Annotated in this window: 43 protein-coding genes and 1 tRNA gene; 34 read left to right on the top strand and 10 right to left on the bottom strand. The window is 59.7% G+C overall.

What is annotated here, in order from left to right:
- Positions 1-404: 404 nt before the first annotated feature.
- The 11 genes from BZL43_RS12510 (at position 405) to BZL43_RS12460 (ending at position 19,195) form a co-directional block, all read left to right on the top strand.
- Entirely contained in the window at positions 405-1,862 is a 1,458-nt protein-coding gene (locus tag BZL43_RS12510) for a serralysin family metalloprotease (protein WP_095632591.1), read from the top strand.
- 88 nt (positions 1,863-1,950) lie between these two features.
- Positions 1,951-2,373, top strand: a complete 423-nt coding sequence (locus BZL43_RS12505; RefSeq protein ID WP_095632590.1) for an AprI/Inh family metalloprotease inhibitor — start codon at positions 1,951-1,953, stop codon at positions 2,371-2,373.
- A gap of 211 nt (positions 2,374-2,584) precedes the next feature.
- The gene (locus tag BZL43_RS12500; protein WP_095632589.1) at positions 2,585-4,372 is read left to right on the top strand and encodes a type I secretion system permease/ATPase; all 1,788 of its coding nucleotides are present in this window, start codon (positions 2,585-2,587) and stop codon (positions 4,370-4,372) included.
- Positions 4,369-5,718, top strand: a complete 1,350-nt coding sequence (locus BZL43_RS12495) for an HlyD family type I secretion periplasmic adaptor subunit (RefSeq protein ID WP_095632588.1) — start codon at positions 4,369-4,371, stop codon at positions 5,716-5,718. Before BZL43_RS12500 ends, BZL43_RS12495 begins: the two co-directional genes overlap by 4 nt.
- Before the next feature lie 2 nt (positions 5,719-5,720).
- Positions 5,721-7,091: a TolC family outer membrane protein gene (locus BZL43_RS12490; protein WP_095632587.1), complete on the top strand. Its 1,371-nt coding sequence runs from the start codon at positions 5,721-5,723 to the stop codon at positions 7,089-7,091.
- A 225-nt stretch (positions 7,092-7,316) separates the two neighbouring features.
- The gene (locus tag BZL43_RS12485; RefSeq protein WP_095632592.1) at positions 7,317-10,274 is read left to right on the top strand and encodes an autotransporter serine protease; all 2,958 of its coding nucleotides are present in this window, start codon (positions 7,317-7,319) and stop codon (positions 10,272-10,274) included.
- A gap of 266 nt (positions 10,275-10,540) precedes the next feature.
- Positions 10,541-13,588: an autotransporter serine protease gene (locus BZL43_RS12480; RefSeq protein WP_095632586.1), complete on the top strand. Its 3,048-nt coding sequence runs from the start codon at positions 10,541-10,543 to the stop codon at positions 13,586-13,588.
- 23 nt (positions 13,589-13,611) lie between these two features.
- Positions 13,612-15,312 carry a polyurethanase gene (locus BZL43_RS12475; RefSeq protein WP_095632585.1) on the top strand — a complete coding sequence of 567 codons (1,701 nt, stop codon included), beginning with the start codon at positions 13,612-13,614 and terminating at the stop codon, positions 15,310-15,312.
- 97 nt (positions 15,313-15,409) lie between these two features.
- The gene (locus BZL43_RS12470) at positions 15,410-17,263 is read left to right on the top strand and encodes a polyurethanase (RefSeq protein ID WP_095632584.1); all 1,854 of its coding nucleotides are present in this window, start codon (positions 15,410-15,412) and stop codon (positions 17,261-17,263) included.
- Between the two features lie 278 nt (positions 17,264-17,541).
- Positions 17,542-17,916, top strand: a complete 375-nt coding sequence (locus BZL43_RS12465; protein WP_095632583.1) for a hypothetical protein — start codon at positions 17,542-17,544, stop codon at positions 17,914-17,916.
- Positions 17,917-17,989: 73 nt separating this feature from the next.
- Positions 17,990-19,195, top strand: a complete 1,206-nt coding sequence (locus BZL43_RS12460) for a DUF1624 domain-containing protein (protein WP_095632582.1) — start codon at positions 17,990-17,992, stop codon at positions 19,193-19,195.
- 126 nt (positions 19,196-19,321) lie between these two features.
- Here the strand turns inward: BZL43_RS12460 and BZL43_RS12455 are convergent, their stop codons facing one another.
- Positions 19,322-19,546: a YgdI/YgdR family lipoprotein gene (locus BZL43_RS12455; protein ID WP_095632581.1), complete on the bottom strand. Its 225-nt coding sequence runs from the start codon at positions 19,544-19,546 to the stop codon at positions 19,322-19,324.
- 206 nt (positions 19,547-19,752) lie between these two features.
- Here BZL43_RS12455 and BZL43_RS12450 point away from each other — a divergent pair, with 206 nt between their 5' ends.
- The 3 genes from BZL43_RS12450 (at position 19,753) to BZL43_RS12440 (ending at position 25,760) form a co-directional block, all read left to right on the top strand.
- The gene (locus tag BZL43_RS12450; protein ID WP_095632580.1) at positions 19,753-21,420 is read left to right on the top strand and encodes a VRR-NUC domain-containing protein; all 1,668 of its coding nucleotides are present in this window, start codon (positions 19,753-19,755) and stop codon (positions 21,418-21,420) included.
- Positions 21,417-23,693, top strand: coding sequence for an ATP-dependent DNA helicase (locus BZL43_RS12445; protein ID WP_095632579.1), 2,277 nt, complete (start codon positions 21,417-21,419; stop codon positions 23,691-23,693). Before BZL43_RS12450 ends, BZL43_RS12445 begins: the two co-directional genes overlap by 4 nt.
- 144 nt (positions 23,694-23,837) lie before the next feature.
- Positions 23,838-25,760, top strand: a complete 1,923-nt coding sequence (locus BZL43_RS12440) for a PAS domain-containing sensor histidine kinase (RefSeq protein WP_095632578.1) — start codon at positions 23,838-23,840, stop codon at positions 25,758-25,760.
- A gap of 127 nt (positions 25,761-25,887) precedes the next feature.
- Here the strand turns inward: BZL43_RS12440 and BZL43_RS12435 are convergent, their stop codons facing one another.
- The 3 genes from BZL43_RS12435 to BZL43_RS12425 all read right to left on the bottom strand — a co-directional run bounded on the left by BZL43_RS12435 (position 25,888) and on the right by BZL43_RS12425 (position 28,600).
- Entirely contained in the window at positions 25,888-26,364 is a 477-nt protein-coding gene (locus BZL43_RS12435; protein WP_095632577.1) for a hemerythrin domain-containing protein, read from the bottom strand.
- Between the two features lie 222 nt (positions 26,365-26,586).
- Positions 26,587-27,933, bottom strand: a complete 1,347-nt coding sequence (locus BZL43_RS12430) for a sodium:proton antiporter (RefSeq protein ID WP_095632576.1) — start codon at positions 27,931-27,933, stop codon at positions 26,587-26,589.
- Positions 27,934-27,988: 55 nt separating this feature from the next.
- On the bottom strand, positions 27,989-28,600 hold the full coding sequence (locus BZL43_RS12425) for a Yip1 family protein (protein ID WP_095632575.1): 612 nt from the start codon (positions 28,598-28,600) through the stop codon (positions 27,989-27,991).
- A gap of 170 nt (positions 28,601-28,770) precedes the next feature.
- Between BZL43_RS12425 and BZL43_RS12420 the strand changes: the two genes are divergently transcribed.
- The 3 genes from BZL43_RS12420 to BZL43_RS12410 are packed head-to-tail and all read left to right on the top strand — an operon-like array spanning position 28,771 to position 30,264.
- The gene (locus BZL43_RS12420) at positions 28,771-29,295 is read left to right on the top strand and encodes a CinA family protein (RefSeq protein ID WP_095632574.1); all 525 of its coding nucleotides are present in this window, start codon (positions 28,771-28,773) and stop codon (positions 29,293-29,295) included.
- Positions 29,292-29,810 (top strand): hypothetical protein, encoded by a 519-nt coding sequence (locus tag BZL43_RS12415; protein ID WP_095632573.1) that lies wholly within the window; start codon positions 29,292-29,294, stop codon positions 29,808-29,810. The genes BZL43_RS12420 and BZL43_RS12415 overlap by 4 nt, the downstream gene beginning before the upstream one ends.
- A gap of 7 nt (positions 29,811-29,817) precedes the next feature.
- Positions 29,818-30,264: a DUF421 domain-containing protein gene (locus tag BZL43_RS12410; protein WP_095632572.1), complete on the top strand. Its 447-nt coding sequence runs from the start codon at positions 29,818-29,820 to the stop codon at positions 30,262-30,264.
- A gap of 129 nt (positions 30,265-30,393) precedes the next feature.
- Here the strand turns inward: BZL43_RS12410 and BZL43_RS12405 are convergent, their stop codons facing one another.
- The gene (locus BZL43_RS12405) at positions 30,394-31,251 is read right to left on the bottom strand and encodes an SDR family oxidoreductase (RefSeq protein WP_095632571.1); all 858 of its coding nucleotides are present in this window, start codon (positions 31,249-31,251) and stop codon (positions 30,394-30,396) included.
- Positions 31,252-31,446: 195 nt separating this feature from the next.
- Between BZL43_RS12405 and trbK the strand changes: the two genes are divergently transcribed.
- On the top strand, positions 31,447-31,620 hold the full coding sequence (gene trbK, locus BZL43_RS12400; RefSeq protein ID WP_095632570.1) for an entry exclusion lipoprotein TrbK: 174 nt from the start codon (positions 31,447-31,449) through the stop codon (positions 31,618-31,620).
- 77 nt (positions 31,621-31,697) lie between these two features.
- Here the strand turns inward: trbK and BZL43_RS12395 are convergent, their stop codons facing one another.
- Positions 31,698-32,852, bottom strand: coding sequence for a MalY/PatB family protein (locus BZL43_RS12395; RefSeq protein WP_095632569.1), 1,155 nt, complete (start codon positions 32,850-32,852; stop codon positions 31,698-31,700).
- 223 nt (positions 32,853-33,075) lie between these two features.
- Between BZL43_RS12395 and fdnG the strand changes: the two genes are divergently transcribed.
- The 4 genes from fdnG to fdhE are packed head-to-tail and all read left to right on the top strand — an operon-like array spanning position 33,076 to position 38,667.
- Positions 33,076-36,141 (top strand): formate dehydrogenase-N subunit alpha, encoded by a 3,066-nt coding sequence (gene fdnG, locus BZL43_RS12385; protein ID WP_143517853.1) that lies wholly within the window; start codon positions 33,076-33,078, stop codon positions 36,139-36,141.
- Positions 36,142-37,086 (top strand): formate dehydrogenase subunit beta, encoded by a 945-nt coding sequence (gene fdxH, locus BZL43_RS12380; RefSeq protein WP_095632566.1) that lies wholly within the window; start codon positions 36,142-36,144, stop codon positions 37,084-37,086.
- Positions 37,083-37,736, top strand: coding sequence for a formate dehydrogenase subunit gamma (locus BZL43_RS12375; protein WP_095632565.1), 654 nt, complete (start codon positions 37,083-37,085; stop codon positions 37,734-37,736). The genes fdxH and BZL43_RS12375 overlap by 4 nt, the downstream gene beginning before the upstream one ends.
- Positions 37,737-37,740: 4 nt before the next feature.
- Positions 37,741-38,667 (top strand): formate dehydrogenase accessory protein FdhE, encoded by a 927-nt coding sequence (gene fdhE / locus BZL43_RS12370; protein ID WP_095632564.1) that lies wholly within the window; start codon positions 37,741-37,743, stop codon positions 38,665-38,667.
- A 116-nt stretch (positions 38,668-38,783) separates the two neighbouring features.
- Here the strand turns inward: fdhE and BZL43_RS12365 are convergent, their stop codons facing one another.
- Positions 38,784-39,146, bottom strand: a complete 363-nt coding sequence (locus BZL43_RS12365) for a DUF6124 family protein (RefSeq protein WP_095632563.1) — start codon at positions 39,144-39,146, stop codon at positions 38,784-38,786.
- 572 nt (positions 39,147-39,718) lie between these two features.
- On the opposite strand from BZL43_RS12365, the gene selA reads away from it, so the two are divergent.
- From selA to BZL43_RS12330, 6 genes are all read left to right on the top strand, one after another.
- Entirely contained in the window at positions 39,719-41,167 is a 1,449-nt protein-coding gene (gene selA / locus BZL43_RS12360; RefSeq protein WP_095632562.1) for an L-seryl-tRNA(Sec) selenium transferase, read from the top strand.
- The gene (gene selB, locus BZL43_RS12355; protein ID WP_095632561.1) at positions 41,164-43,083 is read left to right on the top strand and encodes a selenocysteine-specific translation elongation factor; all 1,920 of its coding nucleotides are present in this window, start codon (positions 41,164-41,166) and stop codon (positions 43,081-43,083) included. The genes selA and selB overlap by 4 nt, the downstream gene beginning before the upstream one ends.
- A 6-nt stretch (positions 43,084-43,089) precedes the next feature.
- Positions 43,090-43,185 (top strand) — tRNA-Sec (locus BZL43_RS12350).
- 343 nt (positions 43,186-43,528) lie between these two features.
- Entirely contained in the window at positions 43,529-44,494 is a 966-nt protein-coding gene (locus BZL43_RS12340) for a tripartite tricarboxylate transporter substrate binding protein (protein ID WP_095632559.1), read from the top strand.
- A gap of 1 nt (position 44,495) precedes the next feature.
- Positions 44,496-44,987 carry a tripartite tricarboxylate transporter TctB family protein gene (locus tag BZL43_RS12335; protein WP_095632558.1) on the top strand — a complete coding sequence of 164 codons (492 nt, stop codon included), beginning with the start codon at positions 44,496-44,498 and terminating at the stop codon, positions 44,985-44,987.
- A gap of 25 nt (positions 44,988-45,012) precedes the next feature.
- On the top strand, positions 45,013-46,521 hold the full coding sequence (locus BZL43_RS12330; protein ID WP_095632557.1) for a tripartite tricarboxylate transporter permease: 1,509 nt from the start codon (positions 45,013-45,015) through the stop codon (positions 46,519-46,521).
- Positions 46,522-46,669: 148 nt separating this feature from the next.
- On the opposite strand, the gene BZL43_RS12325 is transcribed toward BZL43_RS12330, so the two are convergent.
- Positions 46,670-47,101: a nuclear transport factor 2 family protein gene (locus BZL43_RS12325; RefSeq protein ID WP_095632556.1), complete on the bottom strand. Its 432-nt coding sequence runs from the start codon at positions 47,099-47,101 to the stop codon at positions 46,670-46,672.
- 263 nt (positions 47,102-47,364) lie between these two features.
- Here BZL43_RS12325 and BZL43_RS12320 point away from each other — a divergent pair, with 263 nt between their 5' ends.
- The 4 genes from BZL43_RS12320 to BZL43_RS12305 all read left to right on the top strand — a co-directional run bounded on the left by BZL43_RS12320 (position 47,365) and on the right by BZL43_RS12305 (position 49,669).
- On the top strand, positions 47,365-48,003 hold the full coding sequence (locus tag BZL43_RS12320) for a hypothetical protein (protein ID WP_095632555.1): 639 nt from the start codon (positions 47,365-47,367) through the stop codon (positions 48,001-48,003).
- Positions 48,003-48,446: a phage holin family protein gene (locus tag BZL43_RS12315; RefSeq protein ID WP_095632554.1), complete on the top strand. Its 444-nt coding sequence runs from the start codon at positions 48,003-48,005 to the stop codon at positions 48,444-48,446. Before BZL43_RS12320 ends, BZL43_RS12315 begins: the two co-directional genes overlap by 1 nt.
- Complete coding sequence (locus tag BZL43_RS12310; protein ID WP_095632553.1) at positions 48,443-49,273, top strand: DUF3618 domain-containing protein; 831 nt, start codon at positions 48,443-48,445, stop codon at positions 49,271-49,273. Before BZL43_RS12315 ends, BZL43_RS12310 begins: the two co-directional genes overlap by 4 nt.
- A 111-nt stretch (positions 49,274-49,384) precedes the next feature.
- Positions 49,385-49,669, top strand: coding sequence for a hypothetical protein (locus tag BZL43_RS12305; protein ID WP_095632552.1), 285 nt, complete (start codon positions 49,385-49,387; stop codon positions 49,667-49,669).
- A 27-nt stretch (positions 49,670-49,696) separates the two neighbouring features.
- On the opposite strand, the gene BZL43_RS12300 is transcribed toward BZL43_RS12305, so the two are convergent.
- Complete coding sequence (locus BZL43_RS12300; RefSeq protein ID WP_007900348.1) at positions 49,697-50,254, bottom strand: ATP-dependent Clp protease proteolytic subunit; 558 nt, start codon at positions 50,252-50,254, stop codon at positions 49,697-49,699.
- 271 nt (positions 50,255-50,525) lie between these two features.
- On the opposite strand from BZL43_RS12300, the gene BZL43_RS12295 reads away from it, so the two are divergent.
- Together BZL43_RS12295 and BZL43_RS12290 are read left to right on the top strand one after the other, a co-directional pair.
- On the top strand, positions 50,526-50,840 hold the full coding sequence (locus BZL43_RS12295) for a KGG domain-containing protein (RefSeq protein ID WP_095632551.1): 315 nt from the start codon (positions 50,526-50,528) through the stop codon (positions 50,838-50,840).
- Between the two features lie 217 nt (positions 50,841-51,057).
- A complete protein-coding gene (locus BZL43_RS12290) occupies positions 51,058-51,399 on the top strand; it encodes a hypothetical protein (protein WP_095632550.1) in 342 nt (113 codons plus the stop codon).
- A gap of 376 nt (positions 51,400-51,775) precedes the next feature.
- Here BZL43_RS12290 and BZL43_RS12285 read toward each other — a convergent pair.
- A partial coding sequence (locus BZL43_RS12285) for an OprD family outer membrane porin (protein ID WP_143517852.1) occupies positions 51,776-52,346 on the bottom strand: 571 nt, incomplete at its 5' end.

The raw sequence follows: 52,346 nt of genomic DNA, 5'->3' as shown, positions 1-52,346 counted from the left end.
CTGTAGCAGCTGCCGAAGGCTGCGTTCGGCTGCGCAGCAGTCGTGAAAGTGGCCACCCAATAAAAATTGGAGTTGATAGCAATACAATGGCACCGACACTAAGAAGTCCGAAAAAACGAGAACTCCTCTACAGGAAAACAACTTACTCTTATTTAATATTTAGATAGTAGATTGTCGGACAATCCAATTAAAACCTTCAACTAAAAACTCTATTTCTGCATCGCGCGCACTGTTTGCTGGAGTTCGCCGGAACAACTCAATTTGACGTCAAAAAAAATGTAGACGTTTGATTTCGAATTGTGTCAGTTTTTATACGCCTTCATTGGGCGAGTGATAGGACGATCTCGCCAGAGATTGTCGTATCGGACAAAAACTGTTCCATTGCTAAACAAGGAAGTGTGTTTATGTCGAAAGTAAAAGACAACGCTATTGATCTTGCTGAACAGGGCTTTGCGCCATTGCAAGCGCTGGGCGCCCCCAGTTCCGCTTACAACCAGATCGATAGTTTCAGCCATCAGTATGATCGGGGTGGCAATCTCACGGTCAATGGCAAACCCTCCTTCTCCGTCGACGAGGCCGCTACCCAGCTGCTGCGTGACGGCGCGGCCTACCTGGACAAGGACGGCAGCGGCAAAATCGAACTCACCTACACGTTCCTGACCTCGGCCTCGTCGAGCACCATGAACAAGCATGGCATCAGCGGGTTCAGTCAGTTCAGCGCGCAACAGAAAGCCCAGGCCGTGCTTGCCATGCAATCCTGGGCCGACGTGGCCAATGTCACCTTTACCGAAAAGTCTTTTGGCGGCGACGGTCACATGACTTTCGGTAACTACAGTAGTGGTCAGGATGGCGCCGCAGCATTCGCCTACCTGCCTGGCACCGGTGCGGGTTATGACGGGACTTCCTGGTACCTGACGGGCAGTGGCTATAACGTCAACAAGACGCCGGACCTGAACAATTACGGCCGTCAGACCCTGACCCATGAAATCGGTCATTCCCTTGGGCTGGCTCATCCTGGCGACTACAACGCCGGTGAAGGCGCGCCGACCTACAACGACGCGACCTACGGGGAAGACACTCGCGGTTACAGCCTCATGAGTTACTGGAGCGAGAGCAACACCGACCAGAATTTCAGCAAAAATGGTGTGGAAGCCTATGCGTCCGGCCCGCTGATGGACGATATCGCCGCCATCCAGAAACTCTACGGTGCCAACACCACCACCCGAACCGGTGATACCACCTACGGCTTCAACTCCAACGCCGGTCGCGACTTCCTAAGCGCGTTTTCGTCATCGGACAAAGTGGTGTTCTCGGTCTGGGATGCGGGTGGCAGGGACACTCTGGATTTCTCCGGTTTCACCCAAAACCAGAAGATCAACCTCAATGAAGCCTCGTTCTCCGATGTTGGCGGCATGGTAGGCAACGTGTCCATTGCCAAGGGCGTTACCGTCGAAAACGCAATGGGCGGTTCGGGTAGCGACCTGCTGATCGGAAATAGCGTGGCCAATGAACTGAAAGGTGGTGCCGGCAACGACATCCTCTTCGGCGCCGGCGGTTCGGACAAACTGTGGGGCGGTTCGGGTTCGGACACTTTTGTGTTCGCCGCCAGCAGCGACTCCAAGCCAGGTGCGGTCGACCAGATCCTCGATTTTGTCAGTGGCCTGGACAAGATCGACCTGACCGGCATCACCCAAGGCGCGGGCCTGCATTTCGTGAACGCGTTCACCGGTGCGGCAGGCGATGCGGTGTTGACCACTTCGGGCGGTAACAGCCTGTTGTCGGTGGATTTCTCCGGGCACGGCGTGGCTGACTTCCTGGTCAGCACGGTTGGCCAGGCGGCGTACTCGGACATCGTGGCCTGATTCAAGGCAAAAAGGAGCGGCGCTTGACGCGCCGCTTTCTGTCCCTTGAACGGCAATGCGTAAGCTACAACCATGAGTAAAACGCCCTATGATCCACAACGCTTTTACCTGCAAAGCAACCGCGTGGCTGTTGGCGACGCTGATGATGTTTCTGGGAGAGGTAGCCATGGCACGCAGTCTGAAATTAGCCGACCCGTCGGAACTCGCCGGAACATGGCAAGCCACTTTGAACACTGCGCAGGATTCCCCCGAGTCCCAGGCGCTGCAGGACAAACCGTCGAATGTTTGCTCGGTCGAGCTCAAACCGGACCAGACCCTGGGCAAGGGGGCCGATTGCCTAGCCGCCTGGCTGAACGAGTCGGCGATTGGCTGGTTCCCGGAACCGGACGGTATTGCCGTGACGGGTAAAGAAGGCTCAAGAATTCTATTTTTCAGCCGACAGCGTGAGGGGCTTTATAAAAGCACCTTGAAGTCAGGTCTGATCATTACGCTCGAGCGCATTGCGCATTAAGTGAAAAATGTCGGGCAGGCGCCAAGTCTGGATATAAAGCTCGTTATTGCCGATACAAGCAGCCGATCAATAACCGGAACGCTTTGAAGAACACAAAGCGTTGTTATTAATGTGCAAGCAATCACCGGCAAAAGAATGTCTCGACCCGTGTGCGGACAGTTAATCGGAACCTCGCCAAGTAAGGCGAGGATTAATACCTCAGGAAAAACCAATGAAGATGGCGAAGAGCCCGGCCACCGCACCGTTATTCAAGGCACTGGGCGACTATAAGAGCATCCTGATCAGCGTCGGGTGTTTCACCGCACTGATTAATGTGCTGATGTTGGTCCCCTCGATTTATATGCTGCAGGTCTATGACCGGGTATTGTCTTCGCAAAACGAAACCACCCTGGCGATGTTGTCATTGATGGTGGTCGGATTCTTCGTTTTTATCGGTTTGCTGGAAATCGTGCGCAGCTTCATTGTCATCCGTATCGGCAGCCAACTGGAGCGCCGCTTCAACCTGCGGGTGTATCAGGCCGCTTTCGAGCGCAACCTGTTCAAAGGCGAGGGCAACGCGGGGCAATCCCTGGGTGACTTGACCCATATTCGCCAATTCGTCACCGGTCCGGCGCTGTTTGCCTTCTTCGATGCACCCTGGTTTCCGGTGTATCTGTTTGTGATCTTTCTGTTCAACGTCTGGCTCGGTGTATTGGCCACCGCGGGCGCGGTACTGCTGATCGGGCTGGCCTGCCTCAACGAGATGATGACCAAAAAGCCCTTGGGCGAAGCCGCGGGTTTTTCCCAGAAATCCGGCCAACTGGCCACCAGTCACCTGCATAACGCCGAGACCATTCAGGCCATGGGCATGCTCGGTGTCTTGCGCAAGCGCTGGTTTGAGGTGCATTCGCGTTTTCTCGGCTTGCAGAATCAGGCCAGCGACACCGGTGCGGTTATCAGCTCCCTGAGCAAAACCCTGCGCTTGTGCCTGCAATCCCTGGTGCTGGGGCTGGGCGCCTTGCTGGTGATCAAAGGGGATATGACCGCCGGGATGATGATCGCAGGTTCCATCCTGATGGGTCGGGTACTGAGCCCCATCGATCAGTTGATCGCCGTGTGGAAACAGTGGAGCGGCGCCAAACTCGCTTATCGCCGTCTCGACGCCTTGCTGCAAGCCTATCCGCCGACTGACGAGGCCATGGCGCTGCCGGCGCCGAAAGGCCAGATTACGTTCGAGCAAGTCAGCGCCGGCCCACCCGGGCAACGGGCCGCGACCTTGCACATGGTCAATTTCAACCTCGGCGCCGGGGAAGTGCTGGGCGTGCTCGGGGCTTCCGGCTCCGGCAAATCGACCCTGGCGCGGGTGCTGGTCGCCGTCTGGCCGACGCTGGGTGGCACGGTGCGTCTCGATGGCGCGGACATTCATCGCTGGAACCGCAACGATCTGGGCCCTTACATCGGTTATCTGCCCCAGGACATCGAACTGTTCAGCGGCAGCATCGCCGAAAACATCGCCCGCTTCCGTGAGACGGATCCGCAAAAAGTCGTCGAAGCCGCGCAACAGGCCGGCGTTCATGAACTGATTCTGCGCATGCCGCAGGGCTACGACACCGTGCTGGGCGAGGACGGCAGCGGTTTGTCCGGAGGCCAGAAACAACGTGTGGCCCTGGCTCGCGCGTTGTACGGCAACCCGAGCCTGGTGGTGCTGGATGAACCGAACTCCAACCTCGACACCGTCGGCGAAGCGGCACTGGCCGGCGCCATCGCGCAAATGAAAGCCCAGGGCACCAGCGTGATTCTGGTGACCCATCGCTCTTCGGCCCTGGCCCAGGCCGACAAGTTACTGGTGCTCAACGAAGGTCGCTTGCAGGCCTTCGGCCCAAGCCAGGAAGTGCTCAAGGCACTGGCCGGTAACTCGTCAGGCGCTCAGGAACAGCAACGTGAAAAACCTGCGCAGGCACCGGGCGGGCTCAGCATGAGCCGGCAATATCAGCCCACGACAAGGAATTCGGGTGTATGAGCAGCACACGCATGAACGACGACAGCGAAGCGACGATGGAACACGACTACATCGCCGAACGCCCTGAGCGCGACGCGCGTTTCTTCGCCCGCATGGGCTGGATTCTGGCGATTGTCGGTGCCGGCAGTTTTTTCACGTGGGCGAGCCTCGCGCCGCTCGATCAAGGCATTCCGGTGCAAGGGACCGTGGTGGTTTCCGGCAAGCGCAAAGCCGTGCAATCAATGAGCAGCGGTGTGGTCAGCCAGATTCTGGTGCGCGAAGGCCAAGTGGTGAAGCAGGGCCAGCCACTGTTTCGCCTCGACCAGACCCAGGTCGCGGCCGATGTGCAATCGCTGCAAGCGCAATACCGCATGGCGTGGGCCAGCCTGGCACGGTGGCAGAGCGAACGGGACAACCTCAAGCAAGTGGATTTCCCCGCCGAACTGAGCAACGATCCTGACCCGCGCCTGGCCCTGGTGCTCGAAGGCCAACGGCAATTGTTCAGCAGCCGTCGCGAAGCGTTTTCCCGCGAGCAAGCCGCCCTGCGCGCCAACATAGAAGGCGCCAGCGCGCAACTGGCCGGCATGCGCCGCGCGCGCACCGACCTGACGGCCCAGGCCAGTTCCCTGCAACAACAGTTGAGCAATCTTCAGCCCTTGGCGGACAACGGCTACATCCCGCGCAACCGCTTGATGGATTACCAGCGTCAGTTGTCACAAGTGCAGCAACAGCTGGCCGAAAACACCGGCGAAAGCGGTCGGGTGGAGCAGGGCATCCTGGAATCGCGCCTGAAACTGCAACAGCACAGCGAGGAATACCAGAAGGAAGTCCGCAGCCAACTGGCCGAGGCGCAACTCAAAAGCGTGACCCTGGAAGAGCAATTGACTTCCGCCGGCTTCGACCTGCAACACAGCGAAATCATCGCCACCGCCGATGGCATCGCCGTCAACCTTGGGGTTCACACCGAAGGCGCAGTGGTGCGTCAGGGCGACACGCTGCTGGAGATCGTCCCGCAAGGTGCCCGCCTGGAAGTGGAAGGGCACTTGCCGATCAACCTGATCGACAAGGTCGGCACGCAATTGCCGGTGGACATTCTGTTTACCGCGTTCAACCAGAGCCGTACCCCGCGAGTCCCTGGCGAAGTCAGCCTGATCTCCGCCGACCAGATGGTCGATGAGAAAACCGGCGTGCCGTACTACGTGCTGCGCAGCAGTGTCAGTGACCAGGCGATGGAACAACTCAACGGCCTGGTGATCAAGCCTGGCATGCCGGCGGAAATGTTCGTGCGTACCGGTGAACGTTCACTCCTCAACTATTTGTTCAAACCGCTGCTCGACCGGGCAGGCTCCGCGTTGACCGAGGAATAAGGATGTTCGGCTGTATGAATAAGCTTTCCCTGCTGGCAGCGACACTGGCGTTGCTGACATGCAACAGCGCGATGGCCCTGGGGCCGTTCGACATTTATGAGCAAGCGCTACGCAATGATCCGGTATTTCTCGGCGCCATCAAGGAACGCGATGCAGGCCTTGAAAACCGCGCCATAGGCCGCGCCGGGCTGCTGCCCAGGCTCGGTTACAACTACAACAAGGGGCGTAACGACTCCAAGGTCACCTACCTCAACGATCGCGGGAACCGCCAAAGTGATGACCGCAATTACAGCAGTTACGGCTCGACCTTGACCCTGCAACAGCCGCTGCTCGACTACGAGGCCTATGCGGCGTATCGCAAAGGCGTGGCGCAATCGCTGTTCGCTGACGAAAACTTCCGCGGCAAGAGCCAGGAACTGTTGGTTCGGGTGCTGGAGAACTACACCAAGGCGCTGTTCGCTCAGGATCAGATCGATATCGCACGAGCCAAGAAGAAAGCCTTCGAGCAGCAGTTTCAGCAGAACGAGCAGATGTTCCGCCAAGGCGAAGGCACACGCACCGATATCCTCGAAGCCGAATCACGTTATGAACTGGCGACCGCCGAGGAGATCGAGGCGCACGATGAACAGGATGCGGCCCTGCGTGAGCTGGGCGCGCTGATTGGCGTGCCGGCCATCGACATTGCCGACCTGACGCCACTGGATCAGAACTTCCAGACCTTCACCCTGCAACCGGCCAATTACGACACCTGGCACGAGATGGCGGTGGCCAACAACCCGAACCTGGCCTCCCAGCGCCAGGCGGTGGAAGTGGCGCGCTACGAGGTCGAACGCAACCGCGCCGGCCACCTGCCAAAAGTCAGCGCCTACGCCTCGGTGCGCCAGAACGAGTCGGAAAGCGGCAACACCTATAACCAGCGCTACGACACCAACACCATCGGTATCGAAGTCAACGTGCCGCTGTATGCCGGTGGCGGGGTTTCGGCCTCCACCCGGCAGGCCAGCCGCACCATGGAACAGGCCGAGTACGAGCTGGACGGCAAGACCCGGGAAACCCTGATCCAGCTGCGCCGTCAGTTCAGCGCCTGCCTGTCGGGGGTCAATAAATTGCGCGCTTATCAGAAGGCATTGGTGTCGGCTGAAGCGCTGGTGGTCTCGACCAAACAAAGCATTTTGGGCGGCGAACGGGTCAACCTCGATGCGCTGAATGCCGAACAACAACTGTTTACCACCCGCCGGGATCTGGCCCAGGCGCGTTACGACTATTTGATGGCCTGGACCAAGTTGCATTACTACGCCGGCACCTTGAGCGAGCAGGACCTGGCCCAGGTGGATGAAGCCTTTGGCCAGGGCAGGCCAACGAAGACCCAATAACCCCTGTGGCGAGGGGGCTTGCCCCCGTTGGACGGCGAAGCCGTCCCAAAACCGGAATCGGTGATTCAACCGACATATCGCATTTTCAGGACTTACGACTGCTTCGCAGCCGAACGGGGGCAAGCCCCCTCGCCACAGAGAACTGGGACACAGTCAGTAACGCGATATTCCCCTGGACCGGGGAACTACAACTCTAAAAACGCCAAGAAAGCGAGAGTCATGCACATGGACGTACAGATCAAGCCGATGTCGGTCGGCACGCTATTGCTCCTGATTTCATCAGTACCAGGCCCAGCCCAGGCGCTTTATCTGGAATCCGGCAAACCTGGCGACGCGGCCAGTTGGCGCTCGGCAGAGTTCCAGCGCGATTGGGGACTGGCGCGCATGCAGGCCGATCAAGCCTATGCCGCCGGTATCACCGGCAAGGGCGTAAAAATCGGCGCGCTGGATTCCGGTTTCGATTCCAGCCATCCCGAATTTGCCGCCGATCGTTATCACGCAGTGACCGCCAGCGGCAGCTACGTCGACGGCTCGGCGTTCAACGTCGACGGCACGCTCAACCCCAACAACGACTCCCACGGCACCCACGTCACCGGCACCATGGGCGCTTCCCGGGATGGCACCGGCATGCACGGCGTGGCGTACAACGCGCAAATCTACGTCGGCAACACCAACAAGAACGACAGTTTCCTGTTCGGCCCCAAACCCGACTCGCGCTACTTCACAGCGGTCTATAACGCCCTGGCGGATGCTGGCGTACGCGCGATCAACAACAGCTGGGGCAGCCAGCCGCCGGACGTCAGCTACCGAACCCTCGGCGACTTGCATGCCGCCTACGCCCAGCACTGGAACAAAGGCACCTGGCTTGACGCCGCTGCCGACGTTTCGCGGCGCGGCGTGATCAACGTGTTCAGCGCCGGCAACAGTGGTTACCCGAATGCCAGCGTGCGTTCGGCCTTGCCGTATTTTCAGCCAGATCTGGAAGGCCACTGGCTGGCAGTGTCGGGCCTGGATCAGAGCAACCAACAGAAATACAACCAGTGCGGGATCGCCAAGTATTGGTGCATCACCACGCCGGGCGCGAAGGTCGACAGCACCATTCCCGGTGGCGGTTACGCGATCAAGTCCGGCACCTCCATGGCTGCGCCCCATGCCACCGGGGCATTGGCGCTGGTGATGGAACGCTATCCGTACATGAACAACCAGCAGGCGCTGGAGGTGCTGCTGACCACCGCGACCCAGCTCGACGGCTCGATCACCGACGCGCCGAGTACGCGCATCGGTTGGGGCGTGGCCAACCTCGAACGGGCGATGCGTGGGCCGGGGCAATTGCTCGGAGTGTTCGATGCCAATCTGGGGGCAGGGCAGAGCGATGTCTGGAGCAATGACATTTCGGACAAGGCGCTGATTCAGCGCCAGGCCGAAGACGCCACCGAACGTAGCGCCTGGCAACAGACATTGAAGGACAAGGGTTGGCAGAACGGTGTCTCGGCTGGCGCCAGTCAGCAGGATCAGACTGATTATGCGGTGGGCACAGCACGCGATTCCGCCGCGGCCCATCGAATCTACGAAGGCAGCCTGATCAAGTCCGGTGCCGGGCGGTTGATGCTGACCGGCGACAACACGTATCGCGGCCCAACCACGGTCAACGGCGGTTTGCTGGCGGTGAACGGCTCGCTGACATCGGCGGTGACCGTCAATGACAGCGGCACCCTCGGCGGTAACGGACGAATCGCTGCCTTGACTGCCAATGCCGGTGGCACCGTGGCGCCCGGTAACTCCATCGGTACGTTGCACGTCAGCGGCGATGTGACCTTTGTGCCGGGTTCGACTTATGCCGTCGAACTGTCACCCACCAGCAGCGACCAGATTATTGCCGGCGGAACGGCCACGATCAGCGGTGCCACCGTGAGCCTGTTCCTGGAAAACAGTCCGACCTTGCTCAGCACCCAACAAGTGCAAAGCCTGCTGGGCCATCAATACAACATTCTGCAAGCGGTGGGCGGCATTCAAGGCCAGTTCGGCGCGGTGCTGCCCAATTATCTGTTCATCGGCGGCAGCCTCGATTACGCCGCGACTGGCATTCAACTGAGTATTGAGCGCAACGCCACGACCTTCGCCAGCGTCGGCCAAACGCCGAATCAGCGTTCCGTCGCGGCGGCAGTGGAAGGGCTTGGCGCGGGTAACGCCGTCTACGAAAGCCTGCTGCTGTCGCCGACCGCGAACTCGGCGCAACAAGCCTTCCAGCAGTTGTCGGGGGAAATCTACCCCGCGCTGGGCTCGGTGTTGATCAATGACAGCCGTTATCTGCGCGATGCGGTCGGTGAGCGCCTCAACGAAGCCAATGGCTCCCGAAGCAACGGCTGGATCAAGGCATTGGGCGCTTGGGGCAAGACCGATGGCCGCCACGACACCGCCAGCTACACCACTTCGATTGGCGGTTTGCTGGCCGGTGTCGATGGCGCAGTGGATGACGAAACCCGTGTCGGCCTGGTCGCCGGTTACAGCGACAGCTCGGTCAGCATGGGCTCCGGAACTCATTCCTCAGCGCAGGTCGACAGTTATCACCTGGGCGCCTATGCCGGCCATGAACTGGGCGCCTGGCGTCTGAGTGCCGGTGGTGCTTACAGCTGGCATCGGGCTGACATCAAACGTGACCTGCAATACGGCGACGTCAGTGCCAAACAGAAAACCAAGGTCGATGCCGCGACTACTCAGGTGTTCAGTGAGGCAGCGTATCACCTGAACCTTCGCGCACTGGCCTTGGAGCCGTTTGCCAATCTGGCTTACGTACACCTCGACACCGAGGGCTTCACCGAGAAAGGAGACACCGCCGCGCTCAAAAGCAGCGGCGACCGGCGTGACGCGGTACTCAGCACCCTGGGCGTACGCGCGCTGAAAACGCTGACGCTATCCGGTCAGCAACAGCTGGACTTGAGCGGCAGTCTCGGTTGGCAGCACAACCTGAGCAACACCGATTCCGAGGAACACCTGGCGTTCGCCAGCGGTGGCACTGCGTTCGTGGTGCAAAGCTCGCCACGGGTTCGCGATGCGGCGCTGGTGGGCGCCCATGCCAGCCTGGCCTTGAGCCGGGATGTTCGGCTGAACCTCGATTACACCGGCCAACTGGCCAGCCGCGAGAAGAGCCACGGTGTCGGGCTGAGTCTCAATTGGCAGTTTTAGTAGCGGCTGCCGAACCCTGCGTTCGTCTGTAGCAGCTGCCGAGCTGCGCGAGGCTGCGTTCGGCTGCGAAGCAGTCGTGAAGTGGGCTGTCGCGGTGTGTCAGGAAGACCTTGCAGGCAGGGTTTGCGACGGCTGCGCCGCCGAACGCAGCCTCGCGCAGCTCGGCAGCTGCTACAGATCGCGTTAGCGCGTGGTGTATCAGCAGAACAAGGCACGCCTTTGAAGGCCACAAGGATTTTTGCAACACAACTAAGGACGGTAGTTCGATGAATAACAAGTACAACAACCTAGCCTTGCTCTGCGCATTGGCCACTTTGGGTACCGCACACGCGGCACCCTACGTGGAAAACGGCAGGACAGGCGATCCCGATAGCTGGCGCAGCACAGAGTTCAATGCCGACTGGGGCCTGGGGGCGATCAACGCTCAGCAGGCCTACGCCGCCGGCTACACCGGCAAAGGCGTGAAGCTGGGGATTTTCGATCAACCGGTTTACGCCTTGCACCCGGAGTTTTCCGGGGCCAATAAAGTGATCACGCTGGTCACCCGTGGCATCCGCGAATACACCGACCCCTACATACCGGTCAAAGCCGGGGATGCCTTTCTCTATGACGGTTCGCCCTCGGTAGGCTCCAACGGCAAACTGGGTGCCCACGGCACTCACGTTGGCGGGATCGCCGCGGGCAGTCGCGATGGCGGGCCGATGCACGGTGTCGCTTTTGGCGCGCAAATCATCAGTGCCGACAACGGCGACCCGGGCCCGGAAGACGGGATCATTCGCGGCAACGACGGTGCGGTGTACAAGGCCGGTTGGGATGCGCTGATCGCCAGCGGTGCGCGGATCATCAACAACAGTTGGGGCATCGGCATCACTGACCGCTTCGACCTCGGTGGCCGGGACCCGGCGTACCCGCACTTCACCGTGCAGGACGCGCAATTGCAGTTCAACGAGATCCAGACCTTGCTCGGGACCAAACCCGGCGGTGCCTACGACGGCGCCATCGCGGCGGCCCGCAGCGGCATCGTGACGATCTTCGCCGCCGGCAACGACTACAACCTAAACAACCCGGACGCCATCGCCGGCCTCGGTTATTTCGTCCCTGAGATCGCGCCGAACTGGATGACTGTCGCCGCATTGCAGAGGAATCCGGACACCGGCAGCCCCGACCCTTACAACATCAGCACCTTCTCGTCACGCTGCGGCTACACCGCGAGTTTCTGTGTGTCGGCACCGGGCAGCCGCATCTACAGCTCGATCATCAGCGGCACCAACACCAATGACCTGACCACCGGCTACGCCAATTACAACGGCACCTCCATGGCGGCGCCGCACGCTGCAGGCGCGGTGGCGGTGTTGATGGAACGCTTCCCGTACATGACCGGCGCGCAAGTCGCCAGCGTGCTGCGCACCACCGCCACCGACCTCGGCGCACCCGGCGTCGACTCGCTGTACGGCTGGGGCATGATCAACCTGCGCAAAGGCATCGATGGCCCGGCGATGTTCGTCACCGAGCAGGACATTCCCGAGGAATTCCGCATCGAAGGCGCCTACGGCTCCAGCCAGTTTGTCGCGGACTTGCCGGGTATCGGCGCGATCATCGACGCCGGCAAACCCACCGAGCGTGTGTGCAATGACGTGCAGTGCGGGCTCGACGTGTGGCGCAACGACATTTCCGGCCATGGCGGCCTGACCAAGCAAGGCATCGGCACGCTGGTGCTGACCGGCGCCAATACCTACGCCGGCCCGACCCTGGTCAATCAGGGCCGATTGGCGATCAATGGTTCGCTGCTGTCGGCCGTCACCGTCAATGACAGCGGGATCCTCGGCGGTACCGGCAGCATCGCGGCGTTGACCGCGAAAAGCGGCGGCACCGTGGCGCCCGGCAATTCCATCGGCACCTTGCAGGTAGCGGGCGATGTGACTTTCGAGCCTGGCTCGACCTACGCCGTAGAGCTGTCGCCCACCAGCAGTGACCAGATCATTGCCGGCGGCAAGGCGATCATCGAGGGTGCAACCGTCAGCCTGTCCCTGGAAAACAGCCCGACATTGCTGACCACCAGCGAAGCGAAATCCCTGCTCGGCAATCAGTACAACATTCTGCAAGCGGCCGGCGGAATCGAAGGGCGCTTCGGTGCGGTGGTGCCGGACTACCTGTTCCTCGGCGGCACCCTCGACTACTCGGCTAACGGCATTCAACTGGCGGTGGTGCGCAACGCGACGTCGTTCACCAGCGTGGGCCAAACCCCGAACCAACGCGCCGTGGCCGCTGCCGCCGAACAACTGGGCGCAGGCAATCCACTCTACGAAACGCTGCTGCTGTCGCCGACGGCAGCCGTGGCACAACAAGCGTTCCAGCAACTTTCCGGCGAGATTCATCCGGCCATCGGCACGCTGCTGATCAACGACAGCCGCTACCTGCGTGACGCCGTCGGCGAGCGTCTGCGTGAGCATGATCTGTTCGACGCCGGGGCACCCACCGATGACCGCAGCAACGCCTGGCTCAAAGTGCTCGGCGCCTGGGGCAAGAGCGATGGCGGGCATGACAACGCCAGTTCCAACAGCTCCATTGGCGGGCTGCTGGCCGGTGTCGATGGCTTGATCACTGAAGATACCCGACTGGGTTTCGTCACCGGTTATAGCGACAGCTCGTTGAGCATGGGCGATGGCACGCACTCGTCAGCCTCGGTCGACAGCTACCACTTGGGTGCGTACCTGGGCCATGAAATCGACGCGTTGCGCCTGAGCGTCGGCGGCGCTTACAGCTGGCATCGCATTGACGTCAAACGTGACCTGCAATTTAACGGCGTCAGCGGCAAGCAGAAATCCAAACGCGATGCGACCTCCGCGCAACTGTTCACCGAAGCGGCGTATCGGCTGGACCTGCAACCGGTCGCTCTGGAGCCCTTTGCCAATCTGGCTTACGTGCACTTGAACACTGAAAGTTTCAGCGAAAAAGGTGATGCCGCCGCGCTCAAGGGCGGGGAAAACAACCGCGATGTGGTGCTTTCGACCCTTGGCGTGCGGGCGAGCAAAGCCATTGCGTTGTCCGACCAGCAACAGCTGGAACTGTCCGGCACGCTCGGCTGGCAGCACAACCTGAGCAACACCCGTTCCGAAGACCACTTGGCCTTCGTTAACGGCAACACCGCGTTCAGCGTGCAAAGCGTGTCCATGGACCGCGATGCCGCTGTAGTCGGTGCCCGTGCCGGATTGGCGCTGGGCAGCGATACCCGTTTGAGCCTGGATTACAACGGGCTGCTCGGCTCCCGGGAAAAAGACCACGGCGTGGGTCTGACCCTGGACTGGCAGTTCTGATTTGACGCAAAGGAAGCAAGCACATGGGACTGTTTGATTACAAAAATGCCGGCAGTGAGGCCGGCAAAGCGCTGTACTGCGACGCGATCGCGCTGACGCTCTACGCCTATACGCCAACCGGCCAGCCACTGCCGGCAACCGCTTGGGCGCCGATTGGCGCGGCAGCGTTGGGCTATCAGGGCAACGTCGGCGCTCAAGGCACTTTCTATGGCGAGAAGGACGGCTTCACCAGCGCCGAAGCCGAGGTGCTCGGTAAATACGATGGGGCAGGCAAGCTGATCGGCATCGGTATCGCTTTCCGTGGCACTGGCGGCCTGGGTTACAGCGACACCTTCGGCGACATGAAAAATAATCTGCTGGCCGCGGTCGGCCCGGTGGATTACGCGACGAACTACGCGAAAAACGCCTTCGACACGTTGCTCAAGGACATCGCTGCGTTCGCCATCGCTCACGGCCTGACTGCCAAGGACGTACTGGTCAGCGGACACAGCCTCGGCGGGTTGGGGGTCAACAGCCTGGCGGAGCTAAGTGGCAATAACTGGGGCGGCTTCTTTACGGACGCCAACTACATCGCCTTCGCCTCGCCAACCCAAAGCGCCACCGGCAACAACGTGCTGAACATCGGCTATGAGAATGACCCGGTGTTTCGAGTGCTCGACGGCACCACCTTCAGCAGTGGCTCGCTGGGCAAGCACGACGGTCATCAGGAGTCGGCGACCAATAACATCGTCAACTTCAACGACCAGTACGCTTCCACCGCGCAGAACCTGGTGCCATTCAGCATTCTCAATCCGCTGAACTGGTCGGCCCACGGTTCGTTGGGCTATGCCGACGGCTTGAACCGGGTGATTGACTCGCGCTTCTACGACCTCACCGACAAAGACTCGACGCTGATCGTGTCCAACTTGTCGGAGTCGTCCCGAGGCAGCACCTGGGTCGAAGACCTGGGCCGCAGCGGCAAGCCGCACACCGGCAGCACGTTCATCATCGGCACCGACAGCAACGACTGGCTCAAGGGCGGCGCGGGCAATGACTTCATCGAAGGCCGCGACGGTAACGACCGGTTCCGCGATGACGGTGGCTACAACCTGCTGCTGGGCGGCAAGGGCAGCAACACCTTCGAGCTGCAGAAGCCGTTGCAGAACTTCAGCTTTGCCAACGATGGCGACGGCACGCTGTACGTGCGCGACGCCTACGGCGGCATCAGCATGACCCGCGATATCGGCGCGCTGGTGAGCAAGGAGTCGGGTTCGTGGTGGGGCAGCAAGGAGGTGACCTACAACGTCACCGCTAAGGGCTTGCTCAATGGCACGGAACTGACCCACTACAACCACTCGCTCAACGGCGATGGCTACGGCAACACGCTAGTGGCGACGCTGGAGGGCGATTGGCTATTCGGCAACGCCGGCGACGATCTGCTGCGCAGCGACAAGAGCCACGTGACCTTCGTCGGTGGCGCGGGCAATGACGTGATGCAGGCGTTGGGGGGCGGCAACAACACCTTCCTGTTCAGCGGCGCCTTCGGCTTCGATGCGATCAATGGCTATCAGGGCAGCGACAAACTGGTGTTCATGGGCGTCCAGGGCGCGGGGCAGGGTTATGACTACAAGCAGCACGCCTCACAGGCCGGCAACGACACTGTGCTCAAGATTGGCGATTACGCCGTAACGCTGGTGGGCGTGGGTCTGGATAATCTCTCGGCTTCGGGAATTACCTTCGCGTAACAGCTGCATGCACTAAAGGCTCCGGGGCGCCTCGTGATTGAGGCGTCCTGGCTGTGAGCTATCTCTGACAATTCCAACAAAGAGAGAGGCAATACCAATGGGTGTGTATGACTACAAAAACTTCGGCACAGCAGACTCCAAGTCGTTGTTCAGCGACGCCATGGCGATCACGCTGTATTCCTATCACAACCTCGACAACGGTTTCGCCACCGGTTACCAGCAGAACGGCTTCGGCCTGGGCTTGCCGGCAACCCTGGTGACCGCACTGATCGGCGGCACCGATTCCCAGGGCGTCATTCCCGGCATTCCCTGGAACCCCGATTCGGAAAAGGCCGCACTCGAGGCCGTGCAAGAAGCCGGCTGGACGCCGATCACCGCCGCGCAATTGGGCTATGACGGCAAGACCGACGCTCGCGGAACCTTCTTCGGCGAGAAGGCCGGTTACACCAGCGCCCAAGTGGAGATTCTGGGCAAGTACGATGCCCAGGGGCATCTCACCGAAATCGGCATCGCATTTCGCGGGACCAGCGGCCCGCGAGAAATCCAGATCGGTGACTCCATCGGCGACGTGATCAACGATCTGCTGGCGGCGTTGGGGCCTGAGGATTATGCGAAAAACTACGCGGGCGAAGCCTTCGGCAATCTACTCGGTGACGTTGCAGCATTTGCCCAGGCCAACGGCCTGTCGGGCAAGGACGTGCTGGTCAGCGGCCACAGCCTCGGCGGGTTGGCGGTCAATAGCCTGGCGGACTTGAGCAGCGATAAGTGGTCCGGGTTCTACCAGGATTCCAACTACATCGCCTACGCCTCGCCGACCCAAAGCAGCAGCGACAAAGTGCTGAACATCGGTTATGAAAACGACCCGGTGTTCCGCGCCCTCGATGGCTCGTCGTTCAACCTGGCCTCGGTAGGCGTGCACGATGCCGCCAAGGATTCGACGACCGATAACATCGTCAGCTTCAACGACCATTACGCCTCGACGGCATGGAACGTGCTGCCATATTCGATCCTCAACATCCCCACCTGGATTTCACACTTGCCTACCGGTTACGGCGATGGCATGACCCGCGTGCTGGAGTCGCAGTTCTATGACCTGACCAGCAAAGACTCGACCATCATCGTCGCCAACCTCTCGGACCCGGCGCGCAGCAACACTTGGGTCCAGGACTTGAACCGCAACGCCGAAACCCACAAGGGCAGCACCTTCATCATCGGCAGCGACGGCAATGACCTGATCCAGGGTGGCAAAGGCAGCGATTACCTGGAAGGCCGCGACGGCAACGACACTTTCCGCGATGGCGGTGGTTACAACATCCTGTTGGGCGGCAAGGGCAGCAACGTGCTGGACTTGCAGGAGTCGGTGAAGAACTTCGTCTTCGCCAATGACGGTGCTGGCAACCTGTATGTGCGCGATGCCAATGGCGGCATCAGCATCACCCGCGACATTGGCAGCATCGTCACCAAGGAGCCGGGTTTTCTCTGGGGGGTGTTCAAGGATGACGTGACCCACAGCGTCACCGCCAATGGTCTTGCGACTGGCAGTAACCTGACTCAGTACGCTTCAAGCGTGAAGGGCACGACCGGCGCCGACACCCTCAACGCGCACGCAACCGGCGACTGGATGTTTGGCTTCGATGGCAACGACCATTTGCTCGGCAGCAGCGGCAACGACGTGTTTGTCGGTGGGGCGGGTAATGACCTGATGGAGTCGGGCGGCGGGGTCGACACGTTCCTGTTCAGCGGCGTGTTTGGCCAGGATCGGGTGGTGGGTTATCAAGCCAACGACAAACTGGTGTTCCTCGGGGTTCAGGGCGTTGCGCCGAACGATGACTACCGGGCCCATGCCACGGCGGTGGGGCAGGATACGTTGCTGACGTTTGGCGGTGATTCGGTGACCCTGGTCGGAGTTGGACTGGACAGTTTGTCCGGTAGCGGGATTGTGATCGCCTGAGGGTGATGGGGCGCCGGTAAGGGCCCATCGCGAGCAGGCTCGCACACAGTGGTTGGTGATGTTCACAAAATCTGTGTCCGCATCAAATCCCTGTGGGAGCGAGCCTGCTCGCGATGAACGATAACGCGGTAAACCTGCCTGCCCCCTGACTCACTGGCCACTCTTTTACTCCAATACCTGCACCAACAGAAATCTGGCACTAAACAATCAGCCCATACGCACGTTATACTATAACGCAGGCAATGATGCCGCCATTCGAGTACAGGAGATTGTGCAACGTGAGTTACAGCAAGAGGTACACCTTCGGCCTGGCGCTGGCCTTTATATCGGCAACCGCCGCCGCAGAACTGCCTCAAAGCTCGATTCTGACCCGTTACGGGGTCACCTCCGATCAACTGCCGAAACCGGCCACGATCGAAACCGCCAAACCTGCCAAACCCATCGAAGAAAAAACCCGCTTTCAAATCCAGCCGGAACAGCCCTGGGTGACAGTGCGCCTGGGCGACGGCAAACAACCGGAGAAGACCGGCAACATCAGCATCGATCGCTCGATGCAGCAAGAACGGGAGCGTTGTCAGCGGATGCAGGAACAACTGATCCGGCAAGGAGGGCAGCCGCTCTCCTGCGATACCAGCATTCCAGGGATTCAATGAGCAATAACCGCAACAGAGTTGCCAGGCTCAAGCAACAAGCCTGAGCCCACTGACCATGACATGAGTGACTGATATGACCCTATCCACAAGCGTGGCGGGGCAGGCGGGAAGTGTTTCTTCTGCGCTTGCCTGCAGCGCTGCAAAAACCAATACCCGGATGCTCGCCATCGATGCCCTGCGCGGCTTTGTCATGCTCTGCATGCTGGTCGACCATGTGCGGGAAACCTTTTTGTTGCACCGTCAGGTGACCGACCCGATCGACGCCTTGAGCGTGACCCCGGACCTGTTCTTCACCCGATTGCTGAGCACCCTTTGCGCCCCGGTGTTCATCTTCCTCACCGGTTTGTCGGCCTGGCTATACAGCCAGAAACACACGGCCAACGAGACGTCGGTGTTCCTGCTCAAGCGCGGGCTGTTCCTGGTGTTTCTGGAGCTCACGTTTGTGTGCTTTGCCTGGAACGCCGAGTTCCCGCCCAAGACGCTGTGGCTGCAAGTGATCTGGTGCATCGGCATCTGCATGATCGTGCTCGCCGGGTTGCTGCACTTCAAACGCGGTTGGTTGATCGTGCTCGGGGTGGCGATTGTCGCCGGGCATAACGTGCTCGATGGCGTGACCGTGGGGCCGGAGTCGCCGTTCTACGTGCCATGGTCGATCCTGCATCAGCGGGTGTTTATCGACATCACCGAGTTCACCCGCGCTCGCACGACGTATCCGGTGTTGCCATGGATCGGGGTGATTCTGCTGGGCTGGGCCATAGGGCCATGGTTCGGCAAGGACATGGAACCGGCGGCGCGGATCTCGCGGTTGCTGAAAGTCGGCGGCGGCCTTCTGGTGGCCTTCGTGTTCATCCGCTACTTGAATGTTTATGGCGAGAAGCCTTGGGTGCAAACCGGTGAGTCGCTGCGCACGTTCATGAGTTTCCTGAGCGCGAAGAAGTACCCGCCATCGCTGATGTTCCTGATGCCGACACTTGGTCTGGGGCTGATTCTTTTGGCGTTGTTCGAAAAAGCCCAGGAGCGCTGGTCTACCGCGACCTTGGCGATCTACGGCGGTGCACCAATGTTTTTCTATTTGCTGCACCTGTACGTGCTCAAGGCGATGTACCTGGTGGCCGTCGCCGTTTGGGGCACCAATCAGGGGACTTATTACGGCTTCGACAACCTGCCCATGGTCTGGCTATGGAGCGTGGTCCTCGGGGTGGTGCTGTTCTTCCCGACGCGCTGGTTCGCCAACCTCAAACAGCGCCGTCGCGACATCGCGATTCTCAAATACCTCTGATCAAGCGATGAAAGTCCTGTAGGAGCGAGGCTTGCCCGCGAAGAACGATGACGCGTGATACCTGAATAACCGCGATGCATTCTTCGCGGGCAAGCCTCGCTCCTACAGGTTTTGCGTTTAACGTGGTCAGTCTTCCTTGCGAACCGTGGCCACTTCATCGGCCCTGACTTTCACTTTTGCCCCGGAAATATCTTCAAACTCAAAGAACCCGTCCTCAGTCTTGGTATCCGGCATGTCCTTGGTCAAATACTGAGTGCCGTTCTGCAGGGTAACCACCGTTGGCGTCGAGCAACCGGCCAGGGCCAGAAAGGCCGCTACCGCCAAGGGCAAACCCAGAGTCTTGATATTCATACACACTTCTCCTACGCAATAAAAACAGCGCGAACGCCTCGCTTGAGGTCAATCATCACTGTGCCTCTAACGCGGTTGGTGCGATGGAATGGCAGAAAGTTCGATGGTCACCCGAAAATTGCCGAATAGCGTCGCCACTGATCCTTTTCCGTTTGCACCGGGCGGGGCATAGCTGGTATCTGTACGCATAACCAGTACTCGTAGCCATGGCCCTATTGCCCGTGATTGTAAAACCACTCGATGACCCGTTCTATTACTTGAACAACTTCATGCAAGTGCTTGATTGGCTTGAACATCGTTATGCCGATGTATTGAGCATCGAGGAACAGGCTTTCATCCGCGACTTCAATCTTCTACCCCGTGAGTCCCAGGCACTTCTGGTCAGGCTGGTGATGCGCAAGGGCGTGCATTTCAGGGCCGGCAAACTGAGTTACGTCGAAATCGGCGACATCGACAGCGCCGCGACGCCGCTACTGGCATCGGGCTGGCTCGATGAACAATCGCCGTTGCACATCGAGGACGTGTTCGAGGTGTTGCTCAAGGCCGAGATTCTCCAATGCTTTGGCAGCGTCATCGATCAGCCCAAAGGAAAGAAGACCGATTGGCTGCCGGTCCTGAGTGAGCAGTTTCCCCACGCACACAGTTTTGCCCAATGGTGTCCGGCCCTGAATGACCGGTTGTTCAGCCTGACCGTCATGGGCCTGTGCGACCGATTGCGGCTGATGTTCTTCGGCAATCTTTATCAGGACTGGTCGGAATTCGTGCTGGCCGACCTGGGCATCTTTACCTACGAGAAGGTTGAGTTCTGCGCCGAATCCCGTGGCTTGCGCAGTCGCGAGGACGTCGATGCCTGCCTGTTCCTGCACAGCTGCCAGCAGCGTTTCGAGGCCGGTGAGGACGTGGCGGACATTGTCGAGCAGATCAACGGGCTGCAACTCGACAATCCCTGGCTGCAAAAACGTCGCGGCAAACTGCTGTTCCAGATCGGCCAGCATTGCGAGCGCGTCGCGGATTTTTCCACTGCCCTGAACCTCTACCGCCAATGTGCCTACCCCGGCGCGCGTCTGCGGCTGATTCGGGTGTTGGAGCGCTGTGCTGAATATCAACTGGCCATGGACCTGGCCACCCACGCCGAGCAAGCCCCTGAAAGCGCCGCCGAGCATCAGCACCTCTTGCGTGTGTTGCCCAGGCTGCGGCGCAAACTGGGTGGTCCGCCAATCAAGCGGCCCACCCCTCGGGCCATGCAGCGTCTGGACCTGCAACTGCCCCGGCACGATCCGGCATTGTCGGTGGAGTCTTACGTTCAGGCGCACCTGGCGGACGATTCGGCGCCGGTGCATTACGTCGAGAACAGCCTGATCAACTCGCTGTTCGGGCTGTTGTGCTGGCCGGCGATCTTCGCGCCGTTGCCGGGGGCGTTTTTTCACCCGTTCCAGCGCGGGCCGGTGGACCTGCTCAACGAAGATTTTCATGCGCGGCGCGCGGATCTGTTCCAGGCCTGCCTCGCCGAACTCGATGACGGGCGTTATGTGCAAACGGTACGCGAGCGTTACAGCGCCAAGTGGGGCGTGCAGTCACCGTTCGTATTCTGGGGCGCGCTGAGTGAGGAACTGCTGGAGCAGGCGCTCGATTGTCTGCCCGCCGAACACCTCAAGCACTGGTTCAATCGACTGCTGCTCGACATCAAGGCCAACCGCGCCGGCATGCCGGACCTGATTCAGTTTTGGCCGCAAGACAAAACCTACCGGATGATCGAAGTCAAAGGCCCCGGCGATCGGTTGCAAGACAATCAATTGCGCTGGCTGGAATTCTGTCACGAGCATCAGATGCCGATCGCCGTGTGCTACGTGCAATGGTCGGAGCAGGGCGCGTGAGCTACAGCATTGCGGTGCGGGCGCTGTGTGAATTCACCGCTAAGGTCGGCGACCTCGACCTGCGCTTTACCCCGTCGCCAACCGCACTGGAAGGCATCATCGGGCATCGTACCGTGGCGTCACGGCGCAGCGAGGGTTACCAGAATGAAGTCGCGCTGGAGGGCCAGTATCAGACCTTGACGGTGAAGGGCCGGGCGGACGGCTACGATCCGGCGCAAAACTGCCTTGAAGAAGTCAAAACCTACCGTGGCGACCTGAGCAAGCAACCGGCCAATCATCGCCAGTTGCACTGGGCGCAGGCGAAGATCTATGGCGCGTTGATGTGCCAGAAATTGCAGCTGGAGCAGATTAATCTGGCGCTGGTGTACTTCGATATCGTCAGCGAAAAGGAAACCTGTCTGGTCGAGGCCTTCAGCGCCGACGAACTGCAGCTGTTCTTCGAACACCATTGCGGGTTGTTCCTGCACTGGGCCGAACAGGAAATGGCCCATCGCGAAGGGCGCAATCTGGCGGCGCAACAGTTGGCATTTCCCCATGCCGATTTTCGTCCCGGGCAACGGCATCTGGCCGAGTCGGTGTTCAAGGCGGTCAGCACCGGTCGCTGCCTGATGGCCCAGGCTCCGACCGGAATCGGCAAGACCGTTGGCACGCTGTTCCCGATGCTCAAGGCGTTGGCGCCACAGCAATTGGACAAGGTGTTCTTTCTCACGGCGAAAACCCCGGGGCGCAAATTGGCGCTGGACGCCGCTCAGGTCATCCTCGACAACGCCGATGCTCCGCCCTTGCGAGTCCTTGAGATGATCGCCCGGGACAAGGCTTGCGAACACCCGGACAAGGCCTGCCATGGTGAGTCGTGCCCGTTGGCCCAGGGTTTTTATGATCGTCTGCCGGCCGCGCGTCAGGCCGCCAGCCAACTGAGCTTGCTGAACCAGAATGCCTTGCGCGAAGTAGCCCTGCAGCATGAGATTTGCCCCTACTACCTGAGCCAGGAAATGGCCCGCTGGGCAGACGTGGTAGTCGCCGACTACAACTACTATTTCGACTTCAGCGCGTTGCTGTTCGGGCTGGCCCAGGCCAATAACTGGAAAGTCACGGTGCTGGTGGACGAAGCCCACAATCTGGTGGAGCGCGGCCGGCAGATGTACAGCGCCAGCCTCGATCAGGCGACATTGAACAGCGTGCGAAAAAATGCGCCCGAGCCACTGAAGAGATCCTTGCAGCGGGTCAATCGCGAATGGAATGCCCTGCATGACCAGCAACTCAGTCCCTATCAGGCCTACGACAAAGCCCCGGAAAAACTGCTTCAGGCGCTGTCCTTGTGCTGCGCGAGCATTGGCGACTACCTGAACGATTACCCTCAGGGCCTGGACAGCGGCTTGCAGAATTTTTACTTCGACATGCTGCAATTCGGCCGCGTGGCTGAACTCTTCGATGAGCATTTTCTGTTTGATATCAGCAAGCGCGATCTCGAGCGCAAGCGCAACCTGTCGCAACTGTGCCTGCGCAATGTGGTGCCCGCCGGTTTCATCCGCCCGCGCCTGACTGCTGCGCGTAGCACTGTGCTGTTTTCCGCCACCTTGAGCCCTCGGCATTACTACGCCGACTTGCTGGGTACACCGGCGAATACAGTTTGGATTGATGTGGAGTCGCCGTTCAGCGCCGAACAGTTGCGCGTACAGATCGTCAACCAGATTTCGACCCGCTTTATCCACCGCAAGGCATCCCTTGAACCCATCGTCGAATTGATCGCCAGACAGTTCGCCCAGCGCCCCGGAAATTACCTGGCGTTTTTCAGCAGCTTCGATTACTTGCAGCAAGTGGCGCAATTGTTGGCCGAGCGGCATCCACACATCACGCTGTGGTCGCAATCTCGGGGAATGGGGGAAGGGCCGCGTCAGGCCTTTCTCGAGCAATTCACCGTCCATGGTCAGGGCGTCGGTTTTGCGGTGCTGGGTGGCGCATTCGGAGAAGGCATCGATCTGCCCGGCGCGCGATTGATTGGTGCATTTATTGCTACCTTGGGGCTGGCGCAACTCAATCCGGTCAACGAACAAATGAAACAGCGCATGGCGGCGATTTTCGGGGCCGGGTATGACTACACCTACCTGTTTCCTGGCGTGCAGAAAGTCGTGCAAGCAGCGGGGCGGGTGATCCGCACTCAGCAGGATCAAGGGGTGGTGATGCTGATCGATGACCGGTTTGGCGAGAGCAAGGTCAAGCAGTTATTGCCGCGTTGGTGGTCGGTCGAAACTGCCCTTGAGGCAGTGCAGTAAAACTATTCATTGAGCGTTCAGGGTATCTGGAACAACGGTCAGTGGCGCACACCCCTTGCGATCGGATCGAAGTGCCTTTTTCGGAACTGTCTTATTCCCTGGTTTGTCGCATACTCCAGAGAAACAATGGATGGGTGAGATGTCATGAGAGCTGCCCGGACCAAGATTAATGCCATCGATGAGATGCGCTGTCGTCTGCTGATCGATGCTGTGATCGACTACGCGATCTACATGATTGACCCCGATGGCATCATCACCAGTTGGAACGCTGGGGCCAAGCGTTTCAAAGGGTATGAGGAAGCGGAAATTCTCGGCCAGCATTTCTCGCGTTTTTATACCGAAGAAGATCGCCATGCCGGCCTGCCTCAACGTGCTCTTGATACCGCCATTGACGAAGGGCGTTTCGAAGGCGAAGGCTGGCGGGTTCGCAAGGATGGCACGCTTTTCTGGTCCCATGTGGTCATCGATCCCATTCTCGATCCGTCGGGCAAGTTGTTGGGTTTTGCCAAGATCACCCGGGATTTGACCGACCGCAAAATGGCCGAGGAAACCCTCAAGCAAAGTGAGCAGCAGTTCCGACTGTTGGTGCAAAGCGTCACCGACTACGCCATCTACATGCTCGCCCCGGATGGATGTCTGACCAACTGGAATCCAGGGGCTCAGCGCATCAAGGGTTACCTGCCCGAAGAAGTGATCGGCCAGCATTTCTCGATGTTTTATACCCCTGAAGATCGCGAAGCCGGTGAACCACAACGGGCGCTGGAAATGGCTACGCGCGAAGGGCGATTTGAAAACAACGCCTGGCGCGTGCGCAAGGATGGCACGCGGTTTTTTGCGCATGTGGTGGTCGACCCGATTTGGGGCGACACCGGCACGTTGCTGGGGTTTGCCAAGATCACTCGGGACATCACCGAGGTCACCCAAGCCCAACAAGCGCTTGAGCAAACCCGCGAAGCGTTGTTTCAGGCGCAGAAAATGCAGGCCATCGGTCAACTCAGCGGCGGGATAGCCCACGACTTCAATAATTTGCTGACGGTCATCCTGGGCAATCTGGAAGTCGTTCGCAAACGTTCGGCGGACGACCCGAGAATCACCCGTTTGCTCGACAACGCCACTCAAGGTGCTTTGCGCGGCGTGTCCCTGACCCAGCGCATGTTGGCGTTTGCCAGGCGTCAGGAACTCAAGACCGAATCGGTCGAGATACCGGCATTGATACAAGGGATTACCGGGCTGTTACGCAGCGCTCTGGAACCTACGGTCAGCATAGAAACCCGCTTTCTGCCTGGACTTGTGCCAGTCATGGCCGACGTCAATCAGCTCGAACTGGCGATATTGAACCTGGCGACCAATGCCCGCGATGCCATGCCAGAGGGAGGAAAACTTGTCATCAGCGCGCAAACGGAAGACGTCCCCAATCAATCGAAATTGTCCCTGGCACCAGGCCGCTATGTCTGCCTGAGTGTCACGGATAAAGGGGAAGGCATGGATGACGCTACCCTGGCGTCAGCAATGGACCCTTTCTTCACGACAAAAGGTGTCGGCAAAGGCACTGGCCTGGGGTTGTCGATGGTTCACGGGTTTACAGAACAATTGGGTGGGCGACTCATTCTGAAAAGCCAGAAGAATGTCGGCACGATTGCCGAACTCTGGTTACCCGTCGCAATCGCCGGCTCGACTGCCGCAGTCGTCAGCGAGGATACGGCCGTGTCGCGTGTGCCGCGTTTGCGTGTATTGGTCGTGGATGACGACAGCCTGGTATTGACCAGTACCAGCTTGTTGCTTGAGGACTTGGGTCATCAAGTGATCAGTGCAGCGTCCGGCGCCCAGGCACTGGCGTTGTTCGACAGCGAGCAGGATTTTGACCTGGTCATTACGGACATGGTCATGCCCAAGATGAATGGTGCGCAACTGGCGCAGGCTATTCGGCTCATCAGGCCGCACCTGCCGATCATTCTCGCCACCGGTTACGCCGAACGCCTGGAGGGCTTCGAGTCCAGGCTGCCGCGCCTGTCCAAGCCTTTTACCCAGGTCAATCTGGTGGAAGTCATAGCCTTGGCGATGAAGTGATGCTCAAGCCGAACGCAGCCTCGCTGGGGCTCGACAGCTGCTACAGGCGGATGCAGTCAACAGATTTTCGCGGGGGGCGTTAATCAAAGGCCCGTCATGCGCCGGGCCTTTGCTGTTCGCCAACCTCTCAAGCAGCGAGAATCGGCGCGCCCAGTTCTTTTTTGTAGCGGGCTTTCAGGCTTTCCATTTCCGTACCCAATTCGTCGAGTGTCGTTTTGCCCAGCAATTTTTTTGCCTGAGGAAACATTTCCGTTTCCTCTTCTTCAATGTGATGTTCCAGCAGTTCCTTGACCACTTTCACGCGACCGGCAAATTCGACGGTGGAGGGGTCAGTGGATTTCAGGTCCGGAAGCACCAGCGTATCGACGGCGCGATGTTCTTCCTTGGCTTCGTAATACATCACGTCCTGTTCCTTGCCTCCGGCTTTTTTGTACGCCGGATACAAGACTTCCTCTTCCAGACGGGTATGGATCGTGATTTCCATTTCCAGTTTGGCCAGCAGTTCGGTGCGCTTTTTCACCCCACGTTCGGTGGACTCGCTCAACTGGGCCAGGATGCCTTTCACGCGTTCATGGTCGGCTTTCAACAGGTCAATGGCGTTCATGGTCAAACCTCTTGTTTCATTTGGGACAAGCGCAAACGGTCTTCCTGCCGTTGTCGCTCATAGAGCTGGAGCATTTCCCGTGCCTGTTTCTATATTTTTGAAAAATTCATTTAAAACAGTGAGTTAGAATCAAAGCAGGGCGGCGTTTGTCGTGCAACCTGCAAGAATAACCGCTGCTGTTCAATGCAGGTTGAACGAACGATTGCCTCGCCCGAGAAGGTGTCAGGCGTCCGGTTCACGGCGCCGTTCATAACGGGCCAGCATCGGTTGAGTACTGATGCCATGCGCCAGAATGCTCAGTGCCACCACCGACAACGTCAGGTCGGTGCACAGCGTCGCTGCCGCCGGACCGAGGTCGTGGTTCAAGGCGTAGAACAGGTAATAAAAACTCCCGATCCCGCGAATCCCGAACCAGCCGATCAACAGCTTCTGGCGACCCTCCAGCAAGCGTCCCCATGGCATGAGCCATACGCACAAGGGGCGAATGGCACAGAACAACACCAGCGCAATCACCAACGCTCGCCAGTCCCAATGGCCCACCAGCACCACGCCCAGCAGAGTGACCAAAAACACCTCCATGGCCCGTTCCACCAAGCTGCCGAATGCCAGCATGTCGCCCATCATGATGCCCGCCGCGACCTGGGTTTCTGGCAGATTCGCCACGTCGCCGTGGACGGCAGCCTCAGGTTCGACGTTCTGGTGGCCGACGATCGGTTGCACCAGATGCTCGGCAGGGATTCGCGCGTCGCCGGTGGATTTGACTTCAGCTTGCCGCAACCCCAGGCCGGCGGCGAACACCGACAGAAAGCCATAGCCATGGATCACCTCGGCCGCGACGTAAGCGAGGGCGATCAGGGCCAGGGTCAGGTAATCGTTAGGGGAGATGGTGCTGTCGGCATTGCGGATGCGCATCGACAAGGTCAAGCGACCGATGCCGTGGCCCATCCAGTAACCGATAAACAAACCGGCAGGCACGGCCCACAGCACACTTTTCAATGCCCAGCCACTGAGCCAGGCGTCGCTATTGCCGCCCTGCTGCACGAAAAGTAAGCCTAGGATCACGAAAGGGAAGGCGATGCCGTCGTTCAGGCCTGCCTCCCCGGTGAGCCCGAAACGCACCGAGTCGTAATCTCTGGCGTCGTTGACCTGCAACAGCGAGGCCAGTACCGGATCGGTGGGGGCCAGAATCGCCCCGATCAGCAGCGACGGCCCCCACCCCAGGGCAAAGCCGTAATGCAGCAGCAGGCAGATGCCAGCGATGGTCATAATCATCACCGGTCCCGCCAGGCCGAACGCCACTCGCCATCGAAGATCCTTCAGCGGCAGGCGCAATTTAAGCCCGCAGACAAACAGCGAAAAAAGCACCGCGACTTCCGTCAGATGCTCCATCCAGATCGCCGTGTCCTTGATGTCCAGCTTCAACAAGCCCAGGCCACCCGGCCCGATCGCCACGCCCAGCGCCAGGCACACCGCCGAGGTGGTCACCGGCATCCAGCGAAGATAGGACGAGGTCAGCGCCAGGGTCAGCAGCACCGCACCCAACACCGCCACCCATACAATGAAGCTCATGGCCGGTTCTCGGAGGTGTACCGCCGACCGTCGGCGGATAGCGGACTCAGCACAATCAAACGCCGGACACGCGCAGGTATTCAGGCCCCAGGTAGTTGAACCAGAGCAGAATCATCTCCACCAAAATCGTTACCAGTACCAATAGCCCGACGCCCCACACGCTCGCCGCATACAGCAGGCCTTGCTCCTTGCGCTCGTGCATGAAGATCGGCAAACCGACGAACAGCAGAAACGTCGAATAGAGGGAGGCCGCTCCCAGCACGGTGATCGCCAGCCAGCGACTCGGATAGAGCCCGGCGATACCTGCGAGGAAAAACGGAGTGACCGTGTAGGCAGCAAAACCGATGCACTGATTGACGGTGGGGCGTGAGTCGAAGGTGCGCGACATCCAGCGGATGAACAGCCCCATCAGCACCACGCCGACAATGATGCTCAGGTACAGCAGCCCACAGAGTTGCAGGGCGCTGGCGGCACTGAGTTTGACCGTTTCGTTTTCGACCAGGCTCCAGCCGACGTAGGTGGTCCCGATAAACAGGCACACGGCGGGAATCAAGGCCAGCAGCAGGAGATGAGCGAGGTAATGGCGCGGATTCGCTTCTTCTTCTTTGCGGATATCTGTCCAGACGAAATTGGGCTGAGTGAAGAGCCTGACAAAAGGTGCGGACATATCGACCTCCAGATAACAAGCAGCCCTTCAAAGGGGCTCCCTAACAGTATTGAGGTGCATCCAGCGCCGGGGGTTCATTTTTTATCGGGGGGTATGGGCGGTCTGCCCGAGGGAATGTTTGCAAGCGTCAAAGGTCAACCGAGCAGTTCCTCTTGCCTGGAGGCCCTGCCATGAACGTCAGCCATACCGTCGTCGAATATTTGCGCCACCACGACCTGCGACTGACCACTGCCGAGTCCTGTACCGCCGGAAAGATCGTGACTTTACTGGCCGAAGTGCCAGGCAGCGGGGACCTGATCGAGAGTGGCTACGTGGTCTATTCTTCTGAAGCCAAACAGCGGTTACTGAACGTCAGCCCCCATACGATCGAAGCCTTCAACCTGACCAGTTGCGAAGTCGCTCGCGAAATGGCCTTGGGCGCCTTGCTCGACAGCACCGCCAACGTCGCCGTGGCCACCACCGGTATCCTGGGGCCGGAGGATGTCGACGGGATTCCGGCAGGTACCGTCTGTTTTGCCTGGGCTTATCAGACCGAGAAAGGAAAGTGGGTATTCACTCAACAGCATCGCTTTTACGGCTCGCGCAGCAAGGTTCAGTTGCTGGCCGCCGAACATGCCTTGAAGCGGATCTCGTTTTTTCACAAACGCGCCCTGGCCGGTGACAAGACCGGTGAACAAGATCGGGTAAACCAATGAACGAGCATTCCCGCCGTACCGAATACGACAGCCGCGATTTTCCGGTGCGCGAAGACATGGCCTATCAGATCAAGGTCTGGCGATTCGAACGCTGGGGCTGGTACGTGATGGTGCTGCTGGTGGTGTTGGCGTTGCTTGGCTTGTTTTCCCGTGGCCCGCTCAGTTCCCGGGACGTTCTGGGCAGCGATGGCAAGGTGCGGGTGGAGTACGAGATGTTCCACCGTCATGGCTCGACCAATCCGATGAAGGTCAGTGTGGTGGGCCGGCCGGATACCACGGTTGAGCTGGAACTGACCGGTAAACTGCTGGAGGGCTTCGAAATCGAAACCCTGCAACCGGAACCTGTGCGTGCACTCAGTGGCGAGCAGGGCATGAAACTGTGGGTACAAACGGACGCGCAAGGGCAGGCCAGTCTTTACCTGACTTTGCGTGGCGAGGGGCTGGGCCTGTTTCGCAGCCATATCGCCTCGCCCGGTGCAGCCTCCGTCAAGGTGGATCAATTCATTTTCCCTTAGGTGACTTATGGATTCGGTAGTGCGCGCAGTCGTGATGTACCTGGCATTGATGGTGCTGTTCAAGATCGCCGGTCGGCGCTCGCTGGCCGAACTGACGACGTTTGATTTCGTGCTGCTGATGATCATCGGCGAGGCGACCCAACAAGCGCTGGTGGGTAATGATTTTTCCCTGACCAATTCGATGCTGGTGATCATCACGCTGATTGCCCTTGACGTCGGCCTTTCACTGCTCAAACAGCGCTCGCAATGGGTGCAGCGGCTGATCGATGGCGGGCCGACGATCATTGTCGAAAACGGCAAGATCCTGCATCAGCGCCTGCGCAATGCGCGACTGGTCGAAGCAGATATCATGGAAGCCGCGCGTTCGAGCCAGGGCATTGAAACCCTTGAGCAGATCAAATTCGCCATCATCGAGCGCAATGGCAAGATATCGGTGATTGCTCAAGAACCCTGATTCACCGCGATCCCCGTAGGAGCTGCCGAAGGCTGCGATCTTTTGACTTTGATGTCAGCAAAAGCAAGATCAAAAGATCGCAGCCTTCGGCAGCTCCTACGGGGGCGATCGCAGGCCATGCCGATTGCGTCAAAGCATCGGCTTGCCGCCCGTGACACCATAGCGTTGCCCGGTGATGTAACTGGCTTCATCCGAGGCCAGCAGCACATAGATCGGCGCGACTTCCGCCGGTTGGCCGGGGCGACCGAGCGGGGTTTGCGAACCGAAGTTCTGCACGTCTTCCTCGGGCATGGTCGAGACGATCAACGGCGTCCAGATCGGCCCCGGCGCCACGCTGTTTACCCGGATATTCTTTGGCCCCAGCATCTGCGCCAGGCCGGCGGTGAAGTTGGCAATCGCGCCCTTCGTGGTCGCGTAGGCCAGCAATGTCGGCTTGGGCATGTCGGAGTTGATCGAACTGGTGTTGATGATCGAACTGCCAGGCTTCATGTGTTTTAACGCGGCCTGACAGAGCCGGAACATGGCCGTGATGTTCACATCGAAAGTCATTACCCATTCTTCGTCCGGGATGTCTTCGATGTTTTCGTGGGTCATCTGAAATGCGGCGTTGTTGACTAGAATGTCGATCCGGCCAAAGCGCTCCACCGTTTTGTCCACCAGCGCCTGGCAGTGCGCTTTCTGCCCCACATCGCCAGGCAGCAGCAGGCATTGGCGACCGGCCTGTTCGACCCAGCGTGCGGTTTCCTGCGCATCTTCCTGCTCATTCAGATAGGCCACCACCACATCCGCGCCTTCCCGGGCGAAAGCAATCGCCACCGCACGGCCGATGCCGCTGTCGGCACCGGTGATCAGGGCAATCTTGCCCTCCAGCCGACCCGAACCTTTGTAGCTCTGCTCGCCACAATCCGGATAAGGGTCCATTTTCATCTGGGCTCCGGGGACTGGCTGGCTTTGTTTCGGGAAGGGTGGTTTTGGATAGTCAGTCATCGGGAAATCTCCTCTGTTCAAGGCAAAAGATCCGAGCGCCACCAGCGCTCGTTGAGGGTTGACCCCGGTCTTTTGTCTTGAGTTCGGTTGGACTTCCGACAGGTTTAGCGCAGAGGAAAGTTCGCTGTTCCTGCATACACTCAACTCATGAGTTAGGCTCAATGCGATGCAAGAAAACTCGGTGAGGAGTTGCTCATGAACACTCAATCGTTCGTTGCACTGGCACTGTCGTTGGCATGTCTCGCAGGCTGTGAAAACAAATACGATGTGAACGAGAAAAATTGCGAGCCGAAAAACTTCATGAAGCTGCCGGACGATCAGAAGCGGGAAGCCTTGATCAAGGCTTGCTTGGAGCGCATAACGCCTTGAACAGGATTCAATGCCGGCATATCGCCCATAAAAAACCCGATACACAGGCATCGGGTTTTCGGTGTCAACCTGGGGCGTCAGGCCTGGCGGTTACGCAAACTACGCTCCATCCGCGCGATTCCTTCTTCCAGCAGCGCCCGCGGGCAGCCGAAGTTCAAGCGCACGAACTGCCGGGCGTGATCGCCGAAATCCAGCCCTGCGCTCAGCCCGACCTTGGCTTGCTCAAGGAAGAACTGCTGCGGGTTATCCAGCCCCAGCGCCGTGCAGTCGAGCCATGCCAGGTAAGTGCCCTGAGGAATGTTCATGCTCACACCCGGCAGCCGCGTACGAACCGCCTCCACCAGATAGTCCCGATTGCCTTGCAGGTAGGCCATGAGTTCGGTCAGCCACGGGCCGCCTTCGTTGTAGGCGACGCGGGTGGCTTCCAGGCCCAGCGGGTTGACGCTGTCGACCATGCCGCAGCGAGCGCTGTTGACCCGATGACGCAGTGCCGCGTCCTGAATGATCATGAACGCCGTCTTTAAACCGGCGATGTTGTAGGCCTTGCTCGCTGACATCAGGGTGATGGTGCGCTGGGCGATCTGCGGGCTGAGCGAGGCGGTCGGAATGTGTACGCGCCCGTCGAAGCACAGTTCGGAGTGGATCTCGTCGGAGATGATCCAGGCGTCCTGTGCCAGGCAAATGTCGGCGACCGCTTGCAGTTCCTCGCGTGGGAAGACCTTGCCCAGCGGGTTATGCGGGTTGCTCAGCAGCAGCGCGCCGCCGCCCTGCAGGGCCTGGCGCAAGGCATCGAGTGGCGTGGCATAGGTGCCATCGGCCAATGCGTCGAAATCCAGTTCGACTTTGTTCAGCTGCCAGTGGCCCGACGCATGGCGTAGCGGCGGGTAGTTTGGCGTTTGTACCACCACGTTCTGCTGCGGTTGAACCAGCGCATGCAGGGCCATGTTGAACCCCGACTCGATACCCGGCAGGAAGACCAGCTCTTGAGGCTGCACGCGCCAGGCGTATTTGTTCCACAGGTCGGCGACGATGGCTTCTCGCAAGTCATCCTGGGCCACGCTGTAACCGAGCATCGGGTGTTCCAGGCGTTTTTGCAGCGCCTGGATGATCGCGGGCGGCGCGGCAAAGTCCATGTCGGCGACCCACATCGGCAATACGTCGGCCGGGTAGCGGCTCCATTTGGTACTGCCGGTGCCATGGCGGTCGAACACCTGATCAAAATCGAAAGTCATGCTCAGTCTCATAAAAGGCGTGGGGATTAATCCGGTGGTCATGATAAGCGCCAACCTCTGTGGGAGCTACCTGTGGCTCGGGGATTACCCGACTGTCGGTTTTCACACCGCACAAAACAGCATTGTCTACAGTTTAAAGTGGCGGTAGTTCCGTTGCCGTCACCGTGATCGTCCAGAAAAACCCGGCCAATGCACCGGGTTTCCACCTGATCAGGAGTGCACGATGGACCTCAACCGTCGTCAATTCTTCAAGGTCGCTGGTCTCGGCCTTGCGGGCTCAAGCCTCGGTGCGCTGGGGATGGCCCCGGCGCCTGCTTTTGCCGAACAAGTGCGTCATTTCAAGCTCGCCCATACCCATGAAACCCGCAACACCTGCCCGTACTGCTCGGTCGGTTGCGGCTTGATCATGTACAGCCAGGGCGACAACGCAAAGAACGTGGCCCAGAGCATCATCCACATCGAAGGCGATGCCGACCACCCGGTCAATCGCGGCACCCTCTGCCCCAAAGGCGCAGGCCTGCTCGATTTCATTCACAGCCCCAGCCGTCTCCAGTACCCGCAGGTGCGCAAGCCCGGCGCTACGGAGTGGACGCGTATCTCCTGGGATGAAGCACTGGATCGCGTCGCCGACTTGATGAAGGCCGATCGCGATGCCCACTTCGTCGAGAAGAACGCCCAGGGGCAAACGGTGAACCGCTGGCTGAGCACCGGTTTCCTCGCGGCGTCGGCATCGTCCAACGAAGCGGGTTACATCACCCACAAGGTGATTCGCAGTCTCGGCATGCTGGGGTTCGATAACCAGGCACGTGTCTGACATGGCCCGACGGTGGCAAGTCTTGCCCCGACGTATGGCCGTGGTGCCATGACCAACCACTGGACCGATATCGCCAACGCGAATCTGGTTCTGGTGATGGGTGGCAATGCCGCCGAAGCGCACCCTTGCGGTTTCAAATGGGTGACCGAAGCCAAAGCCCATAACAAGGCGCGGCTGATTGTGGTCGACCCGCGTTTCACCCGTACCGCCTCGGTGGCCGACTATTACGCGCCGATCCGCACCGGCACCGACATCGCCTTCATGGGCGGGCTGATCAATTACCTGCTGACCGAAGACAAGATCCAGCACGAATACGTGCGCGCCTATACGGACGTGTCGTTCATCGTCAAGGCCAACTACGGTTTCGAGGACGGCTTGTTCAGCGGTTACGACGCGGGCAAGCGCATCTACACCGACAAGTCTGGCTGGGGCTACGAAATCGGCGAGGACGGTTTCGCCAAAGTCGACCCGACCTTGCAAGACCCACGTTGCGTTTACCAATTGATGAAGCAGCATTACAGCCGCTACACCCTGGAGCTGGCCAGTCAGGTCTGCGGTATGCCCGTGGACGCAATGAAGAAAATCTGGGAAGAGATCGCCACCTGCTCGCAGCCGGGCAAAACCATGACGATTCTCTACGCATTGGGCTGGACCCAGCATTCGACCGGTTCGCAGATGATCCGCAGCGCGGCCATGGTGCAACTGCTGCTGGGTAACGTCGGCATGCCGGGCGGGGGCGTCAATGCCTTGCGCGGTCACTCCAACATCCAGGGCCTGACCGACCTGGGCTTGCTGTCCAACCTGCTGCCCGGTTACCTGACCCTGCCGGCCGAGACCGAACAGGACTACAACGCCTACATTGCCAAGCGCGCACTCAAGCCGCTGCGTCCCGGGCAGATGTCCTACTGGCAGAACTACGGCAAGTTTCATGTCAGCCTGATGAAAGCCTGGTACGGCGCCAATGCCACCGCCGAGAACAACTGGGGCTACGACTGGCTGCCCAAGCTGGACATTCCCGGCTACGACATCCTGAAAATGTTCGACATGATGGGCAGGGGCGAGGTCAATGGCTACATGTGTCAGGGCTTCAACCCGATCGCCGCCTTGCCGGACAAGAACCGGGTGATGAAGGCGCTGGCCAAACTCAAATGGCTGGTGGTCATGGACCCGTTGGCCACCGAAACCTCGGAGTTCTGGCGCAATGCCGGGCCTTACAACGATGTGCAAACGGCCGAGATCCAGACCGAAGTCATTCGCCTGCCCACCACCTGTTTCGCCGAAGAAAACGGCTCGCTGGTCAACAGCGGCCGCTGGCTGCAATGGCATTGGAAGGGGGCCGATGGCCCGGGCCAGGCGCACACCGACGTGAAGATCATGGCCGAGCTGTTCTTGCGCCTGCGCCAGCGTTACCAGGCCAACGGCGGTGCCTGGGCCGAGCCAATCCTCAAGCTCGACTGGCCGTACAAAGTGCCGGATGATCCGACGCCGGAAGAACTGGCCCGGGAATTCAACGGCTACGCCGTCTCCGATGTCACCGACGCTTCGGGCGCGATGATCAAGACCGGCCAGCAACTGTCCGGCTTCGGCCAGCTCAAGGACGATGGCAGCACGGCGTCTGGATGCTGGATCTTCTGCGGCAGCTGGACCGAGCAGGGCAACAACATGGCCCGGCGCGACAACAGCGACCCTTTCGGCATGAAGCAGAACCTGGGTTGGGCCTGGGCCTGGCCGGCGAATCGACGGATTCTCTACAACCGCGCCTCGTGCGACACCCAAGGCAAACCATGGGACGCCAACAAACGGCTGGTGTGGTGGAACGGCAAGGTCTGGACCGGCACCGACGTGCCCGACTACAAGGCCGATGTGCCGCCGGAAGCCGGGATGAATCCGTTCATCATGAACCCCGAAGGCGTTGCGCGTTTCTTCGCCCTCGACAAGATGAACGAAGGGCCATTCCCGGAACACTATGAACCGTTCGAGACGCCCATCGGCATCAACCCGATGCACCCTAACAACAAGCAGGCGACCAGCAATCCGGCCGGACGGGTCTTCGAGTCCGTCTGGGACACCCTCGGGCAGGCCAAGGACTTCCCTTATGCGGCCACCAGCTACCGGCTGACCGAACACTTTCACTTCTGGTCCAAGCATTGCCCGATCAATGCCGTGACCCAGCCTGAGCAGTTCGTCGAAATCGGCGAAGTGCTGGCCAGGGAGAAAGGCATTGCGGCCGGTGATCGGGTGCGGGTCAGCTCCAAGCGCGGGCATATCGAAGCGGTGGCGGTGGTGACCAAGCGGATTCGTCCGCTGCAGGTCAACAATCAAGTGGTGCACCAGATCGGTATCCCGTTGCACTGGGGGTTCACCGGCGCCACCCGTCACGGTTACCTGACCAACACCCTGGTGCCGTTCCTCGGCGATGGCAACACACAAACCCCGGAATCCAAGTCATTCCTGGTCAACGTGGAGAAAGTCTAAATGGCCAGCCAAGACATCATCGCCCGTTCGGCCACCACCACCAGGCCGCCCTCGGTGCGCACCCAAGATGAAGTGGCCAAGCTGATCGACACCACCAAGTGCATCGGCTGCAAGGCTTGCCAGGTGGCTTGCTCGGAATGGAACGAGTTGCGCGACGATGTCGGTCACAACCTCGGCACTTACGATAACCCTCAAGACCTCAGCGCAGACACCTGGACCTTGATGCGCTTCACCGAGCATGAAACCGACGCCGGCAACCTCGAATGGCTGATTCGCAAGGACGGTTGCCTGCACTGCGCCGAACCCGGCTGCCTGGCGGCGTGCCCCAGCCCCGGCGCGATCATCAAGCACGCCAACGGCATCGTCGATTTCGATCAGGACCACTGCATCGGCTGCGGCTATTGCATCACCGGTTGCCCGTTCAACATTCCGCGCATCTCGCAAAAGGACCACAAGGCTTATAAATGCACGCTGTGCTCGGACCGGGTGGCGGTGGGGCTGGAACCGGCTTGCGTAAAAACCTGCCCGACCGGCGCCATCGTTTTCGGCAGCAAGGAAGACATGAAGGAGCATGCCGCCGAACGTATCGTCGACCTCAAGAGCCGCGGTTTCGAAAACGCCGGTTTGTATGACCCCGCTGGCGTCGGCGGTACCCACGTCATGTATGTGCTGCACCATGCCGACACGCCCAGGTTGTACGCCGGATTGCCGGATCACCCGGCGATCAGTCCGCTGGTGGACTTGTGGAAAGGCCTGAGCAAACCCCTGGCGTTGCTGGCCATGGGCGCGGCGGTGCTGGCCGGGTTCTTCCATTACGTGCGTGTCGGTCCACAGCTGGTCGAGGAGGACGAACATCCCGTCACCCTCGACCCGGCGGTGCATGAGTTCGATCCATCGGTGCACACCTTTGATCCGACGAAACCCGGCGGGGGGGACAGGCCATGAACGACAAACCGATCCTGCGCTACACCGCCAACCAGCGCACCAATCACTGGCTGGTGGCGATTCTGTTTCTCGCGGCCGCGCTGTCGGGGCTGGCCTTGTTCCACCCGGGACTGTTCTGGCTGAGCAACCTGTTTGGCGGTGGTTCGTGGACGCGCATTCTGCATCCGTACATGGGCGTGGCGATGTTTGTGCTGTTCCTGGGCCTGGTGTTCAGTTTCTGGCGGGCGAATTATTTCAGCGCCAACGACCGGTTGTGGCTCAGGCGTGTCGGGACGGTCATGCGTAATGAAGAGGAGGGCGTGCCGCCGATCGGCAAATACAACCCGGCACAGAAGCTGCTGTTCTGGGTGTTGCTGATCTGCATGCTGGTGCTGTTGTTCAGCGGCCTGGTGATCTGGCGTGCCTGGTTCAGCGCTTACTTCGGCATCACCAGTATTCGCTGGGCGATGCTGTTGCATGCGCTGGCGGGGTTCATCCTGGTGCTGAGCATCATCATTCACGTCTATGCCGGTATCTGGATTCGCGGCTCGGTCCACGCCATGGTGCGCGGCCGGGTCAGCCGCGCCTGGGCGAGAAGACACCATGAACTCTGGTACCGGGAAATGACCCGAGACGAGACGCCGGAGCCGCCGATCAGCAAAAAAGGATGACCCCTTGGCCACGATCCTCGAGCCTGGGCAGATAGAAGCAGCGGCGAGTTCACCGCCGTTTCTGTACCTGCCACCGCACAACCTGTTCACCTTGCGCGCGCGGCGCCTGGAGCGCCTGGCCGACGGGCATCCATTAGCGGACTACCTGCGCTTGGTTGCCGGACTGTGTCACGTTCAACAAAACCTGATGGACGATCCGCCCGTGGCCGCCATGCCCGATCCCGAACGTCTGCGGGTGTGCATGGAACATGGCTTGCCACCGTTAGCCGCCGACAGCCTGGTGCGTGAAAACGTTTGGCTGCCGTATCTCGAAGCGCTGTTGCAACGCTATCAGCCACCGCCACAAACGGCGGTAGAAAACGCCGTGACCACGTTGCGCAGCGCCAACCCCGGGCTGCTCAAAGCCTGGGCGATTGCCTTGGTCAGCGGCCAGTATTCAATGCTGCCAGCGGAGTTGGTGCCGTTTCTCGGTGCAGCGCTGCAAGCGGCCTGGAGCCATTGGCTGTTGGGTTTAGCCAACCTTGAGCTCAAGCGCGGCGACTGCCTCAGCCAATGCCCGGCCTGCGGTTCGCCGGCGATGGCCGGGGTGATTCGTCATCGGGGCAAATACAACGGTTTGCGTTATCTGGTGTGCTCGTTGTGCGCCTGCGAATGGCATGCGGTGCGGGTCAAATGCGTGTACTGCGAACAGAGCAAGGGGCTTGAATACGTCAGCTTCGAGGATGACCGTCACGCAGCCAATCAGGCACCGTTGCGGGCAGAAGTCTGCCCCGGCTGCAACAGCTACCTGAAACTGATCTACCTGGAAAACGACGCCGAAGCCGAAGCACTTTCGGCAGACCTGTCCAGCCTGATGCTGGATATGCGCCTGGAGCAGGAAGGCTACCAGCGCCTGTCGCCGAATCTGATGCTGGCACCGGGAGGTGACTGAGCGTAAAGCGATCGCAAAACCGGTGCCTGTGGTAGGTCAGCCTTACCGCGATTACCGGTTTTACGACGGCTGCGCAGCCGAACGGGGGCAAGCCCCTAGCGACAGGACGCTTGTGATTACTTAGGTGGTTCGTGTTTGTCCAGCGCTCGGTTCACCGCCAACTCGCCCTGCATGATGACTTGCGCGATGCCTAGAATGGTATGGCGGTGTGGCCCCTGTAGCAGCGCTGCAACATCGTTGAGCATGACGCTGGCCGAAGCCAGTGACTCGCAAGCGTGGGCCAGCAGAGATTCGGTGCCGATCTCTGGGTTGATGATGAACATTTGGCTGGGTTTATACGGCGTGGCCATGACATGGGCACTCGGATTGAGGTAATAATCGAGGGCGCGCTCGGCGGCTTCGTTGAGTTTTTTTGAATCGAGTGATTCGTACGGGGATGCCGGATCTGTGGTCGGCGGATTGGGTGTTATTTTGAACATAGATGAAACTCCTACTTAGAATATTTAGGAGCCATCACCCTCGCTACCAAACGAAGAGTGGCGGCCATACGCGGGTTGGTAGACCGGTCTAAGTAGGAAACCCGGCGCTCACAATGGAGCCCCACGCATGACCACCATATAAAGCCGAGCCCCCAAAAAGAGACTGCATAAGGTGTCGCCATACGACTACTTAAAGGCGGGCTACCAAACCCGATCACTGTTTTTCAGTGACAGGGAAACGATATAGCCCGCCCCACAGCCGCACAAGCCAGCGGATTCTGGCGCACGCGTAGGCAACGACGCAAGGCGTTGTAGCCTTTAGGACGTAACACCGAGTGTCATTAAACACGCCCCTCTGCAATGAGTGGATGCGCCTCAAAAAAAATGAGGAAACCTCTGACAGTTTTTTGGTAGTAGTCGCTGGGAGCGCGGCGTTTGGCAGGGTGTTGCAGTGGGGCACTCGCCATCAGCGAGATCATTGCGCGGTGATGGTGATAGTGGGCAGAGAGCATGCCCTTAAAGCTCAGCGGCTACACTCAGACGCGACGGTCATTCGCTTCCGGGAGCCTCTGATGTCTGCCACATCCGCCAGCCAAGCCTTGCGGCTGCCCTCCATCGACAGTTTGCTGCGCCATCCCGCCTGCCAACCACTGGCCGAGCGTTACGGGCGTGATGCGCTGCTGGCCGGTTTGCGGCAACTGCTCGATGACTTGCGCGAGCCGGTGCTCAAGGGCGAACTCAATGCCATTGAAATTGCCCCCGATGTCTTGGCGGGCAGGGCGGGTGAGCGTCTGGCGATCCAGCATCGCAGCCAGGTGCGGCGGGTGTTCAACCTCACCGGCACCGTACTGCATACCAATCTGGGACGCGCGTTGTTGCCGGAGGCGGCTGTCGAAGCCGTTCAACTGGCTGCCCGCTATCCGCTCAATCTGGAATTCGACCTGCACAACGGCAAGCGCGGCGACCGCGATGACTTGATCGAAGGCCTGATCCGCGAGCTGACCGGCGCCGAAGCGGTGACCGTGGTCAACAACAATGCCGCTGCCGTGTTACTGACGCTCAACAGCCTGGGCGCGCGCAAGGAAGGCATCATTTCCCGTGGTGAACTGATCGAAATCGGCGGGGCCTTCCGCATTCCCGACATCATGGCCCGCGCCGGAGTACGGCTGCACGAAGTGGGCACGACCAATCGCACCCATGCCCGGGATTACGAGGCCGCCATCGGTCCGCGCACTGGCTTGGTGATGCGCGTACACGCGAGCAATTATTCCATTGAGGGTTTCACCGCCCAGGTACCAACGGCTGAATTGGCGCAGCTGGCTCACCGTCACGGGCTGCCGCTGCTGGAAGACCTCGGTAGCGGCAGCCTGCTGGACCTGACTCGCTGGGGCCTGCCCGCCGAGCCGACAGTGCGCCAAGCGCTGCTCGAGGGTGCGGACATCGTCACTTTCAGCGGCGATAAATTACTCGGCGGTCCCCAGGCCGGGTTGATCGTCGGGCGCAAAGACCTGATCGACAAGATCAAGAAGAACCCGCTCAAGCGTGCATTGCGGGTCGACAAACTGACCCTCGCGGCGCTCGAAGCGGTGTTGATGCTGTACCGCGATCCGGATCGACTGGCCGAGCGCCTGCCGAGTCTGCGTCTGCTGACCCGCCCTCAAATCGACATCTTCGCCCAGGCAGAACGCCTGCAACCCTCATTGGCACAGGTGTTGGGTGATGGCTGGAGCGTCAGCGCGGTGCCGTCGCTGGGCATGATCGGCAGCGGCAGCCAACCGGTGGCTCGTTTACCGAGCGCCGCGTTATGCCTGCGGCCCAACGTTTCCAAACGTCTGCGCGGACGGCGATTGCTGGGGCTGGAGGCCGCGTTTCGTCGGTTGCCGATTCCCGTGTTGGGGCGCATCGATGCTGATGCGCTTTGGCTGGACCTGCGCCAACTGGATGACGAAGCCGCGTGGCTGGCGCAGCTCAATCAGCTGGCGCAATTCGATCAGTTGCAGGAGGAGGGCCGGGACGGGTGATTGTCGGCACGGCGGGGCACATCGATCACGGCAAGACCTCCTTGCTCCAGGCATTGACCGGTCAGGCCGGCGACCGTCGCCGGGAAGAGCGCGAACGCGGCATGACCATCGACCTCGGCTATATCTACGCGGCGCTGGAACCGGGCGCCGCGCTGACCGGTTTTATCGATGTGCCCGGTCATGAGCGCTTCACCCACAACATGCTGGCCGGGGCTCAGGGCATTGATCTGGTGTTGTTGGTGGTGGCTGCCGATGACGGCGTCATGCCGCAGACCCGCGAACATGTGGCGATCGTCGAGTTGCTGGGCATCCCACGGGCACTGATTGCAATCACCAAATGCGACCGCGTCGATCCTGCTCGTGTGCAAGCCGTCAGGGAACAGATTGAAGCATTGCTCGCACCCGGACCTTATGCCAATGCGCCACAAATCGCGCTATCGAGTGTGACCGGCGAGGGTGTCGAGGCGCTGCGTCAGGCCTTGCTGGATGCGCAACATGAGGTGCTTCAACGCAGCGCCGGCGGCGGTTTTCGCCTGGCGATTGACCGGGCGTTCAGCGTGGCCGGCGTCGGGATCGTGGTGACCGGCACCGCGTTGTCTGGCCACGTGGCCGTGGGCGATACGCTGGTGTTGAGTCCGCAGGGCAAACCCGTGCGGGTGCGAGGCCTGCATGCGCAGAATCAGACGGCTGACAGCGCCATGGCCGGGCAGCGCGTCGCACTGAACCTGAGTGCCGATCGTCTAGCCCTGGAACAGATTCACCGGGGCCATTGGCTGCTGGCAGAATGGCTGCACGCGCCGACCCAGCGTCTGGATATCGAGATGACCTTGCTGGCCAGCGAGGCGCGAAGCTTCGAGCACTTTCAGCCCGTGCACGTGCACCTTGGCACTCAGGACGTGACCGGGCGAGTGGCGTTGCTGGAGGGCGACAGCCTGGTACCGGGAGAGCGGATGTTCGCGCAGTTGCTGGTGAATGCACCGGTGCTGGCGGTGAAGGGCGATCGCTTGATCCTGCGCGACCAAAGCGCTCAGCGCACCCTCGGCGGTGGCCAGGTGCTTGACCCGTTCGCCCCGGTCCGACACCGTCGCAGCCCCGAGCGATTAGCGCAGCTACAAACGCTGGCCACCACCAACAGCCTGGAAGCAGCACTGCCGGCGCTGCTGGCCAACAGCGACACCGGGCTCGATCCGCTGCGTCTGGAACGCCAGTTCAACCGTCCGCGCCACACGTGGGTGTTGCCCGATGACGTGCGCTTGATCGATACGCGGCAGGGACCCTTGCTGTTCAGCGCGGTGCGCTGGGAAGCACTGAAAGCGCCGCTGCTGGAACACCTCGCACGCTTTCATCAACTGGAACCGGATCAAATGGGACCGGACAGGGATCGCCTGCGTCGCTTCGCCGGCACCGCGCTGGAGCGGCCGACCTTTATCAGCCTGCTCGACGAATTGCTGGCCAGCGGATCGATCATCGCCAGCGGCCCGTGGCTGCATTTGCCAGACCATCAAGTGCGTTTGAGTGAGGATGACGAAACCCTGTGGCAACAATTACAGCCGTTGTTCGAACAGGCGGGTTTCGATGCGCCGTGGGTGCGTGATCTGGCTAAAGCGACGGGCCGTGAAGAGGCCGCCGTGCGCCTGCTGATGCGCAAGATGGCGCGGCTGGGGCTGGTGCATCAAGTGGTTCGTGATTTGTTTTATACCGAGACGCTGGTGCGCCGATTGGCGGCTATGCTGGTGCAACTGGCCAGGGATGACCCGGTGATTCAGGTCACCGCGTTTCGCGATGCCGTGGGCTTGGGGCGCAAGCGCAGCGTTCAGATTCTGGAGTACTTCGACCGGATCGGCCTGACCCGACGTGTTGGCGACCGGCGCCACATTCGGCTCGACAATGCACTGGCTCAACCGACAACAAACTGAGTTCAAGGAAGGCAATCGCGCCCGGTGGCGCGGCCGGGCTTCAAACCCGGTTGGGGACGGCATCCGTTCCCGGGCAGGTTCGACTCCGGCTGCCTTCCGCCATTTGGTCAACATAGGTACAGACATTGCAATCCCTGTGGGAGCAGGCCCTGTGGCGAGGGGGCTTGCCCCCGTTCGGCTGCGAAGCAGTCGCAAATTCAGTGCATGCGGTGTGCCTGGCTGAAGGAGGTAGCAGTTTTGGGACTGCTTCGCAGTCCAACGGGGGCAAGCCCCCTCGCCACAGGGCCAGCTCCCACAGGTTCTGCATTCATAATTGACTTGCGTTAGGAACCCCATTGAAAGCCCGCCAATAAACACAACTATGACCTACGCTTATTCCAGACGCATGTTCACAGGGGCTCTTCCCTGATCGACAACAACAAGAACAGCTATCCGGAGACGACTCATGTTTGCATTGGCCCGTCGATTCAGCAGCAACCTTGCCGTTTTCCTTACCGCCGCCGCGCTCGCCTCACCGGCTTTTGCGCTCGATACCGTCAAGTTCATGGCCCCGGGTTCAGTCGGTGGTGGTTATGACCAGACCGCACGCGTCCTGGGCAAAGCCATGGTCGAGGCGAAAACGGCAAAGTCCACAACCTTCGAGAACAAGGGTGGCGCCGGTGGGACCCTGGGGTTGGCGCAATTTGCCAACGGCACCAAGGGGGATGCCAATGCCCTGATCGTGGTCGGCGCGATCATGGTCGCAGCCATCGAGCAGAACAAACCGCAAATCACCTTGAAAGACGTGACGCCGATTGCCCGGCTGTTTACCGAATATAACGTGATTGCCGTGCGTGACGATTCGCCCTACAAAACCCTGGACGACTTGCTCAAAGACTTCAAAGCCAACCCGTCCAGCATCAAATGGGGCGGTGGCTCCAAAGGGTCGATCGACCACATCGGCATCGCCGAACTGGCGAGCAAAATGGACGTCCCCGTCAACAAGGTCAATTACGTTGCCTTCGCCGGTGGCGGCGAAGTCGTCGCCGCGACGCTGGGGGGCCACATCACGGTGATCACCGGCGGCTATGCCGAGCTTGCCAAATACGTACAGTCCAAACAGTTCCGCTTACTCGCCATCGGTGCGCCCACACGCGTAGAAGGCATCGATGCACCGACCCTCAAGGAAAGTGGCTATGACGTAACGATCGGCAACTGGCGGGGTGTTTATGGCGCCGCTGGCCTGACGCCTGAACAGCGCAAAGAACTGACCGAAGCCGTCCTGACCGCCACCAAAAGCACGGTCTGGCAAGACAACGTAAAAACCAATGCATGGTCACCGAGCATTCTGACCGGGGATGACTTCGGCAAATTCGTCGAAGAAGAGCATGGGCGCCTGCGCGCGATGCTGGTCAAGGTCGGGCTGCTCTGAGATGGCCGGACGCTGGAGAGTCATGCCGGCCCAACTGGCGATGGGTTTAGGTGTCGTCGCCATCAGCGCGGTATTGGCGATCGGCGCCTCGCGGTTTCCTCCCGAGATGGGCTTCGTGATCATGGCGGCGTACGTGTATCCCTACGCCGTCGCGGCGTTTCTGGGCGTCGTCGGTCTGTTGATGTGCTATCAGGCGCTCACCGGTGGTTTTCGCAACCTTACTGACGATCATGAGACCACCCGGCCTCAGCCCGGCGGCAAGCTCGGCGCAACCTGGGTCACGGCGGGGCTGATGGGCGTTGCGTTGCTCATTACCTACATCGGCTTCGTATTGGCCGCCTCATTGCTGTTTGCCTGTTCGGCACGGGGTTTTGGCAGTCGCAGCCCGGTGCGGGACCTGGCCATCGGTATCGCCCTGACGCTGCCGATTTACTGGCTTTTTACCGCCGGGCTAGGGGTTTCCCTGCCGCCCCTGGTCAACGCCTGGATCTGATCCGGGCCCCAAGGAGGTCGACAAGGTGGACATTCTCTCGAGTCTGGCAACCGGCTTCGGTGCCGCGTTGGCGCCGATCAATCTGATGTGGGGCTTCATTGGCTGTCTGCTGGGCACCGCGATCGGTGTTTTGCCGGGAATCGGGCCGGCGCTGACGGTGGCACTGCTGCTGCCGATTACCGCCAAAGTCGATCCTACCGGCGCGCTGATCATGTTCGCCGGCATCTATTACGGTGCTCAGTTTGGCGGCTCCACTACCTCGATTCTGCTCAACACGCCAGGGGAATCGTCCTCCATGGTCACGGCCCTGGAAGGCAACCTCATGGCGCGCAACGGGCGGGCAGGTCCGGCGTTGGCGACGGCTGCGATAGGCTCATTCGTGGCCGGCACCATCGCGACGATCTTGCTGACCCTGTTCGCGCCCCTTGTAGCGATATTGGCGCTGAAGTTCGGGCCGGCCGAGTATTTCGCGATTCTGGTGCTGGCCTTCACCACGGTGTCGGCGGTGCTCGGTGCGTCGATGCTGCGCGGCTTTGCCTCGTTGGGGATCGGGCTGACCATCGGCTTGATCGGCCTGGACTCGACCTCGGGCATTGCCCGCTACACCCTGGCGGTGCCCGAGTTGGTCGATGGCATTGAAGTGGTGCTCGTCGCGGTGGGCTTGTTTGCCGTCGGTGAGGCCTTGTACAGCGTTCTCTACCAAAAGGAAGAAACCGCCGGCCGACACCGCCTGACCTCGTTGTGGATGACCCGCGCCGACTGGAAGCGCTCGATTCCCGCATGGCTACGGGGCACGCTGATCGGTTTTCCCTTCGGGTCGATTCCGGCCGGTGGCGCGGAAATTCCGACGTTTCTGTCGTACTCGACCGAGCGCAAACTCAGCAAGTACCCGAAAGAGTTCGCGGCCAGCAAAGGCGAGGGCGCCATCGAAGGCGTCGCTGGCCCCGAGGCGGCCAACAATGCCAGCGCCACCGGTTCGCTGGTGCCGTTGCTGACCTTGGGCATTCCGACCTCTGCCACGGCGGCGATCTTGTTGGCCGCATTCCAGAACTACAACCTGCAACCGGGGCCGCTGCTGTTCCAGACCTCGGGCGAACTGGTCTGGACGCTGGTGGCCTCGCTGTACATCGGCAACGCCATCCTGCTGGTGCTGAACCTGCCGTTGGTGGGCCTGTGGGTCAAACTCTTGCAGATTCCACGACCGTACCTGAACGCCGGCATTCTGGTATTCGCCACCATCGGCGTATACGGCATGCGTCACTCGACGTTCGACCTGTTTCTGATGTTGGCCATCGGTTGGGCCGGGGTGTTGATGCGGCGTTTCGACTTCCCCGTCGCGCCGGTGATCGTCGGCATGCTGCTGGGCCCGATGGCGGAAAAACAACTGCGCAATGCCTTGTCCATCAGCCAGGGCGACTGGATGGTGTTTGTGACACAACCGATCGCGGCCTCGCTCCTGGTGCTGACGCTGTTGGTGCTGCTGGTTCCGTATGTGCTGCATAAACGCGGCATCAAATTGCACGAGGATGATTGAGGCTTCGCGAGCCGGTTTGATGATCCGCCCCAGTGGATCGTTGGGAATGCCTCAACGGACGCTCCGCGTTCGGCTCCTGAAGGGACGCGGAGCGTCCTGGGCTGCATTCCCACGCAGAGCGTGGGAACGATGATCGACACCCTCAATTTCAGAAACGAAACGCTTGTCGTCCGACCAGTAGCCATTTGCCTTTCTGTTTCTGCCAGATCTGGAAGTTCTCGATTTCCGTGGGAACGATCTCTTCACCCTTGATGGCTTGTGCCGAAAAATGATGCCGGACCAGCGCCACATCACCCGACAGCGTGATGGTCTGGCCTGTCATTTCAAGTGTCTTGAAAGCGCTTTTACCGGTTTCGATGTCAGCGATGAACGCTTTCTTGTCCTGGATTTTCCCGCTGGAGTGGCCGTAGGTAAGGTTTTCAGCGGTGAGCGCGTTCAATTGGGGAATGTTCTTGTGCAGCATCGCTTGAGTCAGATGGTCTACCGCTAAGGCAACATCCTTTTCGCCCGAGAAGGGGGCTGCCATCACATAGCCGCTGAAGAGGCACAAGAAACCGATAAGCAATTTCGTTTTTTTCATGGGTGTTTTTCCTTGTTGTTATTGAGTGTCAGACGAGAGAAAGGGTTTACTCGTCTGTCATCGTACAACGTAGCAGATTTTTAATGCGAGATGCATCCAACAAATACCCACCGGAACCTGTGAGTACCATCGGTGCGCTTTTTATCACTTCATCATCTGCGTGGAACTCCCTGCCAGCCCCCTCCGTCATTTGCAATGAAGCACCACCGCGGCCACACCCGCGGCCACTTCCTCACGTATTCATTACGAAGGCGATGGATGACATGACTATTCCAGACAGCAGAACCGGACAACCGGATGGCCCTCGGGATTCAGCGGGCTCCGAACAAAACTTTCAACATATAAAGGAGGAGGTTACCGAAGCGATAGGCGGTGCCCGGCATCAGGCCGATGAGCAGTTCGGCCAGTACCGCGATACCGCAGCGGACCAGATTGAAGCATTGGCCAGAGGCGCCCAGTCAGTCGTTTCCGAGATCAGGACGAACGATACGTTTGGGATGTCCGACTACCTGGCGAACATGGCAGACAGCATGAGCAGCCTGGCGGGAAAACTGCGCAGCAAAAGTGCCGAAGAGCTGCTGCACGATGGCGCTGATCTGGCGCGCGACAACCCAGGGTTATTCATTGTCGGCAGCATAGCGGTCGGGTTTGGTCTGTCGCGATTCCTGAAAGCGGGTACGGCGGCCTCGCCAACAACCGACCATGAGTTCACGGACCAGAGCAGCACATCCTCGTTCAGTGGCGATGGCTCGCAGGAATTTTATGAAACGTCGATGCCATCGGCAGGCGATTTGTCGCCCGGATTGGCCACTGGCATCACGCCGTCCTCGCCGAACGCGCCTGACCATCGTGGCGATACTTCTTCAATGCCGGGGTCCAGCCCCTTCACAGGAGAACGGTAATGAACAGAGACGATCCAGAACTGCAACGCACACAGCCCGTCAACCCGTCGTTCACGACGACTGAATATGATGCTTCCGTGGTCGGTTTATTGCGGCAGTTATCTCGGGAAGTTCCGGCGTTGTTCACCAAAGAGCTGGCGTTGGCCAAGGCGGAACTACAGGCCAGCCTGACGACATTGAAAGCAGGGATTGCCGGGGTCGCCGGCGGCGCCATTGTGCTGCTCGCCGGGTTCATCATTGTGCTGATGGCGGTGGTCTATGCCTTGAGCCTGGTGATGGCGCCCTGGCTGGCCGCGCTGATTGTCGGCGTCGTGGTGATGGTCATCGGCTTCGTGATGCTGCAGGCAGGCAAAAAACAATTCGAGCCTTCCCACTTCAAGCCTGATCGCACCCTGGACGCGCTGAACAAAGACCAGGAAGCCCTGCGGAGGAAAGTGTCATGAAGCGAGAAATAGACACCGAAGCGGCCAAGAGTCCGGAAACCATCGAGCGTGAAATCGATGCGCAACGGGAAAACATCGGGCATATCGTCGACGCTCTGGAAAGCAAGTTCACCCCTGGCCAGATGTTCGATCAGGCGCTGCTGATGATGCAGAGCAACGGCTCGACTTTCCTGCACAATCTGGGCACCAGTGTGCGCAACAATCCCATGCCCGCGGTGCTGACCTCGGTCGGCCTGATGTGGCTGATAATGAGCCAGAATCGCCCGCCAACGCCCAGGGAATATCGGGTTGAGACTGAGCTGGATATCGACTGGACCGATGATGTGGGCGAAGGGCTCACCGATGGCATCGACAGCGCCCGGGAGCGTCTGCACCAAACCACCGATTCGCTCAAAAACAGCTATCAGGCCGTCAAGGGCAAGGCCGCACATCTGAGCGATAGCCTGCATGCCAAGACCGATCAGCTCAGTCACACCGTCCATGACACCAGTGATCGCCTGGCGCGCAGGACCCATGAAATGGGCGACCAGTTCAGTCATCTGCTCAAGGAGCAACCCCTGCTGATGGCGGCGATGGGGATCGCGGTGGGCGCGTTGCTGGGGGCGGCTTTACCCACTACCGCAACGGAGCGCCGTTATCTGGGCAGGACCAGCGCCAGCCTCACCGGCAAGGTCAAACAGCAAGCACGGGAGGGCTATGAGGCCGTGCGCGAAAAGGTGATGGAAACCACAGAACCCCACGAGACAACCGCTGGAGAAACGGGCGCGATGCGCAAGACTGCGTCCGAAACCTCGGCCGATCTGTCGCGTGGGCTGGGGACTTCTTGACGAGTGTCAGGGCAAGACGGGAGGTCACACGCAGACGTCCCGTCGAGCCCTGTTTGTCGAGCCCTGAAACAGGCCGGACGCCAAGATCAGACGCATGACGAGGTACGCATCATGATTGATGAATCCACAGGCATGACCCCCGGTGTGCGCTACGAAATCGAGAACCGCGAGAGGGTAGAACCGTTTGCCGGTTTTTTTCTGGACGGCAACTATTACCTCGCGCCTGAACTGCAAACGCCCTTCGGCTGGCTTGAGGGCAATCGCTTTATCTACGATGTACTCGATCCCGAAGGCGAGCCGATGTTCAAGGACCGCGTGGCCGGCACTGTCAAGGATTTGAAACTCATTTTGAGTGACGGAATGACCCTGGATATCCATCCCGTTCCGGGCACCTGACGTCAGGAGGGCCGTCCCGAACCTGCGTCAGCCGCCACTGATTTTCCAGTGCTTGACGTTATCGGCAAACACCATCTGATGCATTTCGTGGGCGATGCCGTAAGCCAGGGATTCATGCGCTGCAATGACCTTTTCTTCCGCTGAAAGGCAATGAAAAATGTCCAGTTTGGTATCGGCGTGTGCGGTTTCCAGGGCAAAGATTTGCACATAACGCGCGAGGTCGTTATCCAGGCTCGAGAGGTATTCGCGCAGCCGCTGGTGGTCGACCGAGCTTTGGCTGAAGTACCAATTCATGGGATGAATCAGAAACCGCGAATGGGGCGCGGTGATCCGTCGACCGGCGGCCAGGTACATGATGATGCCCATCGACTCGATGTTGCCGGCATTGATCGCGCACAGCGGCACCGGCAGGGATTTGAGGAAGGTGTAGAGGGCAAAGCCGAAGTTGGTGCTGCCACCGCTGGTGGATAGATTCAGCAGCAAGGAAGAAGCGCCCTGGTCGATGGCGTCGAGGCAGCAGTCTCTGAAGCGCTCCATGGTGCCCTGATCGATCTGACAATGAAAGTGGACGATGTGCTCTGTCATCGACGTCCCTCCATACGGGATAAATAGAGAGTCGAAGACGAATAATGCCAGACCTCAACGCTCTTTTCTTTCATCAAATTATATAAGCACAACCCGCTTTTATACTCGTTTTAATCACTTCCATTAGTCGCCGTAGCCGGAGTTTTCTGGAACTAATAACTCCAATCCGCTTGTCGCAAGAATGCCGCATCAGTTCAAACTTTCAATCCCGCAAAACCTCGGAATAAGACGAGCCGACAAAGGTTCGTTCGTAACCATGAGGAGAACGAAAATGGCTAACACCGGTAACAAGAACCCTGGCAATTTTGCCAATGACCCTGGAAAAGCCTCCGAAGCCGGTAGAAAAGGCGGGGAGTCGGGCGGCGGTATGATGAACGATCCGCAACGCTCCTCCGATGCCGGCAAAAAAGGTGGACAGGCCTCAGGGGGCCGTCAATCCAGCGAGACCAACCGCTCCGGCAGCGAACAGGGAGGAGGCCGCTCGGGCAACTTTGCCGACGACAGGGAAAGAGCGTCTGAAGCAGGTAAAAAAGGAGGACAAAATCAAGGTGGAGGGCAAAACCCTGGCGGCGGACGTAGACCCTGATGCCAGGTGAAATACATCAAGCCCCGCTTTGGCGGGGCTTGGTTTTATCCAAGTCGGACTTTTGTCCTTCACTCGCGATAGCGCGGTGCAACTATCGGTTCAAGTAATAGTGACCATCAAGAAACGCAAGTTCTGGTTTGTTGGGCAAAGGCGGAGAATCGCCCCCATCGAAGACGCTGCTCAATGAACCAGACTTTTTATTTTCAGGACTTCACCGATGCGCCCTTTATTTGTCCCCGTCATGGCTTTCGCCTCCTTACTGCTGGCCGGTTGCGTTTCCGCACCGAACGCCCCGACGCTGACCTTCCAGACGAAAAAAACGCCTGCCGAGTACGCCGACTGCGTAATACCGAAGTTGCAGGGCAGTGCACTGAAGCCGACGGTCTCGCAAACCCAGCGCAGCTACCGGATCGTGGTACCGAGCAAAGTCGCGGCCGATAACGTTCTCGAAGCCTACAAGGCCCCGAATGGCGGCAAGGTGTTTTTGTATGAACGCCACTTGTTGGCATCGAACTTTATGCCTTCGAGTTTCGAACGCGCCGCGCAGGAATGCCTGTAACCGGTAACCGCTCTTAAAAATGCTCCTTTGGTTGGCCGCAACCAACCAATTTTTTGTCCCGTGCCTCATTTGGTCACGGGACTTTTTTTTGCGTGTAGATAGTTAAGCCGTAAATGTTCTCCGTAGCAGCTGCCTCGCGGGCTCGGCAGCTGCTACTTACTCAGAGTGATGAACTGCCCCCCAAAAGTTGGACACCGATCCTGACTTTTGGGGGGCAGTTCAGTGATCTCTGTTGTTCACAAATACTGCATTTACAGCAGAACTCTGTGGGAGCGGGCTTGCCCGCGATGAGGCCCTCCAGCACACCGAAGATTCCCGAGTCGTGAAAAAGGGGAGCCCGCCGGTAGCGTGCCCCCCTCAGAGAAATTGAATCGACTTACCAGATCGGCAAGGTGTAGCTGACGATCAGGCGGTTTTCATCCAGGTCGCTGCCGAAGTGGGTCGAGCGTACCGTCGCGTTGCGCCACTTCACGCCGACATTCTTCAGCGGCCCGCTCTGCACGACATAACCAATGTCGGTATCACGTTCCCATTCCTTGCCTTCCGGGCGATTGCCGCCCAGATCGATGTTGTCACCGGTGAGGTAGCGGGTCATGAAGGTCAGGCCCGGAATGCCAATGGCCGCAAAGTTGTAGTCGTAACGCGCCTGCCAGGACTTTTCGTCCTTGCTGGCGAAGTCGCCGATCTGCACGAAGTTCACCAGGTACGCATCGGTGCCGTTGACGTAGGCGTAGCCGGTGTCGCCGCTCATGCCTTGGTAACCCAGGCCCAGCGCATGCCCGCCGAGGCTGTAGGTGAACATCGCGCCAATCGCATTGTTATCAATATTGCTGCCGCCATCATCCGTGGAACGGGCAAAGCGCAGATCCGTCTTCAGCGACTGGCCGGTGGTGACTGGCAACACGTAGGTCAGGTTGACCAGGTGCTGGCTGTAGAAGTTGTCGAGG

The sequence above is a fragment of the Pseudomonas sp. PICF141 genome, from assembly GCF_002286815.1.
In the GTDB taxonomy this organism is placed as follows: domain Bacteria; phylum Pseudomonadota; class Gammaproteobacteria; order Pseudomonadales; family Pseudomonadaceae; genus Aquipseudomonas.
Note: the sequence above shows the minus strand (reverse complement) of the source record. Positions and strands in the feature narration are given on the sequence as shown.

Excerpts from the sequence above, each read along its gene's own strand:
- BZL43_RS12480 (WP_095632586.1), top strand. The coding sequence starts at position 10,541 with ATGAATAACAAGTACAACAACCTAGCCTTGCTCTGCGCATTGGCCACT.
- BZL43_RS12365 (WP_095632563.1), bottom strand. The coding sequence starts at position 39,146 with ATGTTCAAAATAACACCCAATCCGCCGACCACAGATCCGGCATCCCCG.
- BZL43_RS12290 (WP_095632550.1), top strand. The coding sequence starts at position 51,058 with ATGCGCCCTTTATTTGTCCCCGTCATGGCTTTCGCCTCCTTACTGCTG.
- BZL43_RS12510 (WP_095632591.1), top strand. The coding sequence starts at position 405 with ATGTCGAAAGTAAAAGACAACGCTATTGATCTTGCTGAACAGGGCTTT.
- BZL43_RS12395 (WP_095632569.1), bottom strand. The coding sequence starts at position 32,852 with ATGACTTTCGATTTTGATCAGGTGTTCGACCGCCATGGCACCGGCAGT.
- BZL43_RS12460 (WP_095632582.1), top strand. The coding sequence starts at position 17,990 with ATGACCCTATCCACAAGCGTGGCGGGGCAGGCGGGAAGTGTTTCTTCT.
- BZL43_RS12440 (WP_095632578.1), top strand. The coding sequence starts at position 23,838 with ATGAGAGCTGCCCGGACCAAGATTAATGCCATCGATGAGATGCGCTGT.
- BZL43_RS12495 (WP_095632588.1), top strand. The coding sequence starts at position 4,369 with ATGAGCAGCACACGCATGAACGACGACAGCGAAGCGACGATGGAACAC.
- BZL43_RS12485 (WP_095632592.1), top strand. The coding sequence starts at position 7,317 with ATGGACGTACAGATCAAGCCGATGTCGGTCGGCACGCTATTGCTCCTG.
- BZL43_RS12305 (WP_095632552.1), top strand. The coding sequence starts at position 49,385 with ATGATTGATGAATCCACAGGCATGACCCCCGGTGTGCGCTACGAAATC.
- BZL43_RS12375 (WP_095632565.1), top strand. The coding sequence starts at position 37,083 with ATGAACGACAAACCGATCCTGCGCTACACCGCCAACCAGCGCACCAAT.
- BZL43_RS12500 (WP_095632589.1), top strand. The coding sequence starts at position 2,585 with ATGAAGATGGCGAAGAGCCCGGCCACCGCACCGTTATTCAAGGCACTG.
- BZL43_RS12405 (WP_095632571.1), bottom strand. The coding sequence starts at position 31,251 with ATGACTGACTATCCAAAACCACCCTTCCCGAAACAAAGCCAGCCAGTC.
- BZL43_RS12490 (WP_095632587.1), top strand. The coding sequence starts at position 5,721 with ATGTTCGGCTGTATGAATAAGCTTTCCCTGCTGGCAGCGACACTGGCG.
- BZL43_RS12455 (WP_095632581.1), bottom strand. The coding sequence starts at position 19,546 with ATGAATATCAAGACTCTGGGTTTGCCCTTGGCGGTAGCGGCCTTTCTG.
- trbK (WP_095632570.1), top strand. The coding sequence starts at position 31,447 with ATGAACACTCAATCGTTCGTTGCACTGGCACTGTCGTTGGCATGTCTC.
- BZL43_RS12505 (WP_095632590.1), top strand. The coding sequence starts at position 1,951 with ATGATCCACAACGCTTTTACCTGCAAAGCAACCGCGTGGCTGTTGGCG.
- BZL43_RS12320 (WP_095632555.1), top strand. The coding sequence starts at position 47,365 with ATGACTATTCCAGACAGCAGAACCGGACAACCGGATGGCCCTCGGGAT.
- BZL43_RS12450 (WP_095632580.1), top strand. The coding sequence starts at position 19,753 with ATGGCCCTATTGCCCGTGATTGTAAAACCACTCGATGACCCGTTCTAT.
- BZL43_RS12475 (WP_095632585.1), top strand. The coding sequence starts at position 13,612 with ATGGGACTGTTTGATTACAAAAATGCCGGCAGTGAGGCCGGCAAAGCG.
- BZL43_RS12415 (WP_095632573.1), top strand. The coding sequence starts at position 29,292 with ATGAACGAGCATTCCCGCCGTACCGAATACGACAGCCGCGATTTTCCG.
- fdxH (WP_095632566.1), top strand. The coding sequence starts at position 36,142 with ATGGCCAGCCAAGACATCATCGCCCGTTCGGCCACCACCACCAGGCCG.
- BZL43_RS12410 (WP_095632572.1), top strand. The coding sequence starts at position 29,818 with ATGGATTCGGTAGTGCGCGCAGTCGTGATGTACCTGGCATTGATGGTG.
- selA (WP_095632562.1), top strand. The coding sequence starts at position 39,719 with ATGTCTGCCACATCCGCCAGCCAAGCCTTGCGGCTGCCCTCCATCGAC.
- BZL43_RS12435 (WP_095632577.1), bottom strand. The coding sequence starts at position 26,364 with ATGAACGCCATTGACCTGTTGAAAGCCGACCATGAACGCGTGAAAGGC.
- BZL43_RS12295 (WP_095632551.1), top strand. The coding sequence starts at position 50,526 with ATGGCTAACACCGGTAACAAGAACCCTGGCAATTTTGCCAATGACCCT.
- BZL43_RS12335 (WP_095632558.1), top strand. The coding sequence starts at position 44,496 with ATGGCCGGACGCTGGAGAGTCATGCCGGCCCAACTGGCGATGGGTTTA.
- BZL43_RS12325 (WP_095632556.1), bottom strand. The coding sequence starts at position 47,101 with ATGAAAAAAACGAAATTGCTTATCGGTTTCTTGTGCCTCTTCAGCGGC.
- BZL43_RS12310 (WP_095632553.1), top strand. The coding sequence starts at position 48,443 with ATGAAGCGAGAAATAGACACCGAAGCGGCCAAGAGTCCGGAAACCATC.
- BZL43_RS12470 (WP_095632584.1), top strand. The coding sequence starts at position 15,410 with ATGGGTGTGTATGACTACAAAAACTTCGGCACAGCAGACTCCAAGTCG.
- BZL43_RS12425 (WP_095632575.1), bottom strand. The coding sequence starts at position 28,600 with ATGTCCGCACCTTTTGTCAGGCTCTTCACTCAGCCCAATTTCGTCTGG.
- BZL43_RS12340 (WP_095632559.1), top strand. The coding sequence starts at position 43,529 with ATGTTTGCATTGGCCCGTCGATTCAGCAGCAACCTTGCCGTTTTCCTT.
- BZL43_RS12300 (WP_007900348.1), bottom strand. The coding sequence starts at position 50,254 with ATGACAGAGCACATCGTCCACTTTCATTGTCAGATCGATCAGGGCACC.
- BZL43_RS12315 (WP_095632554.1), top strand. The coding sequence starts at position 48,003 with ATGAACAGAGACGATCCAGAACTGCAACGCACACAGCCCGTCAACCCG.
- BZL43_RS12430 (WP_095632576.1), bottom strand. The coding sequence starts at position 27,933 with ATGAGCTTCATTGTATGGGTGGCGGTGTTGGGTGCGGTGCTGCTGACC.
- BZL43_RS12420 (WP_095632574.1), top strand. The coding sequence starts at position 28,771 with ATGAACGTCAGCCATACCGTCGTCGAATATTTGCGCCACCACGACCTG.